The sequence below is a fragment of the Chitinophaga sp. CF418 genome, from assembly GCF_900142925.1.
Taxonomy (GTDB): domain Bacteria; phylum Bacteroidota; class Bacteroidia; order Chitinophagales; family Chitinophagaceae; genus Chitinophaga.
This window is the reverse complement of record NZ_FRCN01000009.1, coordinates 96,494-154,164: the sequence shown is the minus strand read 5'-3', so window position 1 is coordinate 154,164 and position 57,671 is coordinate 96,494. Positions and strand designations below refer to the sequence as shown.

The 57,671-nt window shown below is 46.2% G+C and carries 34 protein-coding genes (1 of these 34 cut by a window edge); 7 read left to right on the top strand and 27 right to left on the bottom strand.

What is annotated here, in order from left to right; translation table 11 throughout:
* The 18 genes from vgrG to F3I09_RS20055 form a co-directional block, all read right to left on the bottom strand.
* Positions 1-923 carry the 5' portion of a type VI secretion system tip protein VgrG gene (gene vgrG / locus F3I09_RS20135; protein ID WP_149696841.1) on the bottom strand. The gene continues 868 nt to the left of window position 1, outside the view, so the window shows 923 of its 1,791 coding nt (coding positions 1-923); it begins with the start codon at positions 921-923; its stop codon lies beyond the left edge, outside the window.
* A gap of 2 nt (positions 924-925) precedes the next feature.
* Complete coding sequence (locus F3I09_RS20130; protein WP_223233310.1) at positions 926-1,636, bottom strand: hypothetical protein; 711 nt, start codon at positions 1,634-1,636, stop codon at positions 926-928.
* Positions 1,636-1,806: a DUF5908 family protein gene (locus F3I09_RS34120; RefSeq protein WP_188133885.1), complete on the bottom strand. Its 171-nt coding sequence runs from the start codon at positions 1,804-1,806 to the stop codon at positions 1,636-1,638. Before F3I09_RS34120 ends, F3I09_RS20130 begins: the two co-directional genes overlap by 1 nt.
* A gap of 23 nt (positions 1,807-1,829) precedes the next feature.
* Positions 1,830-2,282, bottom strand: a complete 453-nt coding sequence (locus tag F3I09_RS20125; protein WP_149696840.1) for a phage tail protein — start codon at positions 2,280-2,282, stop codon at positions 1,830-1,832.
* A gap of 2 nt (positions 2,283-2,284) precedes the next feature.
* Entirely contained in the window at positions 2,285-2,728 is a 444-nt protein-coding gene (locus F3I09_RS20120; protein WP_089831925.1) for a phage tail protein, read from the bottom strand.
* A 43-nt stretch (positions 2,729-2,771) separates the two neighbouring features.
* Positions 2,772-3,611 (bottom strand): hypothetical protein, encoded by an 840-nt coding sequence (locus tag F3I09_RS20115; protein WP_149696839.1) that lies wholly within the window; start codon positions 3,609-3,611, stop codon positions 2,772-2,774.
* A 48-nt stretch (positions 3,612-3,659) separates the two neighbouring features.
* The gene (locus tag F3I09_RS20110) at positions 3,660-4,607 is read right to left on the bottom strand and encodes a hypothetical protein (RefSeq protein ID WP_149696838.1); all 948 of its coding nucleotides are present in this window, start codon (positions 4,605-4,607) and stop codon (positions 3,660-3,662) included.
* Positions 4,608-4,662: 55 nt separating this feature from the next.
* Positions 4,663-6,066 carry a phage tail sheath family protein gene (locus F3I09_RS20105; RefSeq protein WP_149696837.1) on the bottom strand — a complete coding sequence of 468 codons (1,404 nt, stop codon included), beginning with the start codon at positions 6,064-6,066 and terminating at the stop codon, positions 4,663-4,665.
* A gap of 11 nt (positions 6,067-6,077) precedes the next feature.
* Positions 6,078-7,301: a hypothetical protein gene (locus tag F3I09_RS20100; protein WP_149696836.1), complete on the bottom strand. Its 1,224-nt coding sequence runs from the start codon at positions 7,299-7,301 to the stop codon at positions 6,078-6,080.
* A gap of 2 nt (positions 7,302-7,303) precedes the next feature.
* Positions 7,304-7,918, bottom strand: a complete 615-nt coding sequence (locus F3I09_RS20095; protein WP_149696835.1) for a DUF4255 domain-containing protein — start codon at positions 7,916-7,918, stop codon at positions 7,304-7,306.
* A 1,409-nt stretch (positions 7,919-9,327) separates the two neighbouring features.
* Positions 9,328-11,052 (bottom strand): hypothetical protein, encoded by a 1,725-nt coding sequence (locus F3I09_RS20090; RefSeq protein WP_149696834.1) that lies wholly within the window; start codon positions 11,050-11,052, stop codon positions 9,328-9,330.
* Positions 11,053-11,081: 29 nt separating this feature from the next.
* Positions 11,082-16,565 (bottom strand): hypothetical protein, encoded by a 5,484-nt coding sequence (locus tag F3I09_RS20085; RefSeq protein ID WP_149696833.1) that lies wholly within the window; start codon positions 16,563-16,565, stop codon positions 11,082-11,084.
* A 31-nt stretch (positions 16,566-16,596) separates the two neighbouring features.
* On the bottom strand, positions 16,597-19,716 hold the full coding sequence (locus tag F3I09_RS20080; protein WP_149696832.1) for a hypothetical protein: 3,120 nt from the start codon (positions 19,714-19,716) through the stop codon (positions 16,597-16,599).
* Positions 19,717-19,718: 2 nt separating this feature from the next.
* Positions 19,719-23,138 (bottom strand): DUF6603 domain-containing protein, encoded by a 3,420-nt coding sequence (locus F3I09_RS20075; RefSeq protein ID WP_149696831.1) that lies wholly within the window; start codon positions 23,136-23,138, stop codon positions 19,719-19,721.
* A gap of 2 nt (positions 23,139-23,140) precedes the next feature.
* Entirely contained in the window at positions 23,141-25,603 is a 2,463-nt protein-coding gene (locus F3I09_RS20070) for a hypothetical protein (RefSeq protein ID WP_149696830.1), read from the bottom strand.
* 212 nt (positions 25,604-25,815) lie between these two features.
* Positions 25,816-26,304, bottom strand: coding sequence for a hypothetical protein (locus tag F3I09_RS20065; RefSeq protein WP_149696829.1), 489 nt, complete (start codon positions 26,302-26,304; stop codon positions 25,816-25,818).
* Positions 26,305-26,306: 2 nt separating this feature from the next.
* On the bottom strand, positions 26,307-27,548 hold the full coding sequence (locus F3I09_RS20060) for an AAA family ATPase (RefSeq protein ID WP_149696828.1): 1,242 nt from the start codon (positions 27,546-27,548) through the stop codon (positions 26,307-26,309).
* Between the two features lie 161 nt (positions 27,549-27,709).
* Complete coding sequence (locus F3I09_RS20055; RefSeq protein ID WP_223233309.1) at positions 27,710-29,536, bottom strand: family 20 glycosylhydrolase; 1,827 nt, start codon at positions 29,534-29,536, stop codon at positions 27,710-27,712.
* Between the two features lie 733 nt (positions 29,537-30,269).
* On the opposite strand from F3I09_RS20055, the gene F3I09_RS20050 reads away from it, so the two are divergent.
* Positions 30,270-32,339, top strand: coding sequence for a CHAT domain-containing protein (locus tag F3I09_RS20050; protein ID WP_149696827.1), 2,070 nt, complete (start codon positions 30,270-30,272; stop codon positions 32,337-32,339).
* A complete protein-coding gene (locus F3I09_RS20045; RefSeq protein ID WP_149696826.1) occupies positions 32,336-36,553 on the top strand; it encodes an ATP-binding protein in 4,218 nt (1,405 codons plus the stop codon). The genes F3I09_RS20050 and F3I09_RS20045 overlap by 4 nt, the downstream gene beginning before the upstream one ends.
* A 59-nt stretch (positions 36,554-36,612) precedes the next feature.
* Here the strand turns inward: F3I09_RS20045 and F3I09_RS20040 are convergent, their stop codons facing one another.
* Positions 36,613-37,596, bottom strand: coding sequence for an MBL fold metallo-hydrolase (locus F3I09_RS20040; RefSeq protein WP_149696825.1), 984 nt, complete (start codon positions 37,594-37,596; stop codon positions 36,613-36,615).
* Between the two features lie 118 nt (positions 37,597-37,714).
* Here F3I09_RS20040 and F3I09_RS20035 point away from each other — a divergent pair, with 118 nt between their 5' ends.
* Positions 37,715-38,095, top strand: coding sequence for a helix-turn-helix domain-containing protein (locus tag F3I09_RS20035; protein ID WP_149696824.1), 381 nt, complete (start codon positions 37,715-37,717; stop codon positions 38,093-38,095).
* A 41-nt stretch (positions 38,096-38,136) separates the two neighbouring features.
* Here the strand turns inward: F3I09_RS20035 and F3I09_RS20030 are convergent, their stop codons facing one another.
* The 5 genes from F3I09_RS20030 to F3I09_RS20010 all read right to left on the bottom strand — a co-directional run bounded on the left by F3I09_RS20030 (position 38,137) and on the right by F3I09_RS20010 (position 44,852).
* Positions 38,137-39,174, bottom strand: a complete 1,038-nt coding sequence (locus F3I09_RS20030) for an STING domain-containing protein (RefSeq protein ID WP_188133884.1) — start codon at positions 39,172-39,174, stop codon at positions 38,137-38,139.
* A 10-nt stretch (positions 39,175-39,184) separates the two neighbouring features.
* The gene (locus tag F3I09_RS20025) at positions 39,185-41,884 is read right to left on the bottom strand and encodes an NAD-binding protein (RefSeq protein WP_149696822.1); all 2,700 of its coding nucleotides are present in this window, start codon (positions 41,882-41,884) and stop codon (positions 39,185-39,187) included.
* 228 nt (positions 41,885-42,112) lie between these two features.
* Positions 42,113-42,652, bottom strand: a complete 540-nt coding sequence (locus F3I09_RS20020) for a hypothetical protein (protein ID WP_149696821.1) — start codon at positions 42,650-42,652, stop codon at positions 42,113-42,115.
* Positions 42,653-42,827: 175 nt separating this feature from the next.
* Complete coding sequence (locus tag F3I09_RS20015; RefSeq protein ID WP_149696820.1) at positions 42,828-43,100, bottom strand: UBP-type zinc finger domain-containing protein; 273 nt, start codon at positions 43,098-43,100, stop codon at positions 42,828-42,830.
* 117 nt (positions 43,101-43,217) lie between these two features.
* Positions 43,218-44,852 carry a S1C family serine protease gene (locus F3I09_RS20010; protein ID WP_188133883.1) on the bottom strand — a complete coding sequence of 545 codons (1,635 nt, stop codon included), beginning with the start codon at positions 44,850-44,852 and terminating at the stop codon, positions 43,218-43,220.
* Between the two features lie 191 nt (positions 44,853-45,043).
* On the opposite strand from F3I09_RS20010, the gene F3I09_RS20005 reads away from it, so the two are divergent.
* The 4 genes from F3I09_RS20005 (at position 45,044) to F3I09_RS19990 (ending at position 51,437) form a co-directional block, all read left to right on the top strand.
* Positions 45,044-46,507 (top strand): M48 family metalloprotease, encoded by a 1,464-nt coding sequence (locus F3I09_RS20005; RefSeq protein ID WP_149696818.1) that lies wholly within the window; start codon positions 45,044-45,046, stop codon positions 46,505-46,507.
* Between the two features lie 25 nt (positions 46,508-46,532).
* Positions 46,533-48,101, top strand: coding sequence for a DUF6770 family protein (locus F3I09_RS20000; protein ID WP_149696817.1), 1,569 nt, complete (start codon positions 46,533-46,535; stop codon positions 48,099-48,101).
* Between the two features lie 190 nt (positions 48,102-48,291).
* Positions 48,292-49,464 carry an ATP-binding protein gene (locus F3I09_RS19995; protein WP_149696816.1) on the top strand — a complete coding sequence of 391 codons (1,173 nt, stop codon included), beginning with the start codon at positions 48,292-48,294 and terminating at the stop codon, positions 49,462-49,464.
* A 2-nt stretch (positions 49,465-49,466) separates the two neighbouring features.
* Positions 49,467-51,437, top strand: a complete 1,971-nt coding sequence (locus tag F3I09_RS19990) for a hypothetical protein (protein WP_149696815.1) — start codon at positions 49,467-49,469, stop codon at positions 51,435-51,437.
* 67 nt (positions 51,438-51,504) lie between these two features.
* Here the strand turns inward: F3I09_RS19990 and F3I09_RS19985 are convergent, their stop codons facing one another.
* From F3I09_RS19985 to F3I09_RS19975, 3 genes are all read right to left on the bottom strand, one after another.
* Complete coding sequence (locus tag F3I09_RS19985; protein ID WP_149696814.1) at positions 51,505-53,337, bottom strand: OmpA family protein; 1,833 nt, start codon at positions 53,335-53,337, stop codon at positions 51,505-51,507.
* Positions 53,338-53,354: 17 nt separating this feature from the next.
* Positions 53,355-54,323, bottom strand: coding sequence for a type IX secretion system membrane protein PorP/SprF (locus F3I09_RS19980; protein WP_149696813.1), 969 nt, complete (start codon positions 54,321-54,323; stop codon positions 53,355-53,357).
* A gap of 20 nt (positions 54,324-54,343) precedes the next feature.
* Positions 54,344-57,671, bottom strand: a 3,328-nt coding sequence (locus F3I09_RS19975; RefSeq protein ID WP_188133882.1) for an Ig-like domain-containing protein, incomplete at its 5' end; no start/stop codon positions are given.

The window sequence follows — 57,671 nt, the reverse complement described above, 5'->3', positions numbered from 1 at the left end:
GCACGCCCGCGGATCTTGGACATCCTGCTTTTCAGCATCACTGATTCCGTCCAGGCTTTCAGTTCAGGCTCACTTACCAGGCCGCTGTGCCGCAGTTCCAGTTTGGCCGGCGATACTGCTTTAGCCAGCGAGCTGCCTGTAAGATTGCCTGCCTCCTTGAAAGACACGCTTGATGTGGAGTTCTCCTTTACAGCCTGGTCCTTATAACTCCAGGAGCTGGCGTTTACTTCCTGCCATTGGGTGCGGGCGTCTATTTCAGCATCGAATTCCTCGATGGTAGCGCCGTACACCAATGTGATGGCAGGAGAACCAAGGGCAGGTTTCACCATGTTCACCTTACCGTCCTGCACCAGCAGGATACAGCTGTTCATTTCTGCACGGCTCAGGGCAAAGTCCCAGTCCGTACAATAGAACTGTACCAGCTCTTTGTGCGTTACGGAAGTGGATGCCATTGTACCCGCCTTACTACCCAGCACTTTTTGCAGGGCATCGCTGTCGGTCATGTCCCGGAAGTATTTGTTCTTCCTGCCCAGTGTGAGTGACACGGCTTCATCCCTGCAATCGAGATACAGACAGGCATTACCGTTCTCACTGGCTTTGATGCCATGTTTCACTATAATACCTTTGAAAACAGAGACGTTTTTCCCGTCGCGTCCTACCTGTATCTCTACCTTGTTGCCGGGAATGAAATCAGCCGCTTCACTCAGGGCAAATTTTTCCTGTGAGGTATCACCGTCCAGGTACTGGATCCTGGCGTATGGGATCTGATTCGCTTCCTTCACAACAGTAACTGAACGCAGATCATAGGAAGGATCGCTCACCCTGTTACCATTGATCAGCACCTCGATCTTGGTGTAATCGTAGGTATCCGGGGTAGCAGGTATGTTCCGTTCGTCCGTGCTTACGTTTTCTTCATTTGCCATGTTCAGGAAGTTTTTTGGGTGCCGGTGTTTTTCACAGGCGGGAAGCCCAGTTCATCATCCGTACGCAGTTTCCGTACGCTGACCAGTTCATTGTAATAAGCTACCTGCATATACAGGGCGGGGTCTCCGTAGCTTTTATAACAGAGCAGCGGAAGCGTATCGCCATCAGCCACCCTGACACTACGGAAAAGGTCCGGTGAGTGTTTATCCTCTTTTGCGACCCGTTTTTTGGGCTCAACATACTGAGTGAACGAAGCACTCACCTTCGCCCTTAAAGGCTCCCCATTGGGCTTAAAAAGCACATAATTGATATCCAGGGTAGCAAGGATGCAGTCAAAGGTGAACAGACCCCACTGGATCTTCAGGATGGCTGGCTTATGCGCCTCGCCCTGCATCTTGTACACGACATTCAGCAGTTGTTCCACCTGATCCTTCACTTCAGTACCGTTCAGGATATTTCCTTCAATGGTACCGGTATTGTCCAGGGTAAAATCCAGTTTGAGCTGTTCGGGGGCGGTGAACTTGTATTCCGGAGCGCTCCCCTGATTACCACCGGTAGCTTTATCCTTGGCCTCTACTTTGTAAGACTGGGCATAGCTTTCCGGGTTAATGGGGATGGTAAAATCGGCGCCGGCTGATTTATCCTGTTTCGGAGTGAGGAAAGGCCGGATGACGATCTTCTCAACATTCGCCGTTTCTTTATTCGTTGCCATCAGCGTTCTCTTTGATCTTTCAGGATTTGCAGCACTTTTTCCACACAGGCGCGCACAATAGCGTCAGGAGATCCCTCCTGCTGTTCATTGCCGCCACCTGTTTTACCTTTGTTGCCGGCAGCTTCATCGACAGCTACCTTGATGACCATTTCTCTTATCTCTACTGGCATGGGGCCTGGTTTTTAAGTTGCTACTATTCCACGTTGAAATAGTTATAATTCAGTTCAAATGTTTCAATGACCACTTCACCTTTGTCCGCATTGAAGTCTGCCACCTTCCAGTTCTTGGGCCAGGCGCGGTGCACCTTCCAGGTCATGAGCGGCTGATGCTGCTCATTCAGCAGGGTAACGATGAGATCAACGGGCGAAAAGCTGAAGTTCCTGAAAGCATCGAGACACCACTGCGAAACGGTAGATTCTGCCGGTTTGAAGATGCCGCGGCGCAGTACGAGGTCCGTACACTTGTTGCGCATCGGTATCACATGCTCAAAGCGGTTCTCCCCGCCCTCCCGCAGTGTATCTGTCTGCATCTGAAAGTTGAGTCCTGATACGGACTGGAAAAAGATGTCATTCTCCATCTTCTTGTCGAACAGGAACTCTACTTTAAAATGAAACCCTACAGGAGGATAATAATTAGCAGTTGCCATCATTATTTATTTTCGATCACCAGACCTTCATGCACCAGCTCCACGCTTTCAACAGCGATCTCGTTGGCGTCAGCTTTCAGATCTGCAGACTGTACCTTGATAGGCCATGCATTCTTCACTTTCCAAACAATGATAGGTTTGTGCGTTTCGTCCAGCAGGCTGATAGTGATGTTCCTGCGGTATTTGCCATTCTGCTCCTGGAAGAACACGGTTTCTTCCCACCAGTCGAAGTATTCGTTGTCTGACTGGAAAGTACCGCGTTTCAGCGTGATATTGCTGTATTTCTTCAGACCTGGTTGTTTGGTCTTATGGTATTCAGGACTGGCACCATGGCGGTATTCGATCGCTTCTGTTTCAACAGTGAGACCGGTTACTTCTGTGAAACCGATGTTTTTACCACCCCATTCTACCTGGAAGTGAAACTTGGGTAATGGATAATTTGCCATTGTAATTCTTTTATTCTGTTATGATTGAATGTTGAAATCTTGATTATTTTTTGGCTGCCGTTGCAGTGTCACAGGCCTTTGCTGCCAGTGCGGCGGCATATGCTTTGTCCAGTGCAGTCTTGCGGGCTTGTGCAAATTCACGTTTGCAGGAAACCACCTCAACTTCCTTCTGCAGATCCTTCAGTTCGTCGAGCGTTGTCTCGTACTGATGTTTCGTTTTGGTATAGAAGTCGCAGGTCTCATCGTCCATCGGGAACAGCGGTGTTTTTTGCGGATGGCAGGAAGCACAATCTTCCAGATCAGGCTTTTTGCCATCAGTCATTAATTTGTAGGAACCCACTACCTGGAACAGCAGACCTTTTTCGCCAGCCAGCAGTCCCCAGAGGTCTTCTTCCTCATGATAGGTTACCAGCAATGCCTTGATCGCGTCTTTAATAGCGGTCAGCGCCTCCTCTGTTGCAGTTTTCAACGCTGCAAGATTTGCCATGATGGAGTTAGCACCCTTATCAGGGATCTTGTTGTCGATACGATCGGCCAGTACCTTGATCTGTCCTTTCAGGACCTCAGTGCAATCCAGCAGTTTCTTTGCTTCGCAGATGAGGATCTTGATAGCATCGATACACAGGCGTGCATTCTTGCCGGATTTCTCATTGTACTTGCGGGTCCTTTCCAGCGTACCCAGGTAGATCATACCGAGACGGTTAGTTTCGGTGATAGTAGCCAGCAGGTCTTTCAGCACGTCGGCCCAGCGGGTCTTCTTTTCGAGGGCGCTCTTCTTAAAAGCCTCCTGCGCGAGGGCGTTTACGAGTTCCTGGTCCGCCTCTGTGACGTCTTTTTTCAGGCGGTCCAGGTATTGTTGTACGGTATCTTTATTTGAAGCCATGATGATTAAATTGTGTACGGTGTTTTAATAATGTGAAACGGGCTGTTACTATGCTTCGTTTTCATGTGGTTCGCCAGGAGTTCCGCAGTTAGGATTCTCATATGCGCTTTCTGCTTCCTCTGAAATATCATCCAGTTTCTGACAGCCACCGCCGTTACAGTTTTTATCCTCTACAAACTTGCTGGTTGCAGCGTCAGCATCTTTCAGTACCCATGCTTTATTCTTGGAAGTACTTGCCGTGCTGAGGGCCTTGAGTGCGTCACCCAGTGGTTTGCGGGAATCATCATATTTCTTCTGGGAATTTTTAACGTTGTTTTCTACGTCAGTGATCAGCTTACCACCATCTGTTTTAGCAGTAGCGATCAGCGCAGACAGGTTATCGATATTAACGAAGGCATTGATACCGGCTACCTTTACAGCCGCCTGTGCCACGTCATCTGCCTGATTTACGATCTTCTCAGCGTATTGTACAAACTCCTGCACACTGTCTTCAATATTCTTTTTGTTAGGACCTCCTTTTGAAAGGTTCTCGCGGATCAGTTTCAGCTCTTCTGAGTTGCAGGAATCTGCCACAGCGTCTTTCAGTTTACCTGCCAGTGTATTCACCAGGCCTACCTTTGTTTTGGCGGCTTTGATAGCGGTAACGGCAGCATCAAAAGAGGTTTTAACAGAAGTATATTTTGCCTGTGCCGTTGCTACAGTAGCAGTAAGGCCTTCCAGGTCCTGCCCTGTGTATACGGTCACACAGTTGCTGAGGAAGTTATACTCCTTTACAGCGCGGGATAATTTATCGTTGATCCTGCGCTCAACACATACTACCTGGCTGGCAGTATTGGTGAGGATCACTTCCGCTTCGAGGTTGGCAGAACGTTGCTGCAGTTCATCTTTCAGGGTAACTCCGTATTCCTGCATCAGCAGATCAAACTGGGATGGAGATGGCGGTACACATTGTACTACCGGTTGTTGTTGTTCTACCGGAGGTTTAAAGTCGCTCATATATGGTGTATTTTCTGGGATTTAGAGTATTACAATTGGGGTACGTTCAATCAGATCAGGATTCCTGCATTTTGTGACTGAACTTCAGGATGATGAATTCAGCCGGACGAACTACAGCCAGACCGATTTCAACGATCATTTTTCCTTCCAGGATATCAAATGCAGTCATGGTTTCATTGATACCGATCTTCACGTAGAAGGCATGCTCAGGTTTAGCGCCCGCCAGTGCACCGGAACGCCACTGATTGATGAGGAAGTTTTCTATCATTGCTTTTACCTTCACCCAGGTGTTAGCGTCGTTCGGCTCGAATACAAAACCTTCAGAAGCCTTTTTGGTAGACTCTTCCACCATGTTGAAATAGCGGCGTACAGATACATAGCGCCATTCGTTGGAGTTACCGTCCAGTGTACGTGCGCCCCAGATCTTGATACCTCTGCCGGGGAAGAAACGGATAGCATTCACAGACTTACCTGCGTTCACATCCACGTTCAGGTTACGCTGTATCTGGTCACTGATATCGCAGGTTACACCAGATACTGCCAGCAAGCCTTCATTGGCTGGCGCCTTCCATACACCACGGGCATTGTCTACACGGGCATAAACGCCGGCAACAGATGCTGATGGAGGTAATATGATAGAGAAGTTAGAGATAGCCAGTTTAACGTTTGCCTTATCCAGGTTATTCAGTCCTGCGAAATTAGGAGCACTGCCACCTACGATCGTTACTGTAGTTTCATCATACGCATAGTCGAATGTAGAGCGGATGTTAGGGAAATATACAGCACCATAGCTGGTGTAAGGAGCACTCAGGGAGATCGCATCGCGGAATGCATTTGCAGCTGCCAGGATCTCTCCTTCTGTTTTCAGTGTAAGACCATTGTTGAACAGGTCCATGATCACAAAACGGTCCTTCAGTTCAAAACACTGCATCAGAGCAGCTTCCAGCAGGGTCTTGTAAGTATCCTGTGGCATATTCTGACCTTCGGGGAAAATGATGAGCGTAGGTTCATCCTGTTTTCTCAGTTCTGTCAGTGCATCCAGGAATGGGTCCTGCTCAATGATAGGTGTACCTAAATCCTGGTAAGGGCCTACAGAAATGATGTAGCAGGGGCCGCCACCGTTTGCATAAAACTGCTGCAGGGAATAGTACATGATGTGTTTGGACAATCCCTTGCCATCCGCATCATTATAGCTTACAGTATAGCGGGTACCTGATGTATCACTGGTAGTGATAGTAACGATCAGATTCACTTCTTTCTGCGGGCCGCCAAAGATGTTTTCATACTCCAGCAGTGAGCTGATACGCACGGGGGTACCCACTACTGATTTACCATCTACAATAGCCTGCTCTGTGAAGCCGATAAATGCAGGAATAGCTGTTTCTACCGCGGTGATGGATGGGGGGAACTTGGAGATCTCTTCAATATACACGCCTGGTGTATAGTATGTGTTTGCCATAATCGATCAATTTATAGTTTCATTTTAGGAAGTAAGATTTCGGAACATATCAGGTCACCCTGGCGGCTGATCAGCTCTCCGTCAGGATTGGGAAGATTGATTGCAGCGTAGCTCACCTTACGGTATGCCTGCATCAGCGGAAACGGTTGTTTACTGATGATCACCTTTTTGATACCTGGAGGAGCGGGAAGTACTTCTTCCCAGTTAATATCCGCTCCCGGAGGATCGGCTTTCTGCAGATAGTATTTCCAGTAGGTGGCCCTGTTTGCGAAGCGCAGTTCGAAGACGGGTGCTGATGGCAACCTGAGTAAACCATCTGCATCCACCAGTTGAAATGCAGCATCATTTGTATGCATTACCAGGTCGAGCACACCCCATGCATCTTGCTGGTAAAGCGTTGAATGCAGGTATACCGTGTAACTCCTGTTGTAGTTGTTACTACCGGAGATCTTCAATGTGTAGATCCCGTCCGGCGTACCTGTAAAATTGAGGGCCGCCTCCCGCAAGCCATCTGCATGCTGGAAAGGCAATGTCTTGATTTCGTCCGCTCCTTTCAGCAGTACGAAGTCCGCCTGTGTAATCCCCTGCTTGTCGAACGTATAACTAAACTGCTGCGGTAACAGGATGCGATCATATTCATTGATGAAATGATGATCATCCGTTGTTACCCAACCGGTAGCAGCGCTGTCAGTACGGGCAATGGCCTGCGACACATTGCCGTTGACGATCGCCATCTCTCCCATCTCATACAACCGACCGTCCGTGAACTCCTTTACGGAGGTGGAAAGTGAGGGAAAAGATTTACCGGTAGTAATATCATCGTTCGTGAAATAGTAACATGCGGGAAATACTGGATTAATACGCAGGTTACTACGGGATAACAAAGCAGCATTCTTCAGGCGGATCACAAACTGTAACCGCAACTGTCCGCTGACAGGCACCGCTGTGGTTAACGCCCCATTGGGGCCCGGTGCAGAAGCGATACCCAATACAAGTCCGGTGGACGTTTGGCGATACACGATCCGCTGTCCTCTCAGCAATTTTTCGGTGGCGGGTGTCGGTGTGATCGTTACGTTATCCATCAGGCTGTACCGGTTATCCATAAGGAGATCGGCCAATCTGAATTCCTGGTCTTCCTGGGACAGGCTATAGTAGGTGCTTCCCTCTTTATCGAGGTAGAAGCTGTGCAACATATTCACCACTGCCAGGCGCCTGTATGTAATCTGAAAAGCCATTATTATGATTTGGGAAAAGCAATACTGTCTTTTGATTGGATCTGATCCACAATGGTACCGAGTCCTGTAATCCTGTTCTCTGTGATCTTTACCAGTCTTACTTTATATAGTACGCTGGGCATTTGTTTGCCACCTAAAGCGCCCCATAGATGATTCAGTTGTTCAAAGGAAAGGGAAAACAATTCTAAATGTAACTGCAGATCGTCGGGTACCTGACCACTGTTGATCAGGGCTTCATTCGGAGAGTTCTTGAGGTTGAAACTACTCTTACCCTGAAAGAACTGGATAGCCTGAGAAAGCCTTGACAGCGCATCTTCGTAGTTCTTATAATGCGCAGACACAAGCATGTACAGGTTCAGGTATATCGGAGGATTATGATAAGCAACACCCTGTGCATTCCGGTAAAAATGTGTACTGTTTTTCAGGGTTGCTTCTTCCTCTATATTGACCATACTCAGTATGATCCGTTCTTCTGCGCCCGGAGGCCTGTCCGGTGTTTCCAGGGTAGCTACATTATCCAATACCACATGACCTTCAGGGTCGTTTCCCATAGGATTAAAGGATTGGATATAACTATCCAACTGGTCTTTTAATAATTTAAAAGCAGTGAAAATCATGGCTATGATCTTATTTACTATCAAGACGCGGAAGTCAGTCCGGTGGCTATTACCAACGGCTGTTTACACGAGATATGATAAATGATATATGATTTTTCGATACGGTTGATGAGGAAAACGTGGACAGTTTTCAGGTACAGTTGTGGCAGCATTCTGCTTACGGATTTCAGGAGGGTGTATTGGCCATATGCACATGTTGCGCCGACTGCAGCACATCAAGAGTTAAACGAATCTTCTTTCTGTTATGATTTTTCTTCGGGGTAAATGTCTTCTTTTTTGAGTTAAAATTTATTTATTGGAGTTCTTCAAACGCTTTACACACGATTACCATAGAGAATGTAAAACTAGGTAATAATTCGGAAATAAAAAACTTTTAAGCCATGGTAAATTTAAATTGCGTACAAGTACGCAAAGTGATTTCTACTGATGGAAATTAACGTTTCTTGTACAATATTTTTTACTCATTTGATGAAAGTGTTGCGCCCCGGTTGCCCGATTGCAACTACTCAAAAAATTGCAACTCATAACGAAATCATTCGCGACAATACGCTCCCAACGGAGTTGATTGTCACCATTGATTTCGTTATGCTCCCCGGGTTGCACCCCGCGCTACAAACTCACACCCGCAGCTACGGGCTGTATCGCCGGGGATAATCCCCCGTTTCTGCTTAGTATGAAACAGGTATCAGCTTCGTTTCTCCTATGTCCATCTTACGTTCATCTTACGTTCGTGAACGTAGGATGAACGTAAGATAGACATAGGAGAAACGAAGTTTGTACCTGTTTGTATGATCCTTGTATGATCCTTGTATGATCCTGAAATAGGTTTAGTGTCTTAGTATAGAAAAACTTTACAGTTTTATTGTAGCCATTCAGGATTGACTTTACAGGTGATTGTAAATTCAGTATGTGTTTTACAGATGCGCAAATTAAGCTTTACACAGCTATTTCACTTGCTTTTCTCTTCTTAGCCTGTCTTAATACCTACAGAAAAACTTTACAGTTTTACTGTGGCGCTTCAGGATTGACTTTACAAGTAATTATCACAATGTACCTCAAGACAGGTTATGTACCTCATCATGCTGATATAACGACAGAATACACATCATCGTCCTGATAAGCGGACCCTATATACTATCGTAGGGAGAGCGGAAGTAGCAGCGGTTTCAGATGGGAATGGAGGGCCTTCGGCTCTCCGGTGACACGACCGATGCTGTTCAATCCATATCCCAAATCCTATTCGCTTGACAACGCTCAATAGCTTTCCAGAGAGGCGCCGACCGACATCCCATCCTGAAACCGAAGCTACTTAGCGTGAATAATTCACAATGCTCAATAACCTTCCAGAGAAGCCCCGACCGGCATCCCATCCTGAAACCGAAGCTACTTAGCGTGAACGTAATCCCCTCCTAAGGAATATCCTCAATCTGATCAAACTTAAGATTGCTCCACCCCTCTCCCTTACCCGCCTGTTTATACCTCCCCGTCCACAGGAACGTTTTCCCATTCAACCACCTTGTGCGTTGGAAGGAACGGCTTACAATCACCCCAGCCCGTGGAATTTCTTCCTCATTGATGAAATAAGGAGCAGGTTGTTCTTTCAGCAACACCCCGTAAGCAGGTTTTGCGCCCGGCATGCGTCCGCGCTGGAACCGGATCTCCGTATCACTGTTATTGACATGCACTGGAATAAACGGCGTCCAGTTGCCGGGCACTGTAGTACCTAATACATACCGGATGTCTGCATTGCCAACAGGTACAAAATCAGGCGGCGGTGTATCGATCATCGCCATTTCATTTCCTCTTACGCCTTTCCCTGTATGAGACGGTACAATGTTTTCGACGGCCCATACCATATTGGCCATTTCATCACGGAGGAAATTCACCTCTTCCAGCGGCGGACATTCCAGCGCTTTTGTGATGGCCGGTGTGAGGTAGAAGAAGTTTGTACTATTGCTGGTGGCAATCTTTGATGAGTGATGGAACATCGCCCAGCGATGCCAGTTGCTTTCCGGTCCTTTACCCGCAGGTCTTATTAAAATTTCCTGCCCGAATACATCTGTTATCACGATACCCTTTATTTCACAAAGGGTATTGATAGCAAGTGGATAAGGCAACATAAACCAGTCGTTAGAATAGATCAGTCCGAACTCTGCCAGCATCAGGTGCAGCAGACCGGTGACAGATGTATCGATCTTACCGAAATCAGTCTGGTTCTCTTCCATCATCCAGAAGCGCGGATTCGGCATCCCCTTGAAGGCAATAGGAGATGGAAGGAATGATACAAAGTTCTCTACAGGACCTGCCTGTTCCTCCTCCTGTCCCGGTAGTGGCACCTGTTTGCGTGGGTCCATATCAAAGGAATACCAATCCAAATGACCTTCGTAATACTGGTCTGCCGCCAATGTCACCTGCTGATTTTGCGGAGATGATATACTGAACTGGTATTCCAGTTGAGCAGGCAACCAGGCGGTATCATCGGCATTTACCGGCTGACTGTAATTCCGCGTATGCCATGCTGTAAACAAAGGCGCCAGGCTCCTGAACGTAGCTGCATCCGCCGGGAAAGCAGCATTCACCCATGTATCATAAGCATTGGATCCTGCCATATCCAGGTACAATTTATAGCCGTCAAACATTTTATTCTTCACGGTACTATACAACACAACGGCATCTTTATCATGAGGGTCTATTACATAACTGAGCGGATATCTCGTCATAAAATCCGCCAGCTTCCCCTCCAGGGAATGTTTCTTCATCAGCTTCAGAAAATATCGCCCCATCTGGACAGCAACCGACAGATCAGGACGAATGACCTCTCTTTCCACATGCGTTTCCAGGGGCATATCCTGCTTAAACGGGAACGGATCTCCCACCGGGAAGCTAACCCTGTCCATACTGGTATGCATACCCAGGATCTGTGCCGTGACCGGAGAAGCCGCATCCTCTCCTTCAAATTCGCCGAACTGCCATTGACGGGTCAGCATCCATAAAGGATCCCGGATTTCCGCCTTCAGACTCCTGTCAAAGTTGGCGGTACGCGGAGAAGGTTCCAGCCTGTTATAGGCCGTAATAGAAGGTATCCGGTATGATATGAGTAATAGTTCAGTATATGATCGCGCTGCTACTGGCATATATCATTTTTTGAAATGGTAAACCTATTTTAAAGTGATACTACAGGCGTTATCGGTAGTGCTTCAGCCAACATTATCAGGTTCAACCTGTAATCCAGGGACACGTTCAGGTCATATTGCGTAAAATCAGCCACAATAGCCGGGCGTAATACGTTAACGGCAGGATGATTCACCTCATCCAGTAATCGTGGCTCTACGGCCCTTAATTTGGCCCTTTTCAGGGTATCGTTCAGGATGCCAGTCAGGTCATCCCATGTCCAATGACCTTTCACCTGCGGAGTAACTGCCAGCAAAAGCGCCTGTGGCGGCATGGCATTAGGCTGGTCGTAGTTAAACGAAATACCGGTGGTCTCTTCGGATGTTGGAATGGCTTCCGTCCAGTCATCTATGAGCAGACCGGACTGCCGGGCAGCAGGCGTAAATGCATCTCCATGCACCACAATAGACAAGGTATCATGCACAATATTAAAAGGCTGATTGGTAACAGGGTCTGTTTCCGGAAACTCTACCGCCAGCCAGGAATCCCTGGTCCTGTATGGCAGCTGAACAGCCTCCACTTTCAGGTCCCCGCCCAGATGATCCAGCTCATACAGTGAACGAATCTGTTCCCAGCGCTGCAACCGTGGCCGCACATGCGCCGCCTGCTGCATCCATTCTTCCACTACATAATCCGTATTAAATTTGCCAGCAGCATAGTCCAGCAGCTGGGCGCTGTCATTGTGCGACAGCAGGATATCTGCCTCATTGTTATAACTGAACAGCGGCAGGATATTAAATGCTTCCTGCAGCACCAATTTACCGGCCCTCCTGTACTCTTTTACCTTTTCGGAGATCACCGTCAGGCTGGCTGCGGCAGTAAGAATATCCCCTGAAGCTTTATACGTCACCGCCATTTTCCGCCTGATACTCCTTGCCTGTTCCAGCAGCAATACCTTACTGGCGGTGGTTAGTACCCAGGCCGGTTTAGGGAAAGCATCAGGAACGCCAAACTGTGAAGCTGCCATCAGCGTTTCCTGCACCTTTTCCGCCGCTACATTACCGAATGTGAAGGCAATATCGTCAAAGGTCAGTTTTGCCTTATCAAGGGCATTAAAAGCCGTTTCCAGTGTATTGTATACCGTCAGCAGGTTATCAACATCCGGATCGGGGATCTCTGCATGAATAGAAAGAGGGTTTATACTGTCTATATTGGCCTTAAAAGCGACGCGGGCTGCCTGTACCCTTGCCAGCAGTTCAACATGGTCTAAAGCCCCTGGATTCTGTTTATCCGCCAGGCTTTTCTTTGAACCCGGGTCATAATCCGCCGCATCCAGAGCACGGGAGTCTGTAATAACAGCACGCAGGCTGCCCAGTAAAGGCAGCAGGCTGGCAAGTGTCTGTGTACCTGCCACATTATCAGGCTGCGTAAAAGCAATACTGATGGCAGTACTGTCTTCCAGTCCGTTCGCCTTCCTGTAATGCCAGGCAATGCGGCTTTCCAGCTCTGAAACGGAAGTTTTCTCCGCCGTCCCTGTACTCAGCTCACCACCGGTGATATAAATCAAATCAATCGGTTGAATACCCAGCTTCTCAAGCGTCCACATCTCCTGGCCCTGTGGCAGGTGCTGGGCATCAAGATAAGATACGTTGTATACTATTTTAGCAGGATCTCCTATCACCTTCCCCAGCCACTTGTTCAAACCGGCTTCCATCTTAGCCCTTACAGTCATATCAACAGCAGGCCATGGATTACTGGCAGTATCCGCAGCATCCACATTACCAAACTGGATCATCACCCTGTTCGTGAATGTAAACTGGCTGCCCCTCGGTGTTTCAATAACGCCCAGTTCAGCGGGAATAACGGCATCCTTTACTGCATTGAGCAAGGCCCCACAGCGTTCGAAATTACCCTGTACCAGCTGGTACACGCTTTCCGCTGATAAGAGGTCCTTTACAGCATCCAGGGTATCCGCCAGATTATCCTTCTCTTTTATGATCGCATCCCGCTCTGCTGCTGATGCCGATAAAACAGCTCCTGTTGCGCCAAAAGGAAATGTGCCGTCCTTTTCAGCCAGTGTCACACCATTCACCACACTATTAGCAGGAATGCTCTCCTGCACGGTTCCTGTACCCTCCTGTTGCACTACATGCTGTAACAGCGGGAAAGCAGCACGGTAGTCATAAATATATGCGTTCAGTTTTTTCAGATCATCATCCGCAGAACCACGGTCATGCAGCCCTCTTTCAAACTGGTATCCCAGCAATGCTTCCAGGGTCTGGCCATTGCGCATACCATCCAGTATGAACAAGGCCCTGCGCACTCTTTCCGAAGAAAGATTTACAGCCATGATATCCGGATTGGCAGGCGTGGCATGACTCATATATGCACTACGTAACACAGCTGCTGCTGAAGCATGATTCAGGGAAGGAGCATGTACAAAGCCACCGTTATCTGTATACTCGTACAAGGGCCGGTTGGCAGGCTTCAGCTTTTCCGGCACCGGATCAGTGACAACCCTGCGTTTACCAGACGGACGTACATGTTCCAGCCACCCGTACGATCCGAGATAAATACCTTTCTGGCGCTCTGCAGTCTGCAATCTTCGCTGTTGTGACAAACGCACGTTGAACATACCTGTTTGCCAGGCATCGAGCCGGTAATTACAGGTATCAAGATGCTCTATAAAACAACGTTCCAGTCGGGCTGTAGGCAGGTTAGCCAGTGATTCAATGGCTTTTCTCATAGCAGTCAGGAAAGCTGCTTCATCTTCATCTCTGCCAATGCCCAATAAATACGCGCCGATGGTACTGTTCCTTTGTGGATGTTGAGGCGCTGCTTTCGAAACAGGGGCCCGCATCATCTCCCATTTACTCAGATCTCCGCCGGGACGAATATTATGGAAATTGGCAGGCTGCAACATGAAATCAAGCGGAAAATCATTCTTCTTAAACCATAGTATAGACGCCTTGTGCAGCTGCAACGACAGGCTTCTGCGCAATTGCATATACAACAGCGCTGCGGGGATAGGCTTCCCGGCGCCGAAGTCCTGTTTCTCCAACGTGTCCAGATCTGTGATCTCCGACAGCCAGTGCAGGTAATTCTTCTTGGCTCCTTCGTTATAGTAAGTGATACCATCCTTTTCTGACAAGGGAACATTATCAACAAGATTGGCTGCATCCAGCGTTGTATGATAATGCTGGTAAACTAAGCGCAGCAGCTGCGGTACTTTTAACTGACCGCCTTCATCAGGGCTGTAACCCAATTGCTGCAGGAAGCCCAGCGCATCCGTTTTGGATGTCATGCTTTGCTGCAGGTCCTTATAATATTTGCCGCCATGTTTAAAGCTGTCCAGGTTTCTCAGGTAATCCGTAGAATAACCGATGCGCTGAAAGATGGAAGCGCTGTTAGGCTGTAAACCGATAATATCCATCAATGCGGCAGACGGATCAAGCCCGGCTTTGCCTACATAGGAAAGCTTGTCGAGAATATCTTTCCATATCTCCGAATAAGCTTTCAGCACGGCATAAAGTCCATTCAGAAACCTGTTGTCCGGCAGGGCAATGCCTGGCACAGGCAATGTGCTGTTCCATTGCCACGCCTCGAAATTGCTGGTCAGCAACACACCGTATGGCTGATTTCCCACGCGGATAGCCGGCAAAGGCCCACGGCCCGTTACATGACGCACATAGAAATTGCGGAGCTTGTCCTGCTGCGCTTCACTCAACACAGGACTCAACATGGTATCGAAGTAATAACCCAATGTTGAAGCGAAAAGCGCTGTATTCATCGCTACTGCCTCCTCCAGGTCTTTTCCATTGCTATGCGCAATATTCTGTAATGGCGCATACTCAATTCCCAATGCATTCGCAAGGTTCTTTCCATCGCAATCATCTGCTTCGGTGAATAAAGGTTTTCGTGCCTCTACTACATAACTGGCGTTGCTGAAATCATCATTCTTTGTATAACCGGAACCATTATCATCCATATTGTTGGTAGCACTGCCCTGTGGTATCAGGCTGAATCCTTTGGGGGAATAGTGATGATTGTCTATCAGTTCCTCCACCATCTGCTGCGCGGCCGATTCACTGGCGGAAAGGGTTACGCCCAATACCAGTATCTTGTCAAATCCACTGGCGGACTGTGTTGCATTCAGCGGGATCCTGAAACCCATTCCGTTCAGTATGGCTTTATCAAAATCAGACGTCCAGTCATAACTTTCACCGAAAACCAGCTTATCATCTTTTGTAACAAAACCACCATCTGCATCCATCGGGTCCGGTCCTACAAACAATTCGTCCGGTATAATATTTCCCACCACTTCCTTTGTCACTACATCGCCCTCGTACAAGGTCACTACAAATCTGTCCGGCAACACATTCACCCTGGGTGCACGGCTCCAGGTATCGGGCTTTGTCAGTTCAGGAGAAGGGAACGTTAGTCCATCAACATTTTCCATATTCGAAAGATCATTCCAGTTGGCAGGTTTTGTCTGCAACGCTACCCATGCGGCGCGCTGAGGACTGAAGGTCTTCGCCAACAGGTTCCAGGCTGCTTTCTTCTGCTCTTCCTTTTCTGCGCCGCCGTTTTTCTCCGCTTCGAACAATGCTTTCCAGTAAGTAACGCCACCTTTCAATTCATTACTGGTCAGTAATTTTTCATGTGTATGTACGGCAATATCGTCCGGGTATATCCTTAACCACAGCTCTGAGACATTGCCGGAAGTGATAAACCGGGTTTCTAACCTTACAGGCATGAACAGGAAAGGAATATTATCATTCAGTTGCTGTACACCATTACGGGGATGCGGGTCGACATATATCTGTGCAATGGCGTCCGACAGCGCAATGTCGTTCTTAAAATGCTGTTGCTTTGCCTGTACATATGCTGCCTGTTGTTGCTTCAGCGTTTGCAGCACTTCATCTGTATTCGTACCATCACCTTGCTGCAGGAGCCCCGCCAGGTCAGCTTCCAGGCTGGCCAGTTTAATCTGCAACGCTGACTTTGAAGATTGCAACTGTTGCTGTTGGGCTAACGCCTGCTGTTGTTCCTGTTTCAGCTGCGCCAGTTCATTTTGCGCGGTGGCAAGGTTCTGATCCAGCTCGGGCAACAGCTTCTCCAGCTGCGCTATCTCCTGTACAAGTGCAGCAATAATCTTTTTATCAGGTGTTTCACTGGATTCTTCTTCCTGCAGCCGCTGCTGATCTTCCTGTATACGTGCGGCTGTCACGGCCTTTTTCTTCTGCAGGAAATCAACGTACTGCTCCTGCTGTTTCACCCTAACGGTATAACTGTCGGCTTTATCCAGGGCATCGTTGATAGTCCTGATATCCGCCTGCAGTTTTGCGATCTGCTCACGCAGGGCTGCTATCTGCTGCATGTCAGGCGGCAGAGAAGTTTCTTTTTTACTTACCCGTCCCAGCAGGGTATTGGTAGCATGCAGATTGATCTGCGCCCTGTATAATTCACCGGAACTTTGTTCGCGTTGCAAACGCAAGGCTTCAATCTGTTCCTGTTGTTCTTTCAATGTGGGCATAATGCTTTATTATTTGATGTGAATGGTATTTTTATGCATCGACCTTTTCCAGCATTTCCTTTGCATGTACGGCCACCATACTCGGTTTCTGAAACAGGATAAATGCCATGTTCGCAGCATCCGTTCCCCATTTGTTAAGTTCCGGCGCAGGAAGCGGAATAGTAGGTTTTGTACCTGCAGTGATGAACTTTGTGCCGGGATCAAGGTTTGTCCAGGCCAGATCATCCCACGATAAACCATCACTTCCCTGGTTAAAGGAAATGTCCATACCAAACCTGGGCATTCCGGGTATTTCCTGCAGGATGAAGAACCATCCCAGGTGATCAGTAAAACCGGGAGTAAGGTCCGTACCCCTGGCTTGTTCTATAGTAAGATCGAAGCCGAAGAACTTAATATCCGGTGCTATTTCTGCTTTATATAGCGGGAACTTCAGTTGTGTTTCAAACTCCGTATCGGAAAGGTCAAGGTCAATTACAGGATCATCGTCAGGCGTTGCTCCTGCAATAGCTTTCTGCGCAAATATCAATGTGTTGGGGTAACGCTTTAAAAGCTCGCCCCGCACCACCAGTACTAACTGCTCAGCATCACCTTCTGCATCCCGGTTGTTATGACGCCCCAGCACACTGCTGACAGGCCATGTATGAATAGGCTTGATATCCTTGTATTCTTCCGTCAGTTCTGCTTCAGATTTTCCCGTCTTTGGGCGGATGATACCTTTTACATCCCAGAACTGCCTGAAACTGCTGGGCCGTTCATCTGTAGGATATTCCCGCCATAACAACTCGCGCCCCATTTCATGGTTCAGTCCTACCATATAGGATTCTATAAATGGCTGGTTTGTTTTCAGCAATGAAATAGTATTCTCCGGTATCAGCTTCAGGTTAGGCAGCAACAATTCATTCGAAATATCGCATAGCCCTTTATACATGGGGTCTTCGAAATCGGGATAAGCCATGGCCGGGAAGATCTTCTCCGGTACATCCAGCTTTATGTAAGAGGGAAACCTGATAAGCCTGTTGAGTCGCTGAGGATACGCGCTGTAAGGATTGATGGCATCACGCAATTTCGTGTTTGCGTTACCCAGATCTACCGACGCACGTACAGGGTCGGGCGCCTGTAACACCATTCTGTCCAGGAAGTCCTTCATTGCTACTCTGAAGTGCTGTGCCTCCACACTATCAGCACCGGGCGTCGTAGGCGTGGGCCCGGGCGTAACAGTTTCATCACTCAATGTCAGCGTGAAATTGGGCTTTGCAGGTATATCTTTTAACTCGTCCGCTGCTTTGAAAGGATCATCCAATGCTTCAGCCGCTGCTTCATCATCCCTCCTGCTTTTCAGCATACGGCTCAATGCAATATATGCTGCTACCACCGCCACAATCAGTACGGCAAAGGTCAGGTATGCTCCTGTAATGAACATCAATAACAGCAAGAGTACTACCAATATGATCACTGCGAGCAGGCTGTTTTTCAATAGCCACAACACCAGGTGACTCAGCTGGTAAGGGAAGATCTTATCCGAGAAATCCTTTGTATTGGGCAGGCCTGCCGGGATCTTTTTAGGCGGAGCGGCAGTTAAAGTGCCGTCGTTGATCTTAGTAACAAGATCATTGTATACCAGCGGACCGTTTGCTGTCAGTCTTTTTACCAGTTTGCCATTAGGCCTTAGCAACCTTCTGAAAGCTCCGGAGAATACAGTTGTTGGCAATATACTGTCGCTGATCTGCTGATAGATGGTCGTGGGACTACCCATTACGCGTGTATGCACTGGTTTGGTTACGGCCATCAGCACATTATCAGGCAGCTTTGAGAATGTTTTCTGTGTAAACCAGAAAGTAACCTGCATGAAAAACCGGCTGGCTTTTATATACCGGTTTGCCTCAATGATCCTTTCCACCTGCAACCATGCCTTTTGCATATAGGTTTCCTGGTTTTTCTGGATCACCCGCGTCCCGAAGCCCGCGGGCACACGTGTGCGCGGGTCGCGGTTCAGTTCATTTACCCAGGTCTTCCTACTGACATCCAGCAGCACTACATCTGCTGCAGATTTCTTTGCATGTTTGCCGCCATACAGCGGTACAGACACGATGGGGTCCTGCGTGAGATCAGCCGCCTGTATGGCCGGCAGATTCACTATTTTCTGCAGCTCCACCTGGAACTCACTAGCCGGCGGATCAGGAAAAACAGTTGATACCGTAGTGGGTGATTTCAATGCACCTTCCAGTCCGAGGATAGCTGGCTGCGTGCCAGGAATTTCCTGCGTATTGTCTTCTGCCCTTACAAAACCAGGCCTGGAAGCGTCCATATCACGGATGCCCACTCTCGGGTCCATAGCCCTTGGTTCCAGCAGCTTTACCAGCGATTCGAAATCAGCGTTGGTACCCGTCTGGAAAAACCATTCGTGGTAAACAGGTATCTCTCCTTTTGCGCCGTTATCGTCCCAGGAAGGCAGCTGGGCTACCACATTGGCAGTAGGCAGCTCTAGTCCTGCCAGCCTTCCTGTTTCAAACGCAGGCACCAGGAATGCATAGTATTTTGTGTTCGCCTCCAGCTTTCGCGGACTCATCAACCGGCAGAACAACTGGTCCGGATCACTATTGACCGTTTTATTCAGTGATAACAGGAATTGCTCATAGTCAGATAACTCACTGTCAGGTATATCTGCATCGCTGTGCACATGTGCCCACAGCCAGGTATCTTTGAAGGGCGGGAACGCATCCTTTGCATTGATATTGACAGAAGGCAACGGCAGCTTTCTTTTCGTTCTCTCAAACTCATTTTCCTTCACTACCAGGAGGAACAGCCAGGGTCTTAACCTGTTGCCCGCAGGAGATGCCGGTGTATAACGCCAGGCAAAATCCTCATCGTAAAATTCTATGAACGCAAGGTAGTTGGGTTCGAAATTGGTGATCCAGTTCAGGGGCTCCGTACGAACGATCATCTCGTCTTTAATACCAATAATATCGCCTGGTCCTATCAGGGAGAAGTTTTTGGGAACGCTCGTTGTATTGAGTGTGACTGAAATGGGAATTTCTGCCCGCTCCTTTACCGCAGCTGCTCCTGCACCAAGATCATCAGGTTCGATAATATTGGCGGAAATACCTCTTCTTGACCATGCATGGAACTGGTATCTGGCGATTTCTACACTCATGGTTAATTGTTGTTTATTTCATACTGAGATAAGATCTGCACTTTATTTTTCAGCGAAGGTTGCTTTGCGGTAAGCGTATTATACATTTCGACGGCTTCCGCATAACTGTTGGCCACCATGCCTGCACTATGCGCCTTCATATCACTGACATTGGCCACCACATATTGGTCCTTCTGTACACTTACAGCCTCCGGTGCATTGACCGACTGACGATTGGTAGCATAGGACATTTTTGATTTGGCCACCGCATTGCCTTTCAGATTGCTTCTGAAGAGCGACTTCGAATATTTATAGATGCCCGCGAAGAATAACATGAACCGTTTCTTCCGGAGGTAGCTCAGTTCATAATCAACACTCTTGTTAACAGCCGGAGCTATACTCAGGTCAGCCGAAGCAGTCACCTTACAGCCGCTTACATTTGTTTCAAAAGAACGGCGGGAAAGCTTTTCATTATCCTTGAGGTTGAAGAAATTTGCAGGCGCAAACCTTTCCGTAGCGGCATCATAAGACAAGTTGGTGGTACCGCTCTTCACACCATTGATCTTGAACAAGTCAACATCTTTTGGCACCCTGGTGCCGAATTTCTGTATAGTCACTTCCATGGGCAATACTCTTTCACTAAAGGTGAGTACACCCAGCGGATGAATGACGATATTGGGAGAAGGTGTCTCTTCCGGTTGTATCAGTTTCAGGTCTTTTACGCTTACATGCAGCTGATTATTATCCGGGATAACAGCCTGCCAGTTCTGATTGTTATTGATCTCGCTGATCATCAGCTGCTGCAGGTCTTCCGTAATTTTGGACACTGCATCAGCATCATCTCCCCAGGTAACATGGAACCCGATGCTGACATCGAAGAAAAGTATGCTGAAGCTGGCCTCTCCTTTCACATCCCATGGCTTAGGGCCACTCAGTTCACCGGACAGGGTAATGCCTTTAATGACTGATGTACCGTGCCTGAGCGCCAGACCAGCATAGAGCTTTGCAACAAAATGAAAAGGATCGAACTGGAACAACACATCAAATCCCAGGTAGCCATATACATTAAATCCCGCTGCCTCGGCATACAGTTCAGCTTTAGCCCCGAACTGCACGGTGTTGGAAGTAACAGCAAAATAGCACTGGATGGTAATACGCGGATTCTCTCCCGAGAGCAGGCTAATACCCAAACGATCGAGGTTCTTAAACCCATTAGGCAACTGCGGAATGGAAGGTATATCATGGAAGTCAGGATGAAATCCGCCCACACTCAAGGCAAAAGTGGCATTGTCTCCCCATGCCACCAGCAACGCCAGGCTACCAGTCAGCGTAAATACAAGCAACCTCGAATCGTACAGGTCTGCTCTGAAGAAAATAAAGCCGTTCGGAATATCAATAATACCGACAAAATTGATCTGCAATTTTAATACGGCTGCATCTTCTGTAGGCAGGGTTGCTTTCAGCACACCCAGTATCACCACCCTTGGATCAGGGAAATCAACGATCACGCCCAGGTCCAGCGTTACCAGCGTAGGGGTGCCCCATCCTATCTTGGCCATCAGCCCAACTACAAAATGATCCTGCTGTATAGGGAACACCTGTTTCAGATCACTGATAATACGGTTGATATTGGCCACCACATCTTCCGGGAAAAGAATGCTTTTCAGCGTATTGGTCTTTAAACCATCTACCAGCACATCTACTTTGATAGTACGGTGCAACCCAAGTAAACCACCCAGTCCATTCAATGTAAATCCGAAGCCCAGTTGGAAGCTGAAACCGGAAGCCGTGACTATTATCAGCAGAGAATATCCTTCACTACCATCCGGCATTTTGGTGTTGATGATACCAACCGCCTTAAATGTAAATAGGTTCTTGAACGACAATTCCAGTGCACCGAAATATTCCCCTGCTTTGGAATCGAAATAGAGATAACCACCGCCTGTCACCACGCCGGCATCCACCGCTACACCGATGCCATTAGGCGGTTTGAAGGAAAAGTCAATATCGTAACCTGCAATGGCGCCTTCACCATTGGGATTCTTATTTAATTTGGCCAGTACACCAGTGCGGGACACGGTAGCAGCAATCACGCTACCTATCTTCAGCTTGAAACTGATAGATACCTCTATCTGTTTTTCTTTGGTAGCCTCGTCGGAGGAGTAAGCAAGCGTGATCACATCAAAGCTGACAGGTCCCAATGTAGCATATACTGGCAGCGCTATTGTAAATCCGTTGGCGCCGCCATCCAGGAAGAACCCTTTCTTCTGGCTGATCCCGATCGCTATATCAAACTTCTGGTCCAATCCCTTTTTGGGGATCAGCGTGAAGGGGAAACTTGTCTTTGTACCTCTTCCGAACTCGAAGGCCAGCGTTGGCTTGAACTTGAATTCAATATCGTCTTTGGAGAACCTGATACTTGTCTTTACTCTTCCGTAGCCAAACTTCATCACGGGGTTAGCGAAGAGCGTACCCTTCGTGACGTCATCCGTATTATTCTCCAATATCATTTCCACAAAAGGGTTGGTGGCAAGAGATGCATCTGCCCCTTCACCTACACGGAATATGATACCAAGTCCGCCGGTATCGAAAGTAAATTTCCAGTGATTACCAAGGTCCAGGTCAATCTTTATTTCCCCCGTAATATCCATTACAGCGGCCTTTCCCTGCTGACTAAGCGGCACCAGCACCAATGTATTGGTCAGCTTACTTTCAAGGGTGTCAGCTTCATGTTTGATAGAGAAACTGAGTGTCCGTTGCGAGAGTATGTCCGCATTAGGACTGGTAGAGGCAGGATAAGTATCATAACCATAGGCGGCATCTACGCTTAAAGGAATACTAAAGTGGAAGAATAACTTATTCAGCAATGTAAGGCCTACACCGCCTACAAACAACATCGTGTCTGACAGGTTGCGTGCATGATCTTCATTTTCCAGTTTAAAGCCCTCTCCTACATTCTCAAAGAACTTACCGATAGCGCCAAAGAGATTCAGGATACCGCCCGATCTGACGGATTGCTGGTCCACATTTTCAATAATGGACATCACCTTAAAGAACACGGGCGCCCTTAAACGGAAATAGTTCAGGGTCAGCAGGTTCATATATGAGGTAGTGAGCTCGCTGGCAGTCAGGTTAGGATTGCCGGCGGAAGCCGCCTCGAAGAACTCTTTGATGACTGCTGATATCTGTATCAGGTCTTCCAGCACAGCAAAGAAGGCTATTTCATCGACCTCGTCGGCCGACTTTTCTACGTACTGGTTGATACTATTCAGGCTTGCAGCAGGAACGGCAGGAGATGAATTTGCAAAGGAAGGATCCAGGCCGAGAGAGGCCAGTCCTTCTTTCCTGTCTTCCAGCGTACCGCCGAGCATTTCCACAAAAGGATTTAGTATGTCCCGGGCGACCTTCACATATTGTTGCAGCAGGTTTTTATTTTCAGCCATGGTCAGCTAAGTTGTGGGGGTGTATCTGAAGTTGGTTCCAGAGAGGTAGTATGCATTGTGTAACAGGCAGGCTCCTCATACAGGTCATCGTCCGGCAAACGGTACCAGAACTGGTGTTCAACAGACAGCTTGCCGGCATCCTTCTTAATTTTCACAAGGCCTATATTGGACGACCATACCACTCTCCTGGCGATATTATTCTCAAAAGCTTCCTGGTGCCTGGATACTACTTTTTCATAGCCATCCTTGACAGAAGGAGCAGAAGCGAGGTTAATATCCGGCGTGATCGTATCAATACGGATCTTTTCCGGCCTGGCACCTACGGTATCTGTATCTGGCCGTTCATCTCTCAGGATGTCCAGTCGCCACGACCAATCCGCTGCCGGCGTAACAGTCGCCCCGGGGAACCAGCCTTGCGGCGAGAGCACTACCGGGTTCTTGTGCCGGCGCATTTCATTCCTCGGAGAAATACTTCCATTCACGTTCACCATCTTGTTCATCCAACCCAGTCTTTCAGAAGGGAAGTAGGCGGCTGACTGCAACTGCTGCAACCTTCCGCTGATGAGAATGTGCTGGTTACCCAGCTTATCCGATTCATTTTTCAGCGCACTGGAGACCAATTGTACGATCCTTGTCTTTTCTGCGCCCTTGAAATAATCCATCACGGTACTCAATCCGAAATGCACATCCCCTGAAAGGATCACTACCTTTTTTAATTTCTGTATGGTGGCAAGGAAGCTTTCAAAAACAGCATAGTTCAATGCCCAGGCTTCCGTATCCGCATATACATTACTTTTGATGGAACTCATGAGTGGTTGTATCAATTCCTCAAATATGGCCAGTCCCAGCACCGGTGCAGGAGATACAATGAACACCACTTCCGCTCCCAGTGGCGGTGGTACGGTGGGCAGTTGTTCCAGCAAAGCATCCGGCGACATTAATCCCGGACTGCCATGTCTTGTTTCATACACCCTCCTTGTACGTGTGTCAAGCACATAAGTAGTAGTGGGTCCTGTAGGTACATTAAAGTGCAGTTTTACCTTGGGCACATTACCATCAAAGCCCAACAAGGCATCAATAGCATTAGCTACGCCCAGCGAAGGCCCTTCAGTGTTTCCCGGAGCAGCCACCTGTTTTATCTGCGTCAGTAAAGTAGCTTTATCGCCCGATTCAAAGCTCTTCGGATCATTTCCCCAGCCCTGGAACAGTATATAGGCCATCAGCCCGTTCCTGATAATATTCACGCCCATAGGGTGGCTCAGCACCTGGTCGCGCCAGTCGCGGGTCATGTACCAGTCATCCGTAATTTCATGATCGTCCAGTATCATATATACCGGCACATTGGCGAGTATCCTGGATATACGGGGCAGGTTATCTCTAAACTCTATCACGGCTTTCAGCTCTTTCCTGAACATCCTTTTCATCTGTTTCTCCCACTTATCCCGCTTTTCATTGGAGGTGTGATTGAACATCTCCTTTTCTTCGGCATTCATCAGGAAATCGCGCATGTCACCGGCACTATCATCTATCATGCTCATGAGGTCAGCGAAGATGGTATCCATAGCGCCCTCGCTGATATCTTCCTTTATATTGGCCAGTTCCGTCGGCCAGAGGTGGTTGCTGAAAGAGAAAAGGTACATGGCCACGAACTCATGAAAGGCAATGAGGTGGCTGTCATCGTCATCACTGGTGAACTTCGCAGATTCTTTCATGATGGTACGACGCAGATTGGGCGGAAAATTGGTCAGTGTACCGCTGGCAGTTTTGCTATTGCTAACGGTGATCTTTTCATCAAAATCATCCCCGAACAATGCCTTTCCCTGCCGGGACAACCAGGGCAGTACCATCATAGGCACATCATCCGCATAGATCTGGTCGCCCGTCAGAAAGAGCTGGTGAGGACGCTTGTTCGGCTCGTTGATATAACTCCCGATGAGAAAGTCCATCGAGGCCAGTCCGTCTTTCCCGATACCATGCATCTTCCTGCAGGAGCCATGCATAATGATCAGATCTTCCAGGTTAGTGGGAGATAGCGAGAAGGAAGGCAACTGTCCTTCTTTGAACCCGATGGCCATATTGGAGAAGCGGGAGGTTGTGGGGTTGGTCTGGTCAGCAAACAAGCCTTCTGACTTCAGGTCGCGCAGGGTACTTGAATTAGTATCTGTAAACCGGACATTGTAGCAATACACCTGATTCGGCACCAGTGGTAACTTGGGCGCCTCAATATTCAGTGTAATAAAGGCAATGTGAAAATGGGTACCTATCCGTTGCGTGTCAGTCGTACAGGTATAATCCGGCGGTATCTCCGGTTCATATACAGTGCTCGTCTTCTGGGTCTTGATGATTTCAGACCATAAGTGCAACTCGACATGCTGTGGTTCAGAGAACGCCATCCAGATAGTCACCAAACGGGGTTCTACTCTTCGCAGGATGGGTCCTGCCAGTATCTGGGGTAATGCAGCCATACATTAAATTTATTAAGCAATTAATGCAGCCTCACTGGTTCAGTAAATATGTATTGAGCGATTGATTTTTGGGGTCAAACGCGGAAATGTATTTTATTGGGGTGTTAGTAACACTAGGTTTTACAGTATAAATCTATATAGAATTTTGAAGAAATGGTAATTTTGGGGATTTTTTTTGGGTGAGCGTAGCTGAAGGCTCAGTTCCTTCGTTTCTATTTAGCGATGATAATTTCAGCCTGGATGTCAATTCTGAAACCGTATTTTCTGTAAAACCTAAGATTAAGTTCATTATCGATTTCCTGAAACCGTGGACGTCTTTTATTGCAGGCAAAGGCTTTTTTATGTTTAAAGCCACTTATATCGTGGTTCTCCTGTAAAATTTCAATTGTTGATGCCAACTGATCCACAGCCCCCTTTTGCCAGTGAGAAGTGGCATCCTTGAGTTCGATGAGGTATAGAATATTGTCTGAAGTCAACATTGCATCACAACGACCTCTATCGTTCTCTTCATTGTCTTTGATAACACATTTATCAATAGCTGTGAATACTAACAGTTTTTGATCATCATTCTTAACAGTTGCGACCCATTCTGACGGATCTTCTGTATCGGTAAAAGCTTTACCTCCATCCTGATCGTCACATATTCCAAATAATGTATGCCGGAACGATGGTTCCTGGCAAGCAGTATTAAAAAAGTCCATACTTATATTTCTTCTTCTATTTCTAATAATGTATCGAAAAGATTGTTCCCCTCCCTCAACATATCATTCAGATAGTTTTTATCAGTTGGAATGCCCTCGGGAGCAGAGAGTGTTTTAATAGTTCCATCAACCTCATTCAGTTGGTATACTATCACTGACGCTGAAGATATCAGTGATTTGCCTGAAACGACTTTCTCAAGTCTGGGTAAAAATTCATTTTGTTTTTTTGCTTCAATAATTTTGTCCCTTAAATAATCGGCCTGGATAGCAATACTTAAAAAGTTAATAATATACGGACTGTGTGTGGTTATTATCAATTTATTCCCATCACTCATATTATTAAACTCAAGCAAACACTGAAGCGCCTGCCATTGCGAAGAAGGGAAAAGATTCTGCTCTGGTTCTTCTACTATATTTACAAACGCGGTTTTATTGAATTTTGAAGAAAGAGCAGAAAGAGCAATCCTCCTCTGTTCATCGGTAAGAGATGTATTCGCCCAAATGTCTACTATTCCTTTCTTGAATCTTTGCAATTCATCACTGCTCATAGGCTCCTTATCGCTTTGCTTTTTCACAGAAACTGCCAGAAAATCTGACACGAGGAATAAAGGCACCAGTGATTGGAATCCACTGGAAGCATCGGTTAATTTAGTTTTATATCCATCGCCCCTAAGATTCAATGTATCGTTTAATTTATCATACTCAATATCGGAATTATTTATTGGAAGTTTCACATGCCCCTTCATAGCATCTTTCGCATTCTCAAATTCGGTAAGGAATTCTTTGAGGGATTCTGAAGAAAGCTTTAATTCTTTGGCAGTTTTAACATAAGCAATAAAATTCCTTTCGGCAGGCACATACATTATCTGGGGAAGCGAATAAGAAGACCCTGACGTTTCATTGATACTTAAAGAACCATCAACGTATTTTATCCAATAAGCATCTCCCCGGTATTCTATTTCAGTTTTATTATCTCCTTTTACCTGTAAGTAGTTTTCCAGACGGTGATACTTCAGGTACTGGTTTTGGAGTTTATTTTTGCGTTCAAACCACTTTTTATCATAATCACCTCGCACCAACGCCTTTTCAATCCAGGTAAAAGTCGATATCAGTTTTGCAACTGCGCTTTTACCTGAACCCTGATTACCTATAAAGACAGTAGCCTTTTTTACTTCAATCCAGCCATTATTATCGAGCAAACCTTCCTTAATAGGGCCAAAATTTTTTATTCTGATTCTACTCATTGTCTAATCCTAAAATGTTTTGATAAGCAGATCCCTACTTTACCTTTGTTTCAACAAATCTACAGAAAATAAGACTATAATACTGGATTTAAAGATTCCGTATAAACGAACAGGATGCCCCATTAGCTGAGACATCCTGCTTCTTTATTAATTAACGCTCTTTATTTCCCTTCCTGCAACGGCACACTGAACATATTGCTCACTCTTCCACCTGGCGTCACAATAATATAATTCAACACCATTGGTTTTCCACCCGGCACCGCCAACGTAACAGGCCCGTTATACAGATTGCCTGTCTGATCAGGTTTATGACCATCCAGCGTATAATATACTAAGCTGTTCGCTACGAAAGGCGTGATCTCTGCAGTCCTTCTGCCAGATGCATTATTCGCGAAGGTGATTTTAGCCTCAGGAATACGATAGAAATACTTCATCTCTTCCAGCTCCTGCAAACGTGCAGGCAGTCTTCTGGTAGAGAATTCATCATAGTTCTGTTTATCCCTCGCTGTCCAGGCAATTTCAGATAAAGCCAGTATACGTGGGAACAGCATATATTCCAGTTTATTGTTGGTGCCGATATACTCTGTCCACAGGTTAGCCTGTACGCCCAAAATATATTTCTGCTGATCAGGCGTCAGGGAATCAGGACGCGGATGGTAGCTGTACACTCTTTCCAGTGGCAGGAAACCTCCGATAGCGGTAGGCTCTGTAGTTTTATCTTTAGCCTGGTAGTGGTCAATATACAGGTGACTGTTAGGCGTCATGATCACATCATGTCCCATTCTAGCCGCAGCAATACCGCCATTCTCTCCTCTCCAGCTCATCACGGTAGCATTAGGCGCTAAACCGCCTTCCAGGATCTCATCCCAGCCTACAAGACGTCTGCCGTTCTTGTTCAGGAATTTTTCAATGCGGGAAATGAAATAGCTCTGTAGCTCGTGTTCGTCTTTCAGCTTCTGTTTGCTGATCACGCTCTGTGCGAATTTAGACTGCTGCCAATGTTCTTTCGGCACTTCATCTCCGCCGATGTGGATGTATTGGCTCGGGAAGATCGCCATTACTTCTGTCAGCACATCCTCCAGGAATTTAAAAGTCTCTTCTTTCGGACATAAGATAGCATAATGCACACCCCAGTAACCAGGCACCTGGTAAGTGGTATCCTTACAACCCAACTGCGGATAAGCCGCCAATACAGCCGTACTGTGACCAGGCAGCTCTATTTCCGGCAGGATCGTGATCTTACGGTCAGCGGCATACTTTACCAGTTCACGGGCTTCTTCCTGGCTGTAATAGCCGCCGTGTTTTTCACTATCATATACAAAGGGCTTGAAATCGCCATACTGTCCCAGGATGGTAGAATCACGCCATGCGGATACCTGTGTGAGCTTAGGATATTTTTTGATCTCCAGGCGCCATCCCTGATCGTCAGTCAGGTGCCAGTGCAGCCTGTTGAATTTAAAGTAGGCCATCACATCCACGATCTTTTTCATTTCATCCAGGGAGAAGAAATGCCTGCTTACGTCGATCATTACACCGCGGTAGCCAAACTCGGGTTTATCTGAAATAACCACTGCCGGTATCCCCAGGCTGCCGTTCTGTACGTTGATCAGTTGCAGGAGGGATTGCAGGCCATAAAAGCAGCCAATACTGCCCCCTTTGATGGTCACCTTGTCGATTCCTGCTGTCAGGCTATACGCCTCGGTGGTATCGTTCTGTTCTTCCAGTACGATCGCCTTTCCTTTGGCATCATGAGCCACAGTAAGACGGATACCATAACGGTTCCACAGAAAGTCATTGAAAAGTTCTGCATTTTTCCTGGCGGCGTCACTCTGTGCTACCAGAACCGTCTGCGGACCAAGATCGAACCTGCCATTGGCGGGTTGCATAGATACGGGTTTGGGTATTAAGGAATAGTTTCCCTGCTGCGCATAGGCACCGCTAACCCCTAACGATAGCAATAAGATAGAAGCGATTCTTTTTAACATCATCCTGTTTTATTGGTTTACGAGATTCAATTGTGAACATGAAAAGTTTAGTACCTGTAACGTGGAATATATCCTCCTTATAGCATAATATTATCCAAACACTGATAGTTTTTACACTGGTTTTCCGTAACTGGCTGAGCTATCGGACAATATAGTAAGAAATTAATGGCCATCAAAGCCGTTCATCCCATAAATATCCTGCGGATAGGGTGAAGTACCCCTGTCAGATTCGCTGGAGGCTATAGCCTATAGGCACTCTACTATAGCATTGTAGGCACTGCTCTATAGCCCTGGCTATAGAACGGCTGGTGTAATGCAGGACTAGAGCGCCTATAGATATAGAACTCCACTATGGGTCGAGCGAATCTCAACCGAAGCCGGACCCTATTTCTGCCACGAAAACTCCGGCCCGGAATCGTCACAAGTCCAACCCAAAGGCATGGTAAAGGCATGGTAAGGGCATATCAAAGGCATGTCAAAAGCGTATTACCAATACGGAATCATCCGCGGCAATAGACCCCGCCAGGGGTCCCTCTGTTTGTACAGTACCCTCATATTAATATTTTTTCATCGTGATTATTTTCCTTAACTTAATACTAGCATATTAGAAATAACAAACAAGTTATGAGAGATTGAAATGTAGCATAGAAGGACAAAGCGATATCATATACCCCAGATAAATAGCAGAAACATACCCCAGATCTATCCTCACAACGCCGGTTAAACACAACAAAAGATGTCCAGATTAGCACTGTTGGCATACGCCAACGATATGAAGGAAGGACCGTTACAATTTGTCGAGCAGGAAATCAAAGAGATCAACACTAACTTCGGAAATATTAAAAAGTACCTTAGTCCGGAAGTCCTGATCAGAGCCACCAAGGATGACATGTTCCACTTTTTCGCCGATCACGGTCCCGATATTGAGATCCTGCACTTCTCAGGACACGGGAACAGCCTGGCCCTCTTCTTCGAGAAAGACGGACAATTCAGGAAAGAAGGGCTCGCAGAATTATTAAACCTCGCCCCCAACCTGAAACTCGTCTTTCTCAATGCCTGCGCCTCCAAAGAGATCATAGACGTACTGCATACTCCCGATGCCACCCATCCCAACAAGGGAGTTCCCATCGTGATCGGTACCCACCGGCCGGTATACGACAAGGTAGCCGCTGATTTTTCCATTTATTTCTATACCGCCCTGACCAAGTCATGGCAGATCGGCAAAGCATTTGACTTCGCCAAAACTTTCGTGCTCTCGGGCGAACATTTTGCATTGTTCCCTAAAGGCACTAACCGTTATATAGGTACCAAACGGGCAGCCGTTATGGATGATGAACCGGAAGACGACAACAGCGGTCAGTTCCCCTGGGGTATTTATTACAAGGATGCCCTGGCGGATGAGTGGTCCATCACCCAGTACTTAAATGAGAAATATGACGACAAGGAGAAATATGCACCCAATGATGAACTGATCCGGGCACTGGCCTCTAATGCCAGCCGCCTGTACGCTGGCCTTGCCAAAGAAAAGGATCACCTGATAGAAGCCTTGTATGAAAAGCCTGATATCTCCGCCAAAGAGGTGCTGATCGAAGTGGAAAACATCAATGACAAGTTTAACAGGCGGAATAACCAGCTGAAAGAGATCAACGACCTGTATACGGCTTATATAAAAGATCCGCAGAGCCTCAGTGATATTGCGGACAAACTCATTAACACCTTCCCCCTACCCCTCGGCAGCTTACTGCGAAGGATGTATTCCTTCAGTAAGGAAAATTTGCTGACGGAGGAAGATTACAACGAATTCCTTGAACTGCAGATCAACTTCTATGAAATACTGGTCAAGCTGGCTGCATCCACCATCCTCTCCGATCTGCTTGAAGTATATGGCCTGAAAGAAAAGAATGGAAAGACAATGGAGATGAATCCGATACAAAAGGAGATCATCCTGAGCTATTTCAGACTCACCAAAGAGAACGTGGAAGATTTCGACTATACTTCTTTCATTGAAGTGATCGGACAGGTACTGAAAAAGAACCTGGAGAATGAAACAGGAATAGACGCATTTGTAAAGGAATACCTGAACGTTAAAAACGTCAATACCTACGAGAATAACTTCTTCAACTCTCATATGCTCATCAAGGGTATCAAGGCGAAAATGCCAACCCTGAATACGGCTGCAGCCTATATCCATCACTGCAAACTGATAGAACAGGGCCTGATCAATCTGCTGAAAGAACTGTTCTTCATCCTGCAGTACAAGATGGTGGTGATCAAGAATGTGGAAGCCATCCGGAAAAGGAACCTGCTGGCCAAGACCTATTTCCACAAATACCTGCTGCTGGAACAACGTATATCCGACAGGATGGAAGTGCTTGAACTGCAATCCCTGCCGGAATATGCCGAATCTTATTCTGTCATACTGGTAAAGGAGATTTACAGGATGTTTGAATACCTGTCCCTCTCTCCTTTCCTCATCGATAAAAATGTGCTGTGTGAGTTTGATGGTGTGGACCTCTATTTCTACAACTACACGGAAGGAAATGGTGTCGTCTACAAAAGCCTGACCAGCGGTGAAAGGCAGATCCACATCCTGCCAGAAATAAATGAGATAGAACTGGGCGCCGCTACTATCACCAAAACAACCATTCGTTTTATTGAGGAAATGACCAATAAAACTGACCGGGAGAAGAACAGGATCACTAACAGGCTGCTGCAGCTGCATGCGGAATTCCTGTATTACAGGTCTAAACTTGCCGCTACCACTGTTACCGTATCCAGTCCAACTCCTATAAACAGTGAACCATGAGCACCCCGATAGAAAATCCCTTCAAACTGCTGGAATCTTACACCAAAGAAGATAAAGACATCTGGGGTGGCCGCACCACCGAGATAGATCACTTATACAACCTGTCCTTTGCCGCCAGCGTCATACTGATCTACGGTATGTCCGGTGTGGGTAAAACCAGCCTTATTCAGTGCGGACTGGCCAACAAGTTCAAAAGGACGGACTGGCACGCTATCTGGATTCTGAGAAAGAATAACATGGCAGAAAGCCTGGTCAGTACCCTGCAGCAGGAAGCAGGTGAAACCGGTACCGGACAACCGGCCTCCATCCCCGAATTGATCCGGAAGATCTATTTAAAGCATTTTAAGCCCATATTTCTCGTTTTCGATCAATTGGAGGAATTATTCATCTTCGGGAACAACGGCGAAATTCAGGGCTTTATAAGCACAATAAAGGATATTCTCAACAACGATATACAATGTAAGATCATCCTGGTGCTCCGGGAGGAATATCACGGGCATCTGAAAATATTGCAGGATTCGGGTGTACCCGTCTTCAAAGCTTCTGTGAAAATTGAGCCGATGAGCATTCCGGATGCCACGGACTCCATTGCCAAACTACTGGATAAATACAACATCCGGACACCCGACGGCGACCACCTTGGTTGTGCCGCCAGGATAGCGGCCGACTGTGCAACGGAAGGCCGGGTGGACCTGGCCAATCTGCAGGTCTACCTGTTCTGGGCATGGGAAAAAGCCGCCGAGAAAACAGACCAGGGTGAAGACATTGCTTTTACACAGAGCATTCTCCGGGAGATCGGAGAAGGAAAGAATATGCTGGCCCGTTACCTGAACGCCGTCGTGGAAAAAGTATCCCGGGGAAAGGCAGGCGGGGTATGGTACCTCCTGCAGCATTTTGTTTCAAAGTCGCAGACCAAACAGCCCTTACGGCTCGACGACCTACAGGACATTGATCCGCAAACTGCCAGAGCATGGCTGAATGCCCTGAGCCGGAGCAAACTGGTGAAGTTTATCCGGGAGGCGAATAATGAAGTGTATTTCCTGGCCCATGACAGCCTCGTGCCGCTCATCGTGCAAAAGAAAACGGCCGCCTCCAGGGGCCGCAACCGGCATCCGAGTGTACAGGGCAATCCTTTCAAAGGCCTGCCCTCCTATGAAGAGAAGGATGCCACTATTTTCTTCGGGAGGAGTATGATACTGCGGGAACTGCTGGCCTTCTTTGAAGATAAAAGATTGCTGGTCATAGTCGGCCCTTCCGGCTCAGGTAAATCCTCCATTATCAAAGCCGGTATCATCCCCTCCATGAAACACGAAGGATACCAGGTGCTGCAGGGAGAACCAGGCGCGCATCCCATGATATTCGGAAAGGAGATCGTCAAAAAGACAAAGGAGCTGGATGGCGGCAAATTCCTGCTGTATATAGACCAGTTTGAAGAATTGACCACTCAGGCCGCTACCGGGGAAAGTGAGGAGTTCATCAAAATGCTGAATGAACTGGTGGAAGATACCCATCCAGCTACACGCAGCCTTAAGATCATACTAAGCGTACGCTCGGACTATGAATATGAATTCGAACGGGCCCTCACTAATTGGCGGGAATCCAAAAAGACGGTGCCTGATCTGATGGAAAGCGCTATCCGGGAGATTATTACAGAACCCGCTTATCTCGCCGGACTGGAATACAAACCGGTTTACCTGGTGGACAACATTGTGCGGGACGTGATGCAGTCCAACGGTACACTCCCGCTCCTCTCCTACGCACTGGAGCAGATGTATATCGAATATGAAAAAAGCGGTGCGAATAATGGTTACCTCACGGAAGATCATTACAATGCTATCGGCGGTGTAGTGGATGGCTTAAGACTGCGGGCATCTAAACTATACACCAGTTCTGATGCAGATACCCAGCGTACTATCAAGAACGTAATGCTGCGCATGGTATCTCTCAGCATCAATGAAAAAGCTTCCAAAAGAATCCTGGCGGAAGAACTGGTATATGAATGCCCTGCTGAAAATGAACGGGTACAGAAAGTACTGAATGACCTTGTGAGCAGCCGGCTGATCGTATCAGGGCCTAATGAGAGCGGACAGGTTTACTACGAGCCCGCACACGATTCCCTGATCCGCTCCTGGAACCTTATCGGTGACTGGATAAAACAATACGGCAAGAACCTCTTGTATCTGCAACAGGACCTCTCCGAGGCAGTAAAGAAGTTCAAAGAGAATCCCAAGAGGTTATGGCATGACGATTCGCGGCTGGATACCCTCTTAAATATTCTCAAGTCGTCCGATAACTGGTTGAATCAGGCTGAAACCAACTTTGTAAAAAGGAGTGAGCAACGCCGCCGTGAGCTGGAAGACCGGAAGAACAGGCGGCAGCAGGAACTGATAGAGGAAAGAGATAAGGTCATCGTATTTGAAAAGAAACAGAAAGACCTGTTGAGAGAAAAGGAAAAAGCTTTACAGGAAAAGCTGGAAGAAGAGAAAGCTAAAAACCGTTTACAGAAGGAACGAACATGGTTTACATTACTCGGATTATTCCTTCTGTCTATAGCCGCGTTCTACGCATTCAGCCAGTACAGGAAAGCCGATCATAACCTGAAACAGTCGCTCGAATATATTGACAGCATTAAAATTCTAAGACACCAGGACAGTCTTTCAAGAGCTGAGCGGGATAGTGTGTATGGCATAGTGAGAAAGCAGTCCATAGTTAACCAGCAGAAAGCAATAGAGGCATTGCAGTCCAGTCTCCTGGCTAATTCCGCCGCCGAAAAAGAAAGAAGAACGAGAAAAGAGCTGGAAAAACAACAGAAAGAATTGCTTGGTCAGAGAGCTGCCCTGATACAGTCACGCGATTCCGTAAAGACGTACTCACAATTCCTGCAGAACAAATCAGATTCCCTAAAGCAGCAACTAGACATCATAGCACGCAAGGACAATGAAATTAAAAACGCCAGAACAAACGCTTCCTTCTTTGCTAAATCACGTACGCTGCTACGTTCAGATCCTGCACTCGCCTATCAGCTGGCACTGGAAAGTTTCAAACATGACAGCTCCAATCTGCAGCTCAGAGACTATATCCGGGATACACTGAATAAGAGGAACTCTTTTTATGAATCATTCATTCTGGAAGATGTATCTTCTGCTTTCTTCTCTGATGATGGCAGATATGCTTTGGCCCAGCAGGGAGACAAAAACCTGACCATTCTCGATCTTACTACTCATCAGGAGGTGCCGGTTTCCACACCTGCCAAAATCCTGTCCACACAATTCAGTCCCGTTGACAACAGTATCCTGATCACAACTAAAAACAACATCTACAGGTATAATACGAATGGCCAGCGGGAATCTTCTGAAAGATATGACAACCTCCTGAAAGTAGCTTATACTGCCAGGGGAAGGCTCATTGTGGTAACGCCCAATGAAATCCAGATCAAAAAAAATATCAACACACCAGCTGTTATCTATATTCCATCCAAAAACAATACAGATGACATTGAGGTATGTTCCAATGACACCGTACTTTATCTGAAAAAACAGACAGGGATAGATGCCTATGATCTGACAAACGGAAGATTTATTAAATCTTACAAGAACCCTGACGCTCTCCTGGGAAATGGCGGCAATGGCTTCATTGTTTTGAATGACAATGAAATAACTATTGCGAAAAGCACGGGTAATAAAATAATATCGGAGAAGCACATCATCCCACTGGGAAAAGAATTTGATAAAATTTCCATTGTTAGTTTTGCGGCTGACCTTAACACTATTTATTTTCTGGCTCATCCCTCCGCAACACAGCTAAACTTCCAGCAACAACAGATCAGCAAACAAGTCAATAGTCCTGCTATGGTGTCCACGCCAGTACTGTATACGTACAGAGTACCCAAAGCACCCAGCAGAATAGCCAGGGATATTTTCTACAGCAGGAAGATCGTATTGTCTGAAAAAGGAGATTATATCATTACAGGAGAAATGGGCACCCTCACGGTATATGACAAAGACGGGAAGCCGCTGGACCGTTTCGGCGGATATGTGAATTACAGCTCCTGGTCTTTTAACCCCGTCAATACAAACATAGTCCTCAGCCTGGATAATTCCCGGCTTAAACTATGGGTTAAGGGCACCCCCAATACACTGGCGGACCAGAACAAACTCAAAACATTCTCACAGCAGGATCTCCTGAAAGCGGTAGACGATATTGCCTTTCGCTAATGCGGACCAGCTCAGAAAAAAAAGAAGCTGCCGATCAATCCTCAGCAGCTTCTTTATGTTTATGCAGGGAATGCATAAGTCTCTGCTATCCACTCATAGGCATCTGCCTTTTTCCTGATATGCCCTATACCCGGCCACGGCAGATGATAGGAAAATACGGCCGTCCGGTCAAGCGCCAATGCCTCCATTACCTTTCTTCTCGTGGCTGCAGCCATACTCAAATCAGTATCTCCATCGAAACCCCATTCCGGGTGAGGGAACAACAAGACATCTGAATGCAGCAGGTCAGCAATATGTACTATCTCTTCTTTTCCGGAAAATATCCTGACAAGTGTGTGCCCCGGTGTATGTCCTGCAGCCAGCTGCAGGCGTATGCAACCGAACAACGCTTCCTTGTGATCAAATAAATGCAGGCGGTCTTTCAATACTGTCAGTGTATTCTTTGTAGATACCAGGATCTTTGCCAGCAATTCTTTATTGCTGAATCTACTTTTTGAGAAATCAGATTTATCAGCAGACATCCAGAACTGATGTTCTATTGCCGATATATACACCTGCGCATTGGGGAAGACCAGTTTATTGTCCTGGCTGAGCAGTCCGCCAATATGATCGGGGTGCGCATGTGTAATAACGATCTGTGTCACATCATTGACATGGATCCCTGCATCTTTCAGTGAAGCAGGCAACCAGCCGCAGGCAGGGCCGAAACCATAACCAGCGCCTGTATCGATCAGGATAATATCCTTTCCTTTTTTCACGATCAGTATGTTCATACCCAGGTCAACAGCTTTCGTTGACCGGAAGTTGTTCTCCAGCAGCTGATTAACTTCTTCCTGCGGGGCATCCATAGCAAAGTGCTCCTGCACAGGGCTCATCACAATATGCCCATCAGTTACCACCGTCAGTTCCAGGTCTCCCAGCTGAAACCGGTGATAAGGACGTTCTGCACCGGCGAAGGGTTTTCCGGCAAACAGGGAGTGTAGCGGTAAAGCAGATCCAAGGCCGATAAGGGCCATCTTCTTTAATAAAGCTCTTCTTTCCATCTTGAATATTTACATCAAATTTATCCGGAGCGTATCTTTGAAACAAGTATGTACTTTTAAGTATCCTGGATACCAAAAAGTATCTATAGTTGATTTTCAATGACAAAAAAATAAAGGAATGGCTAAGAAAAGTATTGATACACCCATTTGCGCAGTAGATTTTGCGTTCCGGAGGATCGGGGGAAAATATAAAGGCCGCATCCTATGGTATCTGCATCTGCATAAAGTACTACGCTACGGGGAACTGCGCAGAAGCATTATTGATATTACGACAAAGATGCTGACCCAGACGCTGCGGGAGCTGGAAGAAGACGGGCTGGTGCATAGAGAGGTATATCATACCATGCCTCCCCGTGTAGAATATACGCTGACGGCTACCAGCCAGGAACTGATCCCCTTTATTAATCACCTGCGGCAATGGGGTGACAGGCAGATGGCGAAAGAAGGTATTCCCGCAATAGGCAGCTCAGCCGACTGTGTGATAAAAGACCCGTATTAAAAAATTGAGGCAACAGGATGTGTTGCTCCGCCAGTTGTAGGTTACAGTAGGCCGGCATTGAGTTTTTCGATATGCGCCGGCACTTCATCAGCGGAAATAATGTATGTCTTTTCGGTCTTCCTGCCCAGTTCATGGTCCAGTGTGCGGCGAAAGTTGACGATCTCTTTGTCTTTCAGTGAGGCGATGAAATCAGTATCTGTTTCCGGCACTTTTTCATTGTCTTTCTCGCGCCAGAAGCGCTCGATCAGGCCAATGATGTTCTGAGCAGTCAACAATGTTGTAGGAATATCGAGGATGTGAAGCGGCGCCTGCTCATCCGCCCTCGGCAACACATAGATGCCAATATTCCGGCCATCATCTGCTACAAAGCTGATCTTATAACAACCCTGCTGTGATGTTAAAAAGGCATCCGCATCCTGCCTGCCCATGATTTCTTCAGGCATGATGACAGTTACAGTGATCCCATTCTCTGGCCGCCACAACAAAGTCCTGCCATTGATCTTCAATTCCTGTGGCTGTTTTACCTTCCATAAAGACAGCAGGAAATTATTGAGATAGGCATGCGCAAGTCCCTGCGCAGGCAGTTCCGAGTGGAAAGAATCGAAAGTAACATTGTTGAGTACCTCCCTGATCCCATTAGCTGCAGACGCTGTGGCATCCAGCTTTTCCTGGTCTGTATAGGTCTGCTGATTACGATAGGTAAACACCAGTGGTTTTACATCGTCAAAGTAAGTAGGCAGTTTTACCTGCGGCTCATCTGGCAGCAGGATGATCGTTTTCTGTGGCCCCAGTTTAGCCATAGTGGCGCCCAGCTCGAAGATCACATTGTCTTTGGGACCATTGATCTTCGTACCATCTTTGGTAGTGTACGATACCATGTTGTCATTGGACAATACAATCACAGCATAGTCATAATGAAACAGCTTTTTGAAGAAGGTCCACAAAGGAGTGGTATGATTATCCCCGAAGAAGTCCCCTTTCCAGAGATGGATCGTAAAATCGGCCACAAGGTTTGCGTGAATGCCTTCTGCCACAGGAAGGCTGCCGGAAGAGGAAAATATAACGATATATGGTTTCATATGCCTGCGTTTATAAGATGTTATTTTCTGCCAGTACATGTATGAAATAAGGAATACCATTTATCTGTGAGCGATCCTTGCTTTTCTCAACATCAGATAGCTTATCATAAGGCACAAGATCTATGTGCAGTTTCTGCGACTGGTAAAGCGCCTTATAGGCACGTTCACTGTTCCACCGTTTTATTCTGGTTTCCACATCTTCCTTGCTGGAATCATAATCCTGTAAAGGAAGAAAACCATTCAGTAGTTTCTCTGCACACCAGCGGTGCTGCTCTGCCTTCGAAAGCAATTCAAACAAGGGTCTGCTTGCAGGATTAGCTTCCATGCTAAAATATTCGAACAGTATTGCGGATGTATCATCGGCTGTTAAAGCCTGTTTTATTCTCTGAAGGGAGTATGCTGTGTATCGCAGTTTCACCCAGATATGATCCGCTGCCCGTCGATTGCTTTCCTTGTATGTATAGGACAATGTTTCCCATTCGTCTCTTGCCAGCTGCATAATTTCCTTAGGATGCTCTTTCCAGTAAGTTTTATCTCTCATACTGGCATACCAGAGGTTGATCAATGCGGGAAGATCATCAATGGTGGCATTTCCCTTCGCCAATGCCCTGCATTCATCTACCAGTTGACCAAACAGGATCACCGGTGTATATGGCAGTTGCCTGTTCAGCATATGGGAAATGTTCTCGAACTCACTTTCATCTGCCAGGTTGCAGTAGCTAAAGATCTGCATGTTAAAATTCCGCAGAGCTATCTTGCCAAGAAAACCATGCAGGTAAGCGGCGCCCCGCAGAGCATCTTCAAGACAAAAATATGCAGTAATGATATTCTCTTCACGCAATGCTCTCACCATGACCTCATCGTTGTAATAGGAAGCATCTGACACCGGCAGTTCTTTAAAAGTGATCCTGTCTTTGGGAAAGATCTCCCTCCTGATCTCACGGGTGTAAGGTGCTTCATACAACAGATTCCCGTGCGGGTTGTACCACAGGCAGGGATACTGCCGGTAAAACGCTGCTTCCGCCGTCACTGCATCCTCTGCAAACACAGTGATATTAACGTGGTGATCCTTATTCAGCTGAATAGTGTGCAATAGTGTGATCAGCAACTGCTTTCCCATATCCCCAAAGCCAAATAAGAGTATTTCAGTTGGCTTCCAGGCATCCTGGCTTTCCCGGTAAATGGGATAACGGATCAGTAATTTCCTGCTGATGATCTCATGGAAATTCAGCCGGCGTACCACTACACGACCTGACAGGGGGTTCAGCTTTCCTACAAATTCAGCCGCCCGGTCATCTTTCAGATGAACATAACAATGTTTTCTTTGGGATTGCCTCGCCCATAGCTGGTCCAGCTCCTGTAATGTCCGGATATTATCCGCGTCAGACTCTTCCAGCAGGTATACCGTATGTGCATTGGCTGCCCGGTTCCTTCTTAAAAAAGTGGATGACTGCGGGCTTCCGTTTACCACCCTGATCCCCCGTTTCGCAGCCTCTGTCTTCAGGTTGGGATCGGGTGCTTTATCAATGATCATGACCTTCTGATGCTCCTTTTTAAGCGTGATAGCGAGCAGGTAAGTAATGCTGTTTAACCCGGTGATCAAACAGATCCGGTCCTTCGAAAATATTTTCCAGAAAAAGAAGCGGAGCAGGTTTTTGTTATTGCTGCCAATAGCCAGCAAAAAAGCTACTACGAAGGCATTGATGAAGAAAAACAAGCCACTGAAACGGGCAATATCCAATATAACAACGGCCTTGTCAGGTTCATCCGCAGAGGAGTTAAATGTAAGCAGATTGACAGCGCTGAAAAAAGCGTTGCGATAGCCCTGGTAATTGGGAACATGATCGGCGCCTTTACATAAAATAAAACCCCAGGTACCAAAAGAGACTGTCAGTATTACAAAAAAGAGCGGTAATACAAAGCGCCAGAAATTCTCGTTATAGATCACGTTTCCCTTCCACCAGGGTATACGGCTTTTGTAGGAGAACTGCGGAAAACAGGTTTCTGCCCACTCCAGTTTATCTGGCGGCGGGAAATAACGTTGCCGCTGCAAAGCAGCACCGCATAGCGGTGTATCATTTTGTGTACGGGAAACGATCAGCTGGTGCAGGTTTCCGGATCTGCAGTATTTTCCGTTTGCCGCTTCCATGGCCATATTCACCACGTCTGATGTACCGCCCTCTTTCCCTGTATCCACACCATCCCACAGTACCAGCAGGTGTTCCGCGATATTAACGAGGCTACCTGCCAGGACCTTATAAGGAATGTTATCACTTCCGGCAATCTTCCGCACACTGCTACCGGCAGTCTTTTTGTTTCTCGCTTCCTGTATATAGGGATTGAGGGACACAGTAGAGATCAGGCTCGTTCCGAATCTATCTGTCAACATTTTCACTCTTTCCTCATCCCCATCTTCCGGCAATAGCAATAAAAGCACATTAAGCCCCATTTCCAGGGCTTTCAAGACAACGAGGCTGTCTGCTCCATCAGCAATCCCTGAGACGAGAATAAAGTCCTTATAATTACGCTGTGTTATTTCCTGCAGTTTTTCCCCTACCGCATTTTCTATACGATGCAACTCCCCCTCCATCAAATGGCGGTGACCGCTATGGGCTATTACTTTCTTTCCCCGTGGAATAAAACCGGAGAGCAGGGGAAAATCCTTCAGGCGTTTCCGGCAGAAAAGATGGGGGAATTTACTCCGGATCATGACAATTGGGATTAATTTTGGGGCCTACTGCAAAGTAACGGTTAATGTAGTTTTATAACACGCAGCACTAAATATATTCGTTTCTATACTTTATGGATTATGAGTATATCATTCTCTGATTTTTTCCCATCACATATAATGAAAAAACACTAACAGGAAAGGTCCGAAAACAGGAAAGCTCCGGCTGTCTGACCGGAGCTTTGCGCTGATAATTTCTGATACACTATGTTATTTCATTTCCACACCTACTGTTACCCTGGTCTCATCGTAGAACAGGTTCAATGATTTCGGCCTGGTACCTGCTGGCAATCTGAATTTATTGTCAGTGGATGACTTGGTAGACTCCGCATCCACATTCAATGAATTGTAGTTGTCATGGGTAATGCTGTTGCCATTATCCAACAGCAGCCTGAAATCTCCGGGATTAAAGAAGATACCGTGACCTCCCACCTGGTTCTTGTTGGTTACTTCCACTTCATAAGTAATTTCAGTGCCTGTTATTTTCCCATCGGCATCTGATAATTCAACTGCTTTAGCATTTTTTACACGAACAAGTGCTTGTTTTTCTTTACCCAGGTAAACGGAATCGGGAGAGAAAACCACTTCATACGTTTTGGGTTCGTTAGCCGGGGTTGCAGCAGCGGGGCTACTTTGTGTCTGTTCAGCTGTCGTTGTTTGTTGCTCTGCATTTTCAGTTTTATTCTTCCCCTTACATGCAGCAAAAGCAACCATCAAGCCTACAGAAAACACAAGAATGATCCTTTTCATTGTATTTATTATTGGTTTAAGATTAAAGATGGATGGTCATGAAAAAGCAATAATATATACTAAAGTAATCCTTTTTTGTATTCGCAGAAGACTATGGTAATCAATTCCGTACAAGTACGTAGACATATAAGGGTTGGGTATCTGTAAATGCGTAGAAGTACGTGCCCGGCACAGGTTAATATTCCGCAAATTGTTTGTCAGGATAGCACCATAGCCAGCGCTCGCCTGGCTCTGCCGAAGCCACCACAGGGTGATGCGTTTCATTGTAGTGACGGGTCATATGCTTTTCCGGCGACTGATCACAACAGAGCGTCACGCCACAGGTCTGACAGGTACGGAGATGTACCCATTCTCCATTATGCTTGATACATTCTTCGCACACATACTCTTCTCCTATTTTTACTTCGGTGATCTCACGCAGATGCTGACAGGTATTCTGGTCTTCCATTTGTAACAATAATTTTGATTCTACCATCGGGTTATCTGTAGTAAGATAAAACTTTCTGTTGATTAAATTATGATACAGCAGCAATCACATCACTATTGGTGATTGCTGCTACTATCCTCAGCTGTTTCTCCGGTAAAGATTTCTGTAAATAAACTGTTGAATGATGGCTGCCGGGATCACCAGGCTGCTGGTACGGGAAAACCGTGCAATATTGATCCCATAAAACTGTCCGAATGTATCAAACACGGGGCCACCGCATTGCTCCGGCCTGAGAATAGCATCATGTGAGAAAACGCTTTCAAATCCATCCCTTCTGCGGCTCTTTCCTCCACTGAACATTTCTGCAGGATGACTGGCGGGTTGCTGAGGGCGCGTACCCAGTACAATCTTTTTGGCATATACAGTCCCATTACGCTGGCTTTCAAAAACAATCTCATCTCCTGGCCAATATTGGGATAGTTCCCGGCCATAGTCTTCCGCTTTTTTAATAGGAACGCCATTTATGCTTAGCACCAGGTCTCCTGTTTGCAAACCACTTTCTCCGGCAGGCGAGCCGGGTTGTACCACCGTTAGCGCCAGCGGTCCTTCTGTAGGTGCTATCGCAGCTCCCAAATAGGCAAAACTGGTCATGCGTGCTAAAGAGAACTCCTTACTTCCCAGTACGCTTGCAATGCCTATCGTATCGGGCTGGGGAGACAGCAGGAATTCACCCGGACTGTCTGCTGCTTGTATACCTAACGGGAAAGTGATGCCCTTCTTCAGTCGGGAGGCCAATTCCAGCCATACCAGGTCATTATCCCTGTCCCGGACCATAACCGTAGCTTTCCGCGGTTTATGATTTACGATAACAAGGGGCGCTTCTCCTACAGCAGAACTCTTACTGATGATAACAGACATGCCACGTACAGAGAACAGTGTGCCCAATATTGTTTGCTCTTCTCCATTCACCTTACTGGTGATCTTGAGGCTTAAGCCATCGTATGCTGTCGTTTTCAATGCGACATTCATGTCTTCCAGCGCGGGAACAGCGATCAAGCTGGCTGCCCGCGGGTCTGCAGCAATAGTATCCTCCCCTGCCGGAAATTGGGTATAATGCTCCGCCTTATTCAGGGCAGTCCAGTATTTTCTGTAGAGATCAACCGGCACTTCGTAATTAATGCTTTCGCTTAGGTCCACCGCACTATGCAGGCCTATAACGCGGCCCAAGTAGTCAAACAGCGGCCCTCCCGAATCACCGGGTTCCATGATACAGGACGACTGTACAAAACCTTTGTCATTCCTTACCTGTATGATACGACCAAACCGCACTGCCGGTAAAGGCTGGTTCAGACTTTCGGGGTAAGCGATACTGATACAGGGTTCATTGACTTTCAGATCTGCCGACCGGCCCATGACTGCAAACGGCCACTCTCCTCCACTGATGATCTTCATCATAGCCACATCCGGCAGGATGGGCGTTTCCGGAAAGTTGATCTTTCCCATGGCCAGGGCAATAGCAGCTTTTCCATCAGGGAAAGTGACTTTATAGGTCCTGCCCGGGATAGTGGTGTGGGCTACAGTCAGAATATGTCCCTCAGGAGTGACCACCACTCCGCTAAACTGGGCGCTCATCTGCTGATTGGACAGGGTATCATATCCCCAGATCCTTACACTGGCGGGATAGGCTTTTTCGATAGCAGCGTGAATAAGAGGAGGTAAAGTTTCGGCAATGCGTTGGCTGTAGCTATCCCCTGCAAATAGTAGCAGAAGCATAACAAATAGTTGGTTTTTTCTCATTTTTAATGGACCCGGTCTTTAAAACCGGCGGGGTAAAGATAATTTTCCGGCCGGTAACCTGTATATAACGGGGTAGCATACTCTTCAGCTCACTTACAATGAAATTATTAGATATATAGAAAATTATTATCTTGCATAATTAATCCCGCAACCGGGGGACAACCAATATGAAACCTATACCTAAGCGTTTTACACTGTTACTGCTACTATTGACAGCAGTCAGTCATGTGTCCAGAAGTCAGACCGCTACCCTGTACAGTTACCAGGAGCTTTCACACCTTTTCTACCAGAAGCAAAAGGATTCCCTGAAAAAGGAATGGGCTTGCCCTGTCAGATACAAAGAAAAAGCTACCCAGAAAAAGTATAAGGAAATATGGGACGAAAGGACCGATTTCTTCCTGAATGCGATCACAGATGATGACTATGTATATGACAAAGAGATCTCTGATTACCTGGGTGGCATTTTCAATGAAATTGTAAAATCCAATAAGACCTACATGCCCGTACAACCGATGCTGTTTGTTGACAGAAGCCCTTCTGTCAACGCATATGCCATTGGTAATAATGTGATAGCCATTAACCTGGGCCTCGTTGTTTTTGCCAGGTCAAGGGAAGAAATAGCACTCACAGTAGCGCATGAAATGTCGCACAATATCCTGGAGCATGCCGAAACATCCATGAGGAAGCGGGCTGAATGGCTGACGTCCGAAGAGTATAAACAGTCACTGGAAGACGTACTCGACTCCAGGTATGGACGACTGACACGCCTGAAAAAGATATTTGAGAACTACTCTTTTGACAGAAGCAGGCACCAGCGTTATCGCGAAAGTGACGCAGACTCCCTGGCCATTATCCTGCTGAAAAATGCACACATGGCCTTTGATCCGGCGTTCTTCCTGCGTCTGGACAGTGCCGACATGGTATACAGGCAGCCCTTAAAAGAGCCGGTTAAAAACTACTTTTCACCGTATAGCATTACGATTGATGAAGCCTGGCTGAAAAAGCGCTCCAAGGGTCTTTCCACCAGGAACTACAACTTCCAGGAAGCTGTTACCCTGCAGGATTCACTGAAAACACACCCTGACTGTATTGTACGTTATAATAACACGAAAGCTGCCGGTACAGCCGATAAGAAAATGACGCCGGTTCCTGCACATATCAGGGAAAAGGCGGGTAAAATGATGATCTGGAACATGTACTGTAACATGAACCTGGCCCCCTGTCTCTACCGGGTATTGCTGGAAAAGGATAAAGGCAACACCGATCCCTGGTATGACTTTATGCTGCATAATATCATGCTGGAATTGTTCCATGCGGATAAGGAACTGCACCGTTTCAGCGCCATTGGAGTAACCCAGAAGGAGTATATCTCGAAAGATTACTACGAGTTACAGACCATGCTTGAACAGATACCGCGCGAAGACCTGGAGAAATGTTGCCGGCAGCTGCAAAACGCAGCATTCTGGACAAGCATGCCCAACCCGGAAAAGGATATAAAGAACCTGCTGAACGTGCTTACTACCGGAACAGACAATACAGAAGAAGCTGGCGTAAAAGCTGCGAAAGAGTTTATCAGCAGCAATAAAACCAGCCTGTACTGCGAGTTTGCCGATGATATTGAAAAGAAATAATTGAACTCATAATTATCCCTACATCATGAAAAAACTATACCTGGCGATATTACTGGTCGTGATCGCCGCACAACACATCTATGCCCAGACCAAAGTATTCAAGGAAGTCAGTGAAGGCATCTCTACTGAACTGAAAACCATCATGCAGAATGGCAACCTGGTAGGATATCTCTCCTTCACAGAACTTGAAAGAGCAGATAAGGACTCTTTCAATTACAAGATCACCATCATGGACGAGAACCTCAATGACATTGGTGTGGTATCTTTCAAAGAATTGAAACTGGACCTTCAACGGGTATCATTTGAGAAAGATACGCTGTGCCTTGCTTACCTGAAAAGTAATGTAGTGGGCTATGACTTTAAAAAGAGAAGCGACCGTAAGGCCTCACTGAAGGATGGCTACCTGTCAGCTTTTGCACAATTCATCAGCCTTGACGGAAAGATCGCGCATACTTTTGAGAAGAAGTTAAGCGTCAATATACGTTATGCCTACGATAATGCGCTGGAAGGCCGTATCGGCAACGGTACCCTGAAAGTACCGCTGCAGCTGAAGAATCTCAATGACATAGGATTTTCCTTTTACTTCGGAGATAACGAGCGTAACTACCTGCTTGTCTACAATACCCAGGGAGAGCTGATCTGGGAGAAATACATCACCGAAAAGGCTGATTACTATTATTTGCTGACTTCCGCCCATGATGTATACCTGCTGATGAAAACCGACGGGAAGATAAAACTGGGTGGATATTCTATCATCTCTTATAATGTGGACACCAAAACGGGGATCCTGAAATATCCGCTGGAAGACAAGAAAAAGAATTCATTACAGGTACTGTCATTCGACAATGATCCTGTTACCGGAAAACCCTGCCTCAGCGGTTATATCCTCAATGGGAAAGCATCCAACAATTATATATCTGTTAAAGGCATGACCAAACGCATATACAAAGGTATATTCACCATCAACCTGAATGGTCATGATAAGTCAGATGTGAAGCAGTTATTCACTTACTGGGATGATAACTCCACTCCGAATGTTTCCCGCAAAGGTTATATGCCTGCCACACAGGGATATATGTGGCCGTCCACAACCTTCAGGGACTACAACGGCAACACTTATTTCGCCGGCTCAAACCTGACCAGGAAAGTAAGATGGGGTTGCATCGCCAGCTCGGTTATCACCGCACCATTGATCATACCGCCTTTATATATACTGGGTACTGTCGGTTCTTTAAAATTCAGGATCACAGATGGCGTAGTAATAAAGCAGGATGCGAACGGGAAATTGTCTGAAGTGAATGCCATTGAGGCTACCAGAAGCAAAGCCATCATAGGAAGAGTGCCTAGCTATATGGTAAGTCCGCATAGTTTTTATACCGTATCCTCATCCGATACAAAGTCTACTTTCCTGATCATGAGTGATAACAAAAAATCGACTATTTATAATGTGGATCAACATAAAGTAGTGCGGACCATTCCTTATAATGACGGGAACGTCCGTACAGCTATTTATCCGGCGAAGGAAGGGCACGTGATTGTGTCTGAGTATAACAGGAAAGAAAAGTATACGAAGTTTTCGATAGAGGCTATTTAAGAGGGTATCGTAGAATAGGAACGGCGTCTCATGGATGGGACGCCGTTTTTGTTTTTATGGGAATTCCCTATGGTAAATAAATAAAGGGCTCACTAAGAGGGCTTATAGACCATATAATGACAATAAAATTATTGTCATCTTTTTTGACAATAATTTTATTGTCATTATATTTGACAAAAATTCTATTGTCATGAAGAACATTATTGGCCTTCCAGCCAGGGGGAATAGCTTTTATCAACGTGATCGGGAAATAGAAAAAGTGAGCAGGGCATTAGCTAACGGTAATAATATACAAATTACCGCCCCCAGAAGGGTTGGAAAGACGTCCATATTATGGTACTTACTTGACAATAACATTGATGGCCGGCATTACATCTACATAGACACGGAGAGTATTGCCGAATCATCTCATTTTTATAAAAAGGTGCTCGAGGTTGTGTTGAATGACCCTAAGATATCGCTTTCGAAAAAGCTAAAGGCAGGGCTCAGTGACACCGGCAACAAAATCTTCCAGAAAATAAAGAGTATTAAACTATTTAATGCGGCGATAGAGTTTAATCATGATGAAAACGTCCGCGACTACTGTGAGGAATTTCAAAATTTTCTCACCGCTTATGCCTCCGTAGAAGATACAGAGCTTGTGTTATTGATCGATGAATTCCCTCAAACTATTGAGAATATCAACAAAAAGGATACTGAATCTGCTATCAGCTTTCTTCAGAGAAAGCGTGAGATCAGGATAGATCCGGTGATCTCCCAAAAAGTACGGTTTATATATACAGGTTCTATCGGCCTGAATCAAACGGTATCTTCCATTAACGCCACTGCCACTATTAATGACCTTGCTTCTTTAGAGGTTGAGCCACTGAAAGAAGCTGAGGCCCTAGACCTCTTTAAAAGATTATTAACCGGCAAAACAATTCATGACAGTGCAACAAGCGCATTAAGAAAGATATTACAATGGTATATTCCTTTTCATATTCAATTAATTGTACAGGAAATTATACACATAAATGATAACCAGTCTATGATCACTGGAGAAATAGTAGAAAAAGCTATTGAGGAATTGTTAAGTTTGAGATATAAGAATCACTTTGATCACTATTATTCACGCCTGAAAACGCATTTCAAAGGAAATGCCTTCAGATATGCGGACCTCTTATTAAAACAACTGGCGGAAAAACAAACCCTTGATAAGAAAGATACTTTAGAGCTGGCTTTGCAATGCCAACAGGAAGAAGAATATAAATTGATCATTGAAAACCTCATGTATGATGGATATATACATTTCGATCATGCACAGGGACTTTACCTCTTCAACTCCCCTATTCTGAAACGATGGTGGGAGCGATTTATTTGTTAGTTATGAGCGTTTTACTTTACAACCCGGACCGGAAAGACAAGCAGGAATTTATATCGGAGTTTGTTATTCGTACAGAGATATTCGAAGAAATATTTAAGGATATCAAATCCGGTAAAATGACTACCCCTGAACAGCATTATCTCCTGCTTGGCCAACGGGGAGCCGGCAAAACCACCATGTTACTTCGATTAAAGTATGCTGTTGAGGATGATCCAAAATTATCCAAATGGCTGATCCCTGTTATATTTAGCGAAGAACAATATAACGTAGGGGAACTTGGTGATCTATGGGAAAGAATAGCGGAATACCTGGAGGATTACCATGGCATTACAGGCATTACTGATGAAATGGAGCCGTTCATCCAGCAGGACAACTATGAAGAAGCTTTATTCAGGACATTGATTAAACACCTCGATCAGCACAAGAAGAAAATAGTCCTGTTGATAGACAATATTGGACAACTACTAGCCAAGTTTGAAGAGCTGGAAGTCCGCCGGGTGAGAGAGATACTACAGACAATACCCCATTTACGTCTGATAGCAGGTTCACCTGTAGTATTAGAGAGTGTATTAGATTATCAGCAACCGCTGTTTGAGTTTTTTAAGATGATACAACTAAAAGGTTTGACTAATGAGGAAAGCATTGCTTTATTACGACAACTGGCAGTTGTACATCACGAAGAAGAAAAAATTGAACGCATCATTAAGAATACTCCTGAACGCATATCAACACTTAGAACGTTATCGGGAGGTGTTCCAAGGACGATGTCCCTGTTGTTTCAGATTTTCGTCGATGATGAACATGGCTCTGCCTTGAGTGATCTCGAAAAGGTCCTGGATGCTGTTACCCCCTTATATAAACACAGAATGGACGATCTTCCTCCACAGCAGCAAAAGATTGTTGATGCTGTAGCTTTACATTGGGAAGCTATAAGCGTAAAAGATCTGACAAAACAGGTGAGGCTAGACAGTAAACTAATCTCAGCACAACTCCGACAACTTGAGAAAAATCAGGTTATTGAAAAACGTGCGACTAACACAAAAAATCATATCTACCTACTAAGGGAAAGGTTTTTCAATATCTGGTATTTAATGAGATATGGAAGAAAACAGGATCGCAACAGAGTGGTATGGCTGGTGAAATTCCTGGAGTCATGGTGCGATAAAAGTGAAATAGAAAAGCGCATACAGGATTATATTGATAAAGCTAAAAATGGGCTACTGGATAAACATACATTCGAAGTATATGGTCAGGTATATACTTTCTTTCAGGATATTGATGCCGAGACCAAATACCAATTGAAAGAAAGCATCCCTGGACATATTGCCCAAAATATATCAATAACAGAAAGTGACTTCCTGTTTTTATTGGATAAAGCAATAAATAAAAAGGACTATGATAGTTTTATCAAGATTGCAAAAAGCCGGTACGATTTGGATATAACAGCGCGGGAAAAAATCGCTTACTATGTAAATGAACATTCTGGAGCTTTAAGAGATCGTATACTGAAAATGATGCAGGATGAATTACGGCCTTTCCGTAATACGAAGCTCAAGTTCCAAGCGCCTTATCTTTATTTGGCCCTTTCTTTATCCATAAACGCTGATGCACTCCCCAAAAGCATTATATACAAAAATCCAGAGACCACTGAGTTAGCTATAAAAAGCGCAACCAGGCTGGCGCACCAGTTGGCTAATCTAAAAGAACTAACATCTTATGAAACATCCCTTATTAACAATATCATTTTCGCCCTGTTTGTTGGGGAATATTATCAACATGCCTTCAAAATAATAGGAATGATACCTTTGCATGAAACCGATTCCTACCTTTTAAGAATACTGGGCAGCTATTTAGAATCAAATCAGGAAGAAAAAGATTTCTTTTCAAAATGGGGAACCGAGCTTCAAGAACCTATACAATTACTCGCTGAAACGCTCCTCGCTACCAGACAAAATATAAAAGAATGGCAATAAAAGAAGAAGGCGTGGCTAAATTCCCACGCCTTCTTTTCTAATTTTATCATTAACATAGTTAGAGCTATCACTTCACAATCTTAAACTCCGTTCTCCTGTTCACCTTGTGCTCATCCTCACTACAGTTCACTCCATTGCCACACCCATTCAGCAACCTGGTCTCTCCATACCCTTTCGCCTTCACTCTCGCTTTCTCCACACCTTTAGTCGCAAGGTAGTTCGTCACCGACACTGCCCTTCTCTGTGACAGCAGCAGGTTAAACTGATCACTACCACGGCTGTCTGTATGCGAGCCTACTTCCAGTGTACTGCCCGGGCTATCCGCGAGCAGTTTAACTATCCTATCCAGTAAAAGTTGTGCATCGGGACGGATATCCGCTTTATTAAAGTCGAAATAAATATTAGGCAGATCCGGAGAAGAAGACGTGCTGTCTTTCGGTTTCTCAGGTACAGTCACTACAGCCACCGGATTATCCTTAGGATCTATACCAACGGGTACAGTACCGGCGCTATCAGCTTTCGCTATAGGGATTTGCCTGATAGTATCATGCTTTCCAGCATCCGGTACAACAGCATCCGGCAATGCCGCTATTGCATAGATATCATCACTACCGATACCTCCTTCCCTGTTGGATGACAGGTAAGCAATGCCTGCTTCCGTCAGACCGAAAGCAAAATCATCCTGCGGTGAGTTGAACGGATATCCCATATTCCTGATAGTACCTTTCGTCTTACCGGTATTATCGAGCGCTACACGGTAAATGTCCAGTCCTCCCATACCGATACGGCCATCACTGGCAAAGTAAAGGATATTGTTTTGGGTTAAAGCCGGACTACGTTCGTTACCAGGAGTATTCAACTCTTTCAGGTTCAGGGGCGGGCCCCACACTCCTGCTGCTGTTCTGTAACATACATACAGGTCTGTTCCTCCGGCGCCTCCGGGCATATTGGAGGAAAAGTAGAGCGCCACGCCATCTTCCGTAATGAATGGATCACCTACAGAATAGGCTGTTACATTGTTATGCGTGAACGCCAGTGGTGCAGACCAGTTACCAGTTGCATCCTTCCGGCTGCTGTAAATCTCAATGTTAACGGTAAGTGCTTTCCCTTTTGCGCCGCTGCCCTTACCAGGAATACGCGTGAGGGTAAAATACACCTCATTACCATCCTTCGTAAAGCTGGCAGATCCCACATGATAATTTGTACCTGTCTTTAAAGGGAACAGCTGTACACTGTCTCCGTTGCCTGGCTTGACGAACAGGTGCAGATAGTCATTGCCTGTCCAGCCGTTCAGCAGGGGATCGGGCGTATTGCGGGTATCAAAATGTAAAAAGGCGCTACGCTTTTTAGGCTGATGTGCTTCGTCTGTAAAACGATCCGAAGTAAAGACCATACCACCCTGGTAAGGCACCGCACTCCAGTCAGACTTTACAGAGTTCAATTGTTTATAATTGTCGATCTTTAATGGCGCAGGTGATTTCATCCAGCTGATGGCAGAATCGCAGGATGCGATCCATACACCCGTCTGTTCTTTTGCTGCAGCCTTGTCGGCCGTTGCGTACTTCTGATATTGTGTTTTAGCCTCGGTATACTTTGAATTATTCTGTAATGCCCTGGCGTAAAACAGCAGATTTTCGGGTTTACTGCCCGGCATGCCCGTAGCAATGGCGTACCAATGTTCCGCCTCCACATAGTTGTTATTCAGCCGGTAACAGTCTCCCAGCCGCTCCGCAGCATGTAAAGTGGCTTTTTTGTTATAAGCCTGTTCATAAAGGCTAATCGCTTCCGCGTATTTAAAAACCTCATATTGCTTATCAGCCTCCTTAATGACATACTGCGCCATTGAATTAACTGAAGAAAACAATAAACACAGACTAAGCGCGTAATGTATCTTTTTCATGTCAGTATAGGATGCTTTTAGAATACCCTTGGCGTAGCCATTCTGATATTTTGTTTATTGAATGTGAACCCGACAGATATTTCGTGTGTACCCCCGCTATAACTCTGCAACGGGCCTACTGAAAAATCATAAGCGTATCCCACACGCAGGTTAGGTACAGGGAATATTTCCACTGCTGCTACAGCTGCGTTACGGTACGTCAGATTCTTCTGCAGATAACTCTTGTCATACATCTTCACCCCCGTACGATAAGAACCGCCTACCCACACAATGTCCCTGAAGAGCAGGAAGGCATTCAGATCCAAACTGGTAGGCCCCCCACGGTCATCCTTCAGGAGGAAGGAGGGTTTCAGCTGGATGTCCTCATTTACCGGCAACAGCATACCTGCGGTTAAGTAGTAATGCAGTTTGGTCTGTGGCAGCCAGGTGAAACGTCCTGTGTTCTTAAATGCCTGTACCACGAGGTTATCTACCGAGAAGCCGGCAAAGTATTTATTGTTGGCAAAGAAAATACCAGCCCTGGCATCAGGAGTGAGCCTGTGCAGGCCAGCCGGCATATCCGTTTCAGGATCATTGGGGTTGAGTGTGGCCCCATTGATACCTGATTGCAGGATACCGGCGCTTAAACCTATCGCAAGACGGGAGCTGCCGTCCGCATTCAGACGAATGCGGTAAGCGTAGCTGGCATAGGCAGACAGGTTATCCTGCGAACCTAATTTGTCGCTTGCCACCTGCAGTGCCAATCCCACATTGCCATCATTTGCAATAGCATCTACTGCCAGTGAAAAACTTTTTGGAGCACCTGCAATACCTGTCCACTGATTGCGGTAAAAGGCATGCAGATTTAGTGCTTCCTTATAACCGGCATAAGCGGGATTGATATAGATGCCGTTGAATATATACTGGCTATACTGCGCGTCCTGCTGGGCGTGGACAGTAAGTCCCAGTGATGTTAATAATCCGGCTATCAGCAATATTCTTTTCATAGTATAGAGCGCTTATTCCTTTACTTTTTAAAAGACCTGATCAATGTAATATACCCTTTCACCACTTCCCATTCCGCGTCGGCATTACGTCTCATACGTAACAGGTAATAATAGGTACCCTCATTCAGCCCCTCGCCCTTCCAGGTGTTCTGATAACCCTTCTGACGATACACCTCATTACCCCAACGGTTGACGATGATCAACTCATTCTCGTAATATTGGTTCAGGCCTCTTATTTCAAAGTTGTCATTTTTACCATCACCATTCGGAGTGAACAGGTTGGGTACATTGATAGTGGATAAAGTGATCGTGATACGTACAGTCACGGTATTGGACACCTGACCGTTTGTATTGGCTACATGATAAGTGAAGACATCCTCACCGGTATAACCGGCATCAGGCGTATAAACTACTGTACCGTCCTCGTTCACTTTTACCGTACCATGTGCCGGCTGGTTGACAATCGTTACAGATTCTTCATCCAGCGATGAATTGCCCGCATTGTCATTTGTCAGTACCTCAATGGTTACAGGTGTATTTGCTTTGGTCTCTGCCTTATCATCTGCAGCAACTGGAGGAGTACTTGTTTTTGCTGTAACGGTGATATTGACAGTTACAGTGGTAGTACCGCCTTTGCCATCACTGATAACAATATTGAAATTGTCTGTACCAGTATAACCTGCAGCAGGCGTATAGGTATAAGTGCCATCCGCATTTACCACTACTGAACCATGAGCCGGGTCTGTACCTTTCGTAAAGGTCAATACATCACCATCAGGATCTGTACCGCTGACTGCACCATTTACCGGCGTATCCTGCTCAGTGGTCTTTGTATCACCTGTACCGGTAGGAGCATTATTGGCAGGAGCAACAGGACTTACCGTGATATTCACAGTTACTGTTGTAGTACCACCATTGCCATCATTGATAATAATGGTGAAATTGTCAGTACCTGTATAACCTGCAGCCGGCGTATAAGTATAAGTTCCATCTGTATTCACCACTACCGAACCATGAGCCGGATCTGTACCTTTCGTAAAGGTCAATGCATCACCGTCAGGATCTGTACCGGATACTGCACCATTTACCGGCGTATCCTGGTTAGTTGTCTTTGTATCGCCAGTACCGGTTGGAGGATTATTACCCGGAGCAACAACAGGATTTACCGTGATATTCACAGTAACTGTTACGCTTCCACCTTTACCATCACTGATAATAACCGTGAAGTTGTCTGTACCGGTATAACCTGCAGCTGGCGTATAGGTATAAGTTCCATCTGAGTTTACTACTACCGAGCCATGGGATGGATTTGTGCCCTTTGTAAAGGTCAGCACATCACCATCAGGATCCAGACCGCTTACGATACCATTTACCGGAACGTCCTGAGTGGTTGTCCTGGTATCGCCAGTACCGATAGGAGGATTATTTGGTATAGCAACAGGGTTTACTGTGATATCTACAGTAACGGTTGTGGTACCACCTCTACCATCACTGATAATGACAGTGAAATTGTCTGTACCGATATAACCTGCGTTCGGCGTATAAGTATAAGTTCCATCTGAACTGAAAATAATTGAGCCATTGGACGGATCTGCGCCTATTGAGTAGGTCAATGCATCACCATCAGGGTCTGTACCCGATACCGCACCATCTACCGGTATATCCACGGTAGTCACCTTAGTATCGCCGGTGCCGGTTGGAGGTCTGTTTGCAGGAAGTGCAGGATTTACTGTGATATTCACAGTAACTGTCGTTGTACCGCCTTTACCATCACTGATAATAATGGTGAAATTGTCCGTACCTACATAGTTTGTTGCAGGTGTATAAGTATACGTTCCATTCGTGTTTACCACTACCGAACCATGAGCTGGATCTGTACCTTTTGTAAAGGTCAATGCATCTCCGTCAGGATCTGTACCGGATACCGAGCCGTTTACCGGGGTATTCTGGCTGGTAGTCTTAGTATCACCTGTTCCGGTTGGAGGATTGTTTGGAGGAGCATTTACTGTAATGTTTACAGTAACGGTTGCAGTTCCACCCTTACCATCACTGATGATGATAGTGAAATTGTCCGTACCGGTATAACCAGGATCAGGTGTATAAGTATAAGTTCCATCGGTATTTACTACTACTGAACCATGGGCCGGATTTGTACCATTTGTGAAGGTCAGTGCATCTCCGTCAGGATCTGTACCGGATACCGAACCATTTACCGGAGTATCCCTGGTAGTAGTCTTAGTATCACCAGTGCCGCTTGGAGGATTATTTGCAGGAACAACAGGATTTACTGTAATGTTTACAGTAACGGTTGCTGTTCCACCCTTACCATCACTGATGATGATAGTGAAATTGTCCGTACCGGTATAACCAGCTGCTGGCGTATAAGTATAAGTTCCGTCAGGATTTACCACTACTGCACCATGAGCAGGATCTGTGCCCTTAGTAAAGGTCAGTGCATCTCCATCAGCATCTGTACCGGATACTGAACCATTTACCGGGGTATCCTGGTTGGTTACCTTAGTATCACCAGTACCGGTTGGAGGAGTATTTGGCTTAGGATTTACAGTGATGTTTACAGTAACGGTTGTGGTACCGCCTTTACCATCACTGATGACAATAGTGAAATTGTCCGTACCGGTATAACCTGCGTCAGGTGTATAAATGTAAGTTCCATCGGGATTTACTACTACTGAGCCATTAGCTGGATTTGTACCATTTGTAAAGGTCAGTGCATCACCGTCAGGATCTGTACCAGATACTGAACCATTTACCGGAGTATCCTGGATGGTCGTCTTGGTGTCACCAGTACCTGTTGGAGGATTATTTGCAGGAACTACAGGATTTACTGTAATGTTTACAGTAACTATTGCTATACCGCCTTTACCATCACTGATTACAATGGTGAAATTATCCGTACCGGTATAACCTGCAGCCGGCGTATATGTATATGTTCCATCAGGATTTACCACCACTGAACCATGAGCAGGATCCGTGTCTTTCGTAAAGGTCAGGGCATCTCCATCTGGATCTGTGCCGGATACTGAACCATTTACAGGAATATCCTGGTTGGTTACCTTAGTATCACCAGTACCAGTAGGAGGATTATTTGGTGGAGTATTTACTGTGATGTTTACAGTAACGGTTGTTGTTCCGCCGTTACCATCACTGATAGTAATAGTGAAATTATCAGTACCGGTATAACCTGCGGCTGGTGTATAAGTATAAGTGCCATCAGGATTTACCACTACTGTACCATTGACTGGATCTGTGCCTTTCGTAAAGGTCAGTGCGTCACCATCTGGATCTGTACCAGATACAGCACCACTTACCGGAGTATCCCGGATAGTG

What these genes read in the sequence shown, in the direction of transcription:
- F3I09_RS20130 (WP_223233310.1), bottom strand. Translation starts at nt 1,636, where the DNA reads ATGGCAACGAATAAAGAAACGGCGAATGTTGAGAAGATCGTCATCCGG.
- F3I09_RS34120 (WP_188133885.1), bottom strand. Translation starts at nt 1,806, where the DNA reads ATGCCAGTAGAGATAAGAGAAATGGTCATCAAGGTAGCTGTCGATGAA.
- F3I09_RS20125 (WP_149696840.1), bottom strand. Translation starts at nt 2,282, where the DNA reads ATGGCAACTGCTAATTATTATCCTCCTGTAGGGTTTCATTTTAAAGTA.
- F3I09_RS20120 (WP_089831925.1), bottom strand. Translation starts at nt 2,728, where the DNA reads ATGGCAAATTATCCATTACCCAAGTTTCACTTCCAGGTAGAATGGGGT.
- F3I09_RS20115 (WP_149696839.1), bottom strand. Translation starts at nt 3,611, where the DNA reads ATGGCTTCAAATAAAGATACCGTACAACAATACCTGGACCGCCTGAAA.
- F3I09_RS20110 (WP_149696838.1), bottom strand. Translation starts at nt 4,607, where the DNA reads ATGAGCGACTTTAAACCTCCGGTAGAACAACAACAACCGGTAGTACAA.
- F3I09_RS20105 (WP_149696837.1), bottom strand. Translation starts at nt 6,066, where the DNA reads ATGGCAAACACATACTATACACCAGGCGTGTATATTGAAGAGATCTCC.
- F3I09_RS20100 (WP_149696836.1), bottom strand. Translation starts at nt 7,301, where the DNA reads ATGGCTTTTCAGATTACATACAGGCGCCTGGCAGTGGTGAATATGTTG.
- F3I09_RS20095 (WP_149696835.1), bottom strand. Translation starts at nt 7,918, where the DNA reads ATGATTTTCACTGCTTTTAAATTATTAAAAGACCAGTTGGATAGTTAT.
- F3I09_RS20090 (WP_149696834.1), bottom strand. Translation starts at nt 11,052, where the DNA reads ATGCCAGTAGCAGCGCGATCATATACTGAACTATTACTCATATCATAC.
- F3I09_RS20085 (WP_149696833.1), bottom strand. Translation starts at nt 16,565, where the DNA reads ATGCCCACATTGAAAGAACAACAGGAACAGATTGAAGCCTTGCGTTTG.
- F3I09_RS20080 (WP_149696832.1), bottom strand. Translation starts at nt 19,716, where the DNA reads ATGAGTGTAGAAATCGCCAGATACCAGTTCCATGCATGGTCAAGAAGA.
- F3I09_RS20075 (WP_149696831.1), bottom strand. Translation starts at nt 23,138, where the DNA reads ATGGCTGAAAATAAAAACCTGCTGCAACAATATGTGAAGGTCGCCCGG.
- F3I09_RS20070 (WP_149696830.1), bottom strand. Translation starts at nt 25,603, where the DNA reads ATGGCTGCATTACCCCAGATACTGGCAGGACCCATCCTGCGAAGAGTA.
- F3I09_RS20065 (WP_149696829.1), bottom strand. Translation starts at nt 26,304, where the DNA reads ATGGACTTTTTTAATACTGCTTGCCAGGAACCATCGTTCCGGCATACA.
- F3I09_RS20060 (WP_149696828.1), bottom strand. Translation starts at nt 27,548, where the DNA reads ATGAGTAGAATCAGAATAAAAAATTTTGGCCCTATTAAGGAAGGTTTG.
- F3I09_RS20055 (WP_223233309.1), bottom strand. Translation starts at nt 29,536, where the DNA reads ATGATGTTAAAAAGAATCGCTTCTATCTTATTGCTATCGTTAGGGGTT.
- F3I09_RS20050 (WP_149696827.1), top strand. Translation starts at nt 30,270, where the DNA reads ATGTCCAGATTAGCACTGTTGGCATACGCCAACGATATGAAGGAAGGA.
- F3I09_RS20045 (WP_149696826.1), top strand. Translation starts at nt 32,336, where the DNA reads ATGAGCACCCCGATAGAAAATCCCTTCAAACTGCTGGAATCTTACACC.
- F3I09_RS20040 (WP_149696825.1), bottom strand. Translation starts at nt 37,596, where the DNA reads ATGGAAAGAAGAGCTTTATTAAAGAAGATGGCCCTTATCGGCCTTGGA.
- F3I09_RS20035 (WP_149696824.1), top strand. Translation starts at nt 37,715, where the DNA reads ATGGCTAAGAAAAGTATTGATACACCCATTTGCGCAGTAGATTTTGCG.
- F3I09_RS20030 (WP_188133884.1), bottom strand. Translation starts at nt 39,174, where the DNA reads ATGAAACCATATATCGTTATATTTTCCTCTTCCGGCAGCCTTCCTGTG.
- F3I09_RS20025 (WP_149696822.1), bottom strand. Translation starts at nt 41,884, where the DNA reads ATGATCCGGAGTAAATTCCCCCATCTTTTCTGCCGGAAACGCCTGAAG.
- F3I09_RS20020 (WP_149696821.1), bottom strand. Translation starts at nt 42,652, where the DNA reads ATGAAAAGGATCATTCTTGTGTTTTCTGTAGGCTTGATGGTTGCTTTT.
- F3I09_RS20015 (WP_149696820.1), bottom strand. Translation starts at nt 43,100, where the DNA reads ATGGAAGACCAGAATACCTGTCAGCATCTGCGTGAGATCACCGAAGTA.
- F3I09_RS20010 (WP_188133883.1), bottom strand. Translation starts at nt 44,852, where the DNA reads ATGCTTCTGCTACTATTTGCAGGGGATAGCTACAGCCAACGCATTGCC.
- F3I09_RS20005 (WP_149696818.1), top strand. Translation starts at nt 45,044, where the DNA reads ATGAAACCTATACCTAAGCGTTTTACACTGTTACTGCTACTATTGACA.
- F3I09_RS20000 (WP_149696817.1), top strand. Translation starts at nt 46,533, where the DNA reads ATGAAAAAACTATACCTGGCGATATTACTGGTCGTGATCGCCGCACAA.
- F3I09_RS19995 (WP_149696816.1), top strand. Translation starts at nt 48,292, where the DNA reads ATGAAGAACATTATTGGCCTTCCAGCCAGGGGGAATAGCTTTTATCAA.
- F3I09_RS19990 (WP_149696815.1), top strand. Translation starts at nt 49,467, where the DNA reads ATGAGCGTTTTACTTTACAACCCGGACCGGAAAGACAAGCAGGAATTT.
- F3I09_RS19985 (WP_149696814.1), bottom strand. Translation starts at nt 53,337, where the DNA reads ATGAAAAAGATACATTACGCGCTTAGTCTGTGTTTATTGTTTTCTTCA.
- F3I09_RS19980 (WP_149696813.1), bottom strand. Translation starts at nt 54,323, where the DNA reads ATGAAAAGAATATTGCTGATAGCCGGATTATTAACATCACTGGGACTT.